Raw genomic sequence first — 54,565 nt, forward strand, 5'->3', positions numbered from 1 at the left:
CGGACCAGCACACCCAAGATCTCTACCAGGTGACACATGTATCGGGACTTCAACACTGACAGATGTCATGGGACTGACTAGACCTGTTCCTGCGGCGAATCGTCCAAGATTGCGAGGGGGCGCTCAGAGCATCACGCGGGTGACGCCTTCCGCGGCCACCCGGTCGTCGAGCCAGGATCGGTCCAGGTTCGCGCAGAGGACGACTGACGCACCCGCTGTCAGGGGCGCCATCAGCCAGAAGAGGGGATCCTCCTGGGCCGCGGTGTCGAACAGCACCCGGTCACCCGCGGAAATCCCCCGCACCCGGGCCAGGTCCGCCGCCACCGCGCCGTACTCGCCGAACGTCGTGCCATCGACGGTCGCCTTCGAGCCCGCCTCGACGATCCCGGCCGGTGGCGGCGCGCCGAGGTGCGGGCGGACGGCGTCCCGGAAATCGCGATAGCCGGCCGGCGCATCGACCACGGGCGCACCCGTGGGGGTCGTCACCGGAGTCGTCGCGGCCGAACAGGGTCCCGTCAGACTCAGCACGAACTGGTGCCGGGCAGCGGGTAGGTCCTCCAGCCAGCTGCCGACCCGTCGCCGCTCCACGAACGTCGCGTCCAGCTCCGGCCCGTCGTCCGGTCCGAGCCCGGCCGTGGCCCACCCCCGGAACGACACCTCGATACCGGCCGCCCACGCCCCGAGCAGCACCGCCGCCGTCTGCCAGTGCGGCGGCAGCAGCACACCGGCGCGGCTGCCCCGGCTCAGACCGCATTCACCGGTCAGCAACGCGGCCGTCGCGGCGACCCAGGCGCCCAAGGCGGTGGAGGTGAGCCCGGCCCGTTCGCCGGTGGCGTCGTCGTAGAAAGTGATCAGTTCCGTCCCCATCGGGAGCCACCATAACGGCGCCCCGGCCACCCCGGTATCACCTTCCGGAGCGACGGTCACGCCGCCGCAAGCGACGGTCACGCCGCTCAGAACGACGGTCACGCCGCTCAGAACGACGGTCACGCCGCTCAGAACGACGGTCACGCCGCTCGGAGCCACCGCGTCTCGCGCGCGTCAGCCGCGTACCGGGAAAGCAGATGCACCGTCCGTGGCCCCGCCTCACCGTCGGCCGGCAATCCGGTCCGGGCCTGGAAGTACCGCACCGCCTCGCCCAGCTCCTCCTCGCCCGGCCCGACGCGGACGCCCAACTCGGCGAACAGCTCCCGCACCACGGCCGGTTCCGCCGGCGGCGCCGCCTCCGGCCACCCGATCAGGCCGCCGACGGCGGATCCGACCACGCTGAGCATTTCCCGTGCCGACATGGCAACCTCCCGCTGTTAGCTGATGGATTCAGCTTCCGCGAACGGGCCTGTGCCGGACATCTGCCTGACGGCTCTACTTGCTGTGCGCGCTGCGACTTTCGGCCGATGCCCCGATCACCCCGGGCAGAGATGCGTCCGGGCCAGCCGCACCAACTCACGCGCTTCGGCACTGCTCACCCCGTAGCCCGCCACTTCAGTGACAGCCGTGCCGCGCCGCTGCCCGGAGATCAGCTCCGCACAGGCCGCGTCCCCGATCTCGGTGATCTCTTCCGGTCGCCGATCGACCGCCACCTCCGGCAGCCGGCCGCGCACCGCCGCCGCGAACTCGGCCGGGGACCGCGGCCCCTGCATCGTGGCCACCGGGCTCGGCTCGGCCTGGCTGCTCACCGGGGCCGTCATCGGAACCGGGCTGCCGGCGGCCACCCCGGCCGGGCCGTCCGGCGCAGGCTCACCGCCGATCACGCTGGGTGATGCGGGCATAGCTACGCCGTCTTTCCACTGTGGTACGCCCGGAGCAGTCCCGCAGCCGGCGAGGACCGACACAGCCGCCGCGGCAACGAGCAGACCCGCCCGCTTCATCGAGCGTCACCCGCAAGTTCCTGCTCGTCGTCGGGGAGCGGCGCCGTCCGCGCGGCCGACACGCGGAGGGCGTCGACGGGCTCGGTGATCGTGGGACCGAAGGGGCGGCGTTCGACCGGGGTTCGGGACCGGCCGCCGCCGTTGCGCATAGTGATGTCGGTGGGGGACACCCGGCAGACCCTAGACGGCGGCGCGCGCCGTTCGCGGTGCCGCGCCGCAGTCACCCGGACGGTGGACCGCGGGCACAGCGAAGTCACAGACGGCTCACCGCTGCGGAACAACCTGCCCGCGCACTGTTGCCGCATGACCGATCTGATGACACGCCCCGCCGACGCCCCTCCCCCGCCGACCCGGATCCCGCCCGTCATGGTGCAACCGCCGCGAGATCCCCGCTGGCGGCGGCGTGCGGCCGGCGGTGCCGCGGTGCTGGTGCTGATCGCCGGCGGCGGCAGTGCCGGGGCCTTCCTCACCGAGCAGTACCTGCAGTCCCGCCCGGCCGTCGCCACCACCGGCATGGGCGCCACGATCACCGAGGGTGCCGACCTCGCGCCGGTCGTGACACGGGTGCAGCCCAGCATCGTCACTGTCCTGGTCGACGGAGCCGGGTCGTCGTCGCTCGGCTCCGGTGTGGTGCTCGACGCGGACGGGCTGATCCTCACCAACAACCACGTGATCGCCGGTGCCGGGCGCAGCGCGGTGAGTGTCCGCCTGGCGACCGGGCAGACCGTCCCCGCCGAGGTGGTCGCCGCCGACGCCGGTCACGACCTGGCGCTCGTCCAGGCCCGTGGGTTGTCCGGCCTGACCCCGGCCACGTTCGCCACCGACGACAGCGTCGCGGTCGGTGACACGGTGCTGGCCTTCGGCGCGCCGCTCGGTCTGGAGGGGACCGTCACCTCGGGCATCGTCTCCGCCCTGGACCGCAGCCTCGACACCGGCGACGAGCAGCTCACCGGCCTGCTGCAGACCGACGCCCCGATCAATCAGGGCAACTCGGGCGGCGCGCTGGTCGACATGTCCGGCCGGGTGGTCGGCATCAACGTGGCCATCGCGACGGCCGGCGACAGCTCCGGCAGCGTGGGCCTCGGCTTCGCCATCCCCGCCGGCACCGTCACCAGCGTCGTGAGCCGGCTCCAGTCCCAGATCAGCTGACCCGCAGCACCCACCCGACGGAGAGCGGGCCCGCCGGCAAGGCGGGCCCACCGCGAGTGGCGGGCCTACAGCGAGAGCCGAGCCCACCGCAGGAGCCGAGCCCACCGCAGGAGCCGAGCCCACCGCAGGAGCCGAGCCCACCGCAGGCGGGCCCGGGCGCGACTATCCCGCCAGGTGTCCCCAGCGATCAGCCAGCTCCTCCCACGTCCCCTGATCCTCGGCCCGTCCCCCGATCAGCACGACCACCTTGTCCGCCTGAGCCAGAGCCGCCCGCTTCGACGTCGACCCCACCACGGTCACCCCGTGCGCCCGCAACGCCCGCCACAACTCCAGCTCCGTCGTCACGTCCAAGGCGGACGACACGTCGTCGGCGATCAGCAGCTCGGTCCGCGGGGCCAGTGCCCGCGCCAGGGCCAGCCGCTGCAACTGCCCACCGGACAACCGAGTCCCCTTGTGCCCGATCAGCAGGTGCAGACCACCACCGGCCGTCGACAGGTCGTGGTCCAGCTGAGCCACCGTCACCGCGTCGGCCGCGTCCACCTCGTGCCCGAGCTGGATGTTGTCCGCCACCGTCCCGGACAGCACCCGCGGCAGCTGAGCCACGTAGCCCACCTGGTTCGGCCGCAGGAACATCTCCGGCTCGCGGACCGGTTGGCCGTTCCAGCGCAGCTCACCCGTGTGGTGCACGATCCCGGCGAGGGCCCGCAGCAGCGACGACTTGCCCGAACCCACCGGCCCGACGACCAGGACCAGTTGCCCGCGGTCGACGGTGAGGTCGATCTCGCGTACCCCCTGGGCTCCGTTCTCGTGAACCGCACCGAAATTTCTCAGCTCCAGCCGCCGCAGCGACTCGCGCGGCGCAGCCGCCGGGCCCGGCGCCGTGCCGGCGGCGAGGTCCACGCCCGGCACCTCCGACGAGTACTCGGACACCCCGGCCATGGCAACCGTTCGTTTCGTCCACACCCGCGCCGACGGGAAGTGCGACACCAGCGACGCCGTGGTCCAGGCGAACCAGCGCGCCGAGCCGAGGGTGGCCACCGCGATCAGCGTGGCCGCCGCGCTGAGCTGCCCGGACAGGTACATCGCCCAGGCCAGGATCGGCAGCAGCCCGCTGGCGATCGACGGCGTGGACCGGGCCCACACCTGGATCGCGATCTCCCGTCGTTGCAGCTCGCTGCGGGCGGCGTCGAGCCCGGCCAGGTGCGCCAGGACCGGTTCGGTCGCGCCGGCCAGTTTGACCGTGCGCGCCGCCGACAGGGACGAGACCAACGCGGTCGCGAAGGCCGCGCGGGCCGCCACGGTGCGCCGGGCCGCCTGTTCCAGCCGCGGCCCGAACAGCGTCGCGGCGAGCCCGGAGAGGAGCATCGTGCCGAGGAACAGCAGCGCCGGCACCGGCGACTGCGAGGCCAGCGTCATCGCGACCACGGTGACCAGGGCGACGCAGTTGTCGATCAGGTTGTCGGCGAGCATGACCACCCGCTCGGTGTCGCCGCCCTGGGCGACCACCTCGGCCGGGGTGTGCTTGCTGACCCGGCGCGGCCCGACCTGGCCGTGCACCAGCCGCAGGCTGATCCGCAGCATCTGCCGCACCCACCACTCCGGGAACCAGGCCCCGGTGTAGTACAGCGTCGGGATCAGCAGGAGCAGCGCCGCCGCGATGCCGGCCGCCGGATAGACCGGGCTGCCGACGCCGTCCACCACGTCCGCCCAGAGCAGCGGCAGGATCGCGCCATCGAACCCGAACAGCACCAGCGGCACGAACAGCGACACCGCGCCGAGGCCGAACCGGGCGTCGTTGGTGGCCAGCGTCGCGATCTCCCGCATGGTGCGGGCCTTCGGCGGCTCCGGCAGCGGCGGCGGCTCCACCGTGGGCAGCGGGTTCGTCAGCGCGTCGGGGCCGAGTTCGAGCTGCACCGCGGTGTCCCAGTCCCGGTCGGCCAGCATGACTCCGCCATTGCTGGACTGCGCGACCGGCGCCGGCCTGCTGCTGGCCATCAGCTCGGCGAACCGCTGCGACTCGCGCAGCGGACCGGCCTCCAGCACCCGGCCGTCGGCGAGCACCACCACCTCGTCGCAGCGCTGCACCGAGGAGAGCCGGTGCGCCACGATCACACCGATGCGTCCGGAGAGGAGGCGGTCGGTGGCGCGCTGCACCCACGACTCGGTCACCGGGTCCATCCGGGCGGTGGCCTCGTCGAGGATCACCACCTGCGGGTCGCGGACCAGGATCCGGGCGAACGCCACCAGCTGTTCCTGCCCGGCGGACAGCTTGTAACCGCCTTCGCCGAGCCTGGTCTCGATGCCGTCCGGCAGCCCGGCCACCCACGCGGACAGCCCCAGCTCGTCGAGCGCGGTGGCGGCGCGGGGCAGCAGATCGGTGTCGAACAGCGCGATGTTCTCGGCGAGGGTGCCGGCCAGGATCTCGGTGCGCTGCGGGACGATCGCGGTCCACCGGCGCAGCCCTTCCACGCCGATGTCGTTGATGTCGGTCCCGCCGAGGAACACCGTGCCGCGCGGCACGTCGACGGCCCGGGTGAGGACCTTGGCCAGGGTCGACTTGCCGCTTCCGGTGCGTCCGATCAGGGCGTACGACCTACCGCGCGCGAACGTGACACTGACGTCGCGCAGGGCCGGCGGCCGGCCGCTGTCAGCTTCGCCGTACCGGAAGGTCAGGTCGCGCACGACCAGGTCACCGTCGACCGGCGGCACCCCGTCGGTCGGTTCCTGCGGCACGTTGCTGAGCATCTGCACCCGGCTCCACGCGCCGAGCGCGTTCTGCAGCTCGGGCACCATCCGGGTGACGTGCTCCAGCGTGCCGCCGAAGCCGAGACCCAGAAGCCAGACCGCGGTGAGTTGCGCGCCGTCGATCACCCCGGCGGTGAGCGCGAAGGCGCCTCCGACGACCAACAACGCGATCAGCGTACGGGTGATCGCGCCGGCGCCCATCGTGATCCGCGACGACGCCCGCCACACCCGCCGGCCCCGTGCCAGCACCTCGGCAGCGCGGACGGCGTAGAGCCTGCGGACGTACGGCGCGGCGAGGCTGGTGCGCACGTCGTCCTGCCCGTGGATCGCCTCCTCCATCACCGCGGCCAGGTCGGACCAGGCCTCCTCCTCGGCGATCCGGATCGGGCCGATCCGCTGCACCGGTTTGTTCATGGTGACGTAGAGCAGGAAGCAGACCACGATCATCGCGATCGCGGCCGGCCACCACACGAAAATCGTGGTGACCACCGACAGCGTGGCCACGGCCAGCGACTGCGCGAGCCGCACGCCGCCGTTCCGCAGTTCCGCGCCGACCTGGTAGACGTCCGAGTCGATCCGGTCGAGCAGCTCACCGACCGGCGTGCCCTCGAGCGTCGGCAGATCCTGGCCGAACGCCACCCGGTTGAGCTGACGCCGCACGCGGGCCGCCCAGTCCGCGGTCAGGCTGGCCGACACCAGGCCCAGGAAGACGTCGCTGAACACCGAGGCGCCGAGCGCCACGGCCAGCACCACGAAGAGCGGGAACGACCGGTTGACGAGCACCTGCCCGGCGACGGCCAGCGCGAGCGCCGACCCGGCGGCCCCGAGAACGATCAGGAACGCGACGAGCGCGGTGCGACTTCGGCTGGTGGCCCATAGGTCGCGAAGCAGACGCATAACAGTCCTCAGGGCGATGGGGGTTCGGGGCGGTGCCCTCATCCTGCGCGGATCGCTCAGCCCCACTCAACCGGTTTATTCCCGACATTCCGCCACGCGGCCTCATCGACTGGACCGTCGCGTTCCGCTCCGCCGCTCGCCGCCGACACTCCGTCGCCCAAGGTCGTGTGAACTTCGGGCTCAGATCGGACCCCAACTTCACACGCGGCGGGGTGCCTGTGGTTTCGGCTGGTGGTGACGGTCACGGGGGCGAGCGGCGGGGACGCTGCTACGGTTTGTTGCGTCAGCAACGATCGCGTGCGAGGAGCGGCCATGCCAGCACCGGAAGAGGCTCAGGAGCAGGACACGGCCGAGCAGCCGGAGATCGTCGCCGGACCGCAGTTGATCATCCTGGACACCGAGGACGCCCCGGTGTGCGAGAACGGAGTCTGCCTGTGAGCATCCACATCGACGTCTGGTCCGACGTGGTCTGCCCGTGGTGCTACATCGGCAAGCGCCGCCTGGAGACAGCCCTCGCCGGGTTCGAGCAGGAGGTCACCGTCAAGTGGCACAGCTTCCAGCTCGACCCGACCATCCCGCTGGGCCACCGTGAGCCCGTCCAGCAGATGCTGGCCAAGAAGATCGGCGCGCCGGTCGCCCAGGTCAAGGGCATGACGAGCCAGGTCACCCAGCTGGCCGCCGCCGAGGGCCTCACCTACGACCTCGACAACGCCGTCTCGGTCAACACCCGTGACGCGCACCGCGTCGCGCACCTCGCCGCCGAACACGGCCTCGGCGACGCCATGCACGAGCGGCTGCTCGCGGCGCACCTCTGCGAGGCCGCCGTGGTCGACGACGCCGAGACGCTGGTCCGCCTGGCCGGCGAGGTCGGCGTCCCCGAGGCCGAGGCCGCCGACGTGCTGAACGGCACGAAGTACGCCGCCGAGGTCGAGGCCGACTTCCGCCAGGCGCGGCAGATCGGCATCAGCGGCGTTCCGTTCTTCCTGATCAACGAGAAGTACGGCCTGTCCGGCGCTCAGCCGGCCACCACCTTCCTGAACGCCCTCCGCAAGGTCGACGCCGAGCAGTAAGCCCGCCCCGGCCGGGCCGCCCGGCAGCCGGCGGGCGCGACATCGGCGCCCGGCCGGAAGCGGGCGCCCGGCGACCGGAACGCCCGGCGACCGGCGCGACCGGAACGCCCGGCACTCGGCACTCGGCGCGACCGGAACATCGGGCACGTCCGGCGCTCACTGATCGAAATCGATCACGACTTTCGGTGAGGTGGCGGTCGCCTGGCACGTCAGGATGAACCCGGCCGCCAACTCGGCCGGCTCCAGCGCGAAGTTGCGCCGCATGGTCGCCTCACCGTCCACCAGCCGGGCGCGGCAGGTCCCGCAGACCCCGCCCTTGCAGGCGAACGGCAGATCAGGCCGGGACCGCTGCGCCCCGTCCAGCAGCGCCACGCCCTGCTCGACGCTGACCGTCGTCGACCGCCCGTCCATCACGACGGTGACCTCGCTGCTCGGCCCGCGCGGCCCGGCCTCTTCCCGGACCGGCTCCGGCGGTGCCTCGTGGACCCAGAACAGTTCCCGGTGGATGCGCTCCGGGTCCACCCCGGCCTCGCCCAGCACCTCGATCGCGGCGGTCACCATCCCGAACGGCCCGCACAGCCACCAGTGGTCCGCTCCGGGCACGTCGATGAGCAACGGCAGCAGGGTCCGCAGCCGCTCGGCGTCCAGGCGGCCGCTGAACAGCTCGGTCTCCCGCGGCTCCCGGGACAGCACGTGCACGATCTCGAGGCGGTCCGGGTAGCGGTCCTTCAGGTCGGCCAGTTCCTCGGCGAACATCACGGTGTCCGCCCGGCGGTTGCCGTAGAGCAGGCTCACCTGGGCCCGGGAGTCGCGCAGCAGCGACGAGGCGATGGAGAGCACCGGCGTGATGCCAGAGCCCGCGGCGATCAGAACATGCCGCCCACCGTCGGCGACCGGCGGGGTGAACGTCCCGGACGGCCGCGCCACCTCGATCACATCGCCGGGGCGCAGGTCGCGAACGATCCAGCTGGAGATCTGCCCGCCCGGCACCTCCCGCACGCCGATCCGCGGGGCGGCGCCCGCCGGGGCGCAGATCGAATAGGTCCGTCGTTCGTCACCGCGCCGCACGGTGAGCGACTGGCCGGGCCGGAATTCGTATTGCCCGGACAGTGCAGGCGGCACCGTGAACGTCACGGCGACCGCGTCGTCGCAGAGCCGGTCGACCGCCGCGACGCGCAGCGGGTGGAACTCGAGGACCGCCACCTCAGATCTCCTTCACCCGCTCGAACGGCTCCCGGCAGGCCGGGCATCGCCGCAGCTCCCGGCAGGCCGTCGCACCGAACGCCGCCAGCACCTCGGTGTCGCCGTGCCCGCAGCGGGGACAGTCCACCGGCACCGGCCGCACGGTCAGCGACAACGGCACCGGCCCGGCGGCGCGGCGTGGCACCCGGCCGGGCGGGGCGATGCCCGCCTCGGCCAGCTTGCGGCGGCCGGACTCGGCGATCCAGTCGGTGGTCCAGGCGGGCGCCAGCACGGTCCGCACCTCGACCTGCGGATAGCCGGCCCGCACCAGGGCGGTCCTGATGTCGGCCCGGATGGCGTCCATGGCCGGGCAGCCGGAGTAGGTCGGCGTGATGGTGACCGTCACCGCGTCCCCGTCCTGCCGAACCTCGCGCACCACGCCCAGCTCGGTCAGCGTGAGCATCGGCAGCTCCGGATCGACGACCGAGCCGACCACCGCTGCCGCGTCCGCCGGCACGCCGTTCACCACACACCGCCGGGGGTGGCCCGGGCCACGCTCTGCATCTCCGCGAGGATCTCGCCGAGCGCCGCGGTGTGCGAGCCGTCCCGCCCGAGTGGCGCCTCCGCGACGGTGGAACCGGCGTACGGCTCGAGCGTCGCCGCGGCCAGCACCTGCGCCAGCACCGCGTCGAACTCGCCGCGCAATGCCACCGGGTCCACCGCGATCCCCGCCTCCACCAGCCGTTTCTCAACCGGATGCACCTGGAACAGCTCCCCCGTCGCCGGGCCGAGAGCCGCCATCGCGGCCGCCATCCGTTCCCGGGACACCGGGGTGCCGTCGCCGAGCCGCACCACCCACTGAGCCGCGTAGTCACGGTGATAGGTGATCTCCTTGACCCCCTTGGCGGCGATCGCCGCCAGCATCGGGTCCCGCGACGCCGTCAGCCGGTCGAAGGCCGCCAGGCGCCAGGTCGAGAGCACCAGCAGCCGGCCCACCAGGTGCGCGAAGTCGGCGTCGGCCCGTTCGGCCAGGCACACGTTGCGGAACTCCGCCGCCTCCCGTCCGAACGCGAGGTCGTCCTCGTCGACGTGCGCACCGGCCGCGAAGGGCCTGCCGGCGGACAGCCCGGCCGCCAAGGGACCGGCGGCGGGCAGACCGTGTGAGCCGGCCTGACCGGCCCGGGTCAGCAGCAGACGGGCCTGCCCGAGCAGGTCGAGCCCGATGTTCGCCAGCGCCAGCTCGTCCTCCAGCTCCGGCGCGCGGGTGACCCACTCCTGGAGCCGGTGCGACAGGATCAGCGCGTCGTCGCCGAGCATCAGGCAGTACGCCGCCAGGTCGGCCGGATCCACGCCGTCCGGCAGCTCGGTGGCGACGCCCGCGAGCGGGTCGGCGAAGCCGGTCCCGTACGCCCAGCGGGCATCGTCGTCGTGATCGGTGAGCGCCTGATAGGCGTCGTCGAATTCCATCGTCGCGGCCCTCAGATGTGCGGAACCGAGTCGGGGATGGCGTAGTGCGTGGGGTGCCGGTAGACCTTGTCGCCGCTGGGCTCGAAGAACGCCGCCTTCTCCCCCGGATCGCTCGCCGCGACGTGGTCCGACCGCACCACCCAGATGCTCACGCCCTCGTTGCGCCGCGTGTAGAGGTCGCGGGCGTGATGAATGGCCATCTCGTGATCGGCGGCCCGCAGCGACCCGACGTGCACGTGGTTCAGGCCGCGCTTGGCCCGGACGAAGACCTCGAACAGCGGCCACTCGTGCCGGATCTCGCCGTTCATGCCGCCACCCTCGCGGACGTCTTGGCCGCGTGCGCGGCGGCCGCTTCCCGCACCCAGGCGCCGTCCTCGTCGGCCTGCCGCCGGCGGGCGAGGCGCTGCCGGTTCAGCTGCCCGTCGCCGGAGATGACCCGGCGCAGCTCGTCCCAGTCCGGCTCGCCGAAGTCGTAGTGCGAGCGCGACGCGTTCCACCGCAGCTCCGGGTCGGGCAGGGTCACGCCGAGCGCCTCGGCCTGCGGCACGCTCATGTCGACGAAGCGCTGCCGCAGCTCGTCGTTGGTGTGGCGCTTGATCTTCCAGGCCATCGACTGCGCCGTGTTCGGTGACTGCTCGTCGGGCGGGCCGAACATCATCAGCGACGGCCACCACCAGCGGTTCACCGCGTCCTGCACCATCTCCCGTTGTTCCGGGGTGCCGGACATCATGGTCATCAGCAGTTCGTAGCCCTGCCGCTGGTGGAACGACTCCTCCTTGCAGATCCGGATCATCGCCCGCGCGTACGGCCCGAAGGAGCTGCGGCAGAGCGGGACCTGGTTGCAGATGGCCGCGCCGTCGACCAGCCAGCCGATCACGCCGACGTCCGCGAACGACAGCGTCGGATAGTTGAAGATCGACGAGTATTTCTGCCGGCCCTCGATGAGCCGCCGGGTCAGGTCGCCGCGGTCGGCGCCGAGGGTCTCCGCCGCCGAGTAGAGGTAGAGGCCGTGCCCGGCCTCGTCCTGCACCTTGGCGAGCAGGATCGCCTTGCGGCGCAGCGTCGGCGCCCGGGTGATCCACTCGCCCTCCGGCTGCATCCCGATGATCTCGGAGTGCGCGTGCTGAGCGATCTGCCGGATCATCGTCTTGCGGTAGCCCTCGGGCATCCAGTCGGCCGGCTCGATCCGCTGGTCCCGCTCGATCGCCTCGTGGAAGGCCTGCTGGCCGGGCGTGGAAACTGACGTGGTCACGCTCGCTCCGTAACGGGGAGGTGGCGACGCGACTGGAGGGTGAAGAACCGGCCGGCGACGAACCACTCGTCGGTGAGCGCCGCGGTGGCCGCCGGGTTGGCCCCGGTCCCGTGCAGGTCGCTGAACGCCGCGGTCTGGTTGACGAACACCCCGCCGGTCAGGTTCTCCGAGAGGTGCACGCCCGCGTCGAGGGCCGCCTCGCGGGTGGCGTCGAGAACGGCCGGTGAGGTGGAGTGCACCAGGGCGCTCAGCGCGCCGTGTGCCCGCACCGTCTCGGTGAAGACCCGCAGGCTGTGCTCGGTCGAGTCGGTCGTGATCAGGAACGAGATCGGGCCGAACCACTCACGGGTGTAGACCTTCTCGTCGGCGGCGTCCAGCTGCGCCACCACCGGGGTCCGGATCGTCGCCGACGGCCATTGCTCGTCCGCCACCGCGGCCGAGGGGTGCACCAGGGCCGGCGACCCCGAGGCCTCGGTGAGCCGGCTCAGCACGCCGTCGTTGACGATCGCGCCGAGCGTGCCGGCGGCCCGCTTGGGGTCGCCGAGCAGCTTGCCGAGCGCTGCCGCGAGGTCGGCGCCGAATTCCGCCGGGCTGCGATGGCCGGCGTCGGTCGTGATCCCGTCGCGCGGGACCAGGATGTTCTGCGGGGTGGTGCACATCTGCCCGCTGTAGAGCGAGAGCGAGAAGGCCAGGTTGCGCAGCAGCCCCTTGTAGTCGTCGGTCGAGTCGACGATGACCGTGTTCAGGCCGGATTTCTCGGTGTAGACGACGGCCTGCCGGGCGTTGGCCTCGAGCCAGTCGCCGAACTCGCTGGAGCCGGTGAAGTCGACGATCCGCACGTCCGGGTGGGTCGCCAGGGTGGCGGCGATGCCGTCACCGGGCTCCTCCGCCGCGAGGGTGACCACGTCCGGGTTCAGCCCCGCCTCGGACAGCACCTCGCGGCAGATCCGCACGGTGATGGCCAGCGGCAGCACCGCGCCGGGGTGCGGTTTCACGATGACCGGGTTGCCGGCGACCAGGCCGGCGAACAGCCCGGGATAGCTGTTCCAGGTGGGGAAGGTGTTGCAGCCGATCACGACCGAGACGCCCCGGCCGACGACTGTCGCGTTCTTCTCCAGCTGGAGCGGGTCGCCGCCGCGCTGCGGTTTGGCCCAGGTGGACCGGCCCGGGGTCCGGGTGGTCGCGGCCAGCGCGCAGGCCACCGCCTCGAGACCGCGGTCCTGGGCGTGCGCGCCGCCGGCCTGGAACGCCATCACGAAGGCCTGACCGGTGGTGTGCTGCACCGCGTGGGCCATCTCGAAGCTCGCCGCGTTGATCCGCCGCAGGATCTCCGCGGCGACGCCGGCGCGCCCCTGCGGCCCGACGGCCCGCCAGCCCGGGGTGGCGGCCCGCGCGGCCGCGATCAGCGCGAGCGGGTCGGCCTTGGGATAGCTGACGCCCAGCTCCAACCCGTACGGCGAGCGCTCGGTGGAGACGGTGCCGGAAGCGCCGGGGACCTCGATCGGGAACTCCTTGCCGAGCAGGGCGGTGAACGCCCGCTCACCGGCCGGGGCGGCGTCCTCCCCGTACACCGATTTGCTCGGCGACTCGGGATAGGCCGACCAGTAGTCCCGGGCCGCGGTCGCCTCGATCGCACGCGTCAACAGCTCGCGATGTGTCTCGTACAGCTCAGCGGGGTTGGGCATCTCTCGCTCCGTTGCGACTGGGCCGACGCAGGCCGACGACCGGACCCCTCTATTTACCGTCCATTCGGTCGGTAAATCAACCCCGCGGGCACCGGTAAGTTGATGACCATGCAGCCACGCCGCCGTGGGCGTCCCGGCCACGACCAGGATGCCGTGCTCGCCGCCGCGGTGCGGCTGTTCAACGACCGGGGGTACGACGCGACCAGCATGTTCGACGTCGCCGAGTCGCTGGGGATCACCAAGTCGACGCTGTACCACCACGTCAGCAGCAAGGAGCAGCTCCTGGCGATGGCCGTCGACCGCGCCCTCGACGGCCTCGAGGAGGCCGTCGACAAGATCGGCCCGGAGACGACGCCCACCCGAAAACTGGAGAGCCTGATCCGGTACAGCGTCCTGGTGCTCGCCGAGCGGCTGGAGTTCGTCACGCTGCTGTTGCGGATCCGCGGCAACACCGAGGTGGAACAGCACGCCCTGCAGCGCCGCCGCAGGTTCGACCGCATCGTCACCGACCTGGTCAAACAGGCTCAGGCCGAGGGTGGTGTCCGCGCCGACATCGATCCCGCCACCGCGGCCCGCCTGATCTTCGGCATGGTCAACTCGCTGATCGAGTGGTACCGCCCGGACCGGGGCAATCCGGAGACCATCGCCGATACCGTCGCCGCTCTCGCCTTCGACGGGCTTAAGCACCATCCGCCATCTGTCGATTAGGCGTCTCCGCCGCGCACCCGCCTCCACCTACGGTGACCACACCACCACGGAGGGAGAACGAGCATGCCTCGTCTCGGTCACGGCAAGCCGATCACCGACAAGGATCTCACCGCCGCTCGCGACGACGTCGCCAGAGCCGCCGCCCAGTCCAAGATCGCCTTCGCACTCACCCCACCGGTCCGGAGCCACCACTTCGACCTGCTGTTCCCGACCCTGCAGGACGACGAGATAAATCTGCTCCCCCAGTCACCGGACACCAACGCCAAGCTCAAGGCGCTGGGCGCGACCATGGAGGACGAGGACCGTCCCGGCGAGGACAGCCCCATCCCGGCCGCCTACACCTATCTCGGCCAGTTCATCGACCACGACATCACGCTGGAGACCGGCTCCGGCGACGCGCTGAACCTGCTCGATCCGGCGATGACCCCGATGCAGCTGGCCGAGATCCGCCAGGCGTTGCGCAACCTGCGCTCGGCCACCCTGGACCTGGACAGCGTCTACGGCCTGCCGGCGCCCCGCGCGGGCGACAAACTCGTCATCGGCACCGTCGCCGACCTGGGCAACCAGCCGCCGCCGCTGGCCCGGCCGGCCGGCAAGGGCGACGACAACGACGTGCCGCGCCAGCCACCGAGCAACGACCCCGAGACCGACCGGGCGGCTCTGATCGGCGACTTCCGCAACGACGAGAACACCATCATCTCGCAGCTGCACGTCGCCTTCCTGAAGGCGCACAACGCCCTGATCGACCAGAAACTGTCGTTCAGCGCGGCCCGCCGCGAACTGCGCCGCCACTATCAGCACATCGTCGTCCACGACTTCCTCAAGCGGATCGCCGAGCCCGGCATCGTGGACGACGTCGTCAAGAACGGCAACCGCTGGTTCGACCCGTACGGCGACGCGTTCTTCATGCCGCTGGAGTTCGCGGTGGCCGCCTACCGCTTCGGCCACTCGATGGTGCGCGCCACCTACGACTTCAACATGAACTTCCCGGCGGCCACGCTGGAGGAGCTGTTCACGTTCACCGCGCTCAGCGGCCAGATGCGCGGGCTGCCCAGCCTCCCGGAGAACTGGATCATCCAGTGGGAGCGGATCGTCGGCGACGGCGGCATGAAGGCCCGCCGGATCGACACCAACCTCGCCGCCACCGGTGGCCGGGCGCTCTTCAACCTGCGCAAGGTCGACGGCACCGACGAGACACCGCGCGACGCCGGCCGCCTCGCCATCCGCAACCTGCTCCGCGGGTACCGCCTGCGGATCCCCACCGGCCAGGCCGTCGCCGACCTGCTCGACGTGCCGGCGCTCAGCAAGGACGACCTCATCGCCGCCGCCGGCAGCGCGCGGCAGGCGAAGGCCCTCCAGGACGGCGACTTCCAGTCACGCACCCCGCTCTGGTATTACGTCCTCGCCGAGGCCCGCCACGTCCACCAGGGCAAACGTCTCGGCCCGGTGGGCAGCACGATCGTCGCCGAGGTGCTGGTCGGCCTGGTGCGCCGCAGCGAGGACTCGATCCTCAAACTGCCGCACTGGCGCCCCACCCTGCCGTCGGCCAGACCCGGCACCTTCGAACTCGCCGATCTGCTGCGCCTCGCCGACGTCCTGCCCGGCCGTCAGACGCCCCGCACCTACACCGTCCGCGCCGGCGACACCCTCACCAAGATCGCCGAGGCGCAGCTCGGCGACGGCGCCCGCTGGCCGGAGATCTACCTGCTCAACCGCGCGCTCATCCGCAACCCGAACCGCATCTTCACCGGCCAGGTCTTCGTCCTCCCGCCGCGCGAGCCCACCGGCCCGACACCCCGCCTGATCGTCGTCAAACGCGGCGACACCCTCTTCACCATCGCCCGCACCCACCTCGGCCGGGGCGAGCGCTGGCCCGAGATCCACGACCTCAACCGCGACGTCATCCCCCACCCCCGCCGGATCATCCCCGGCCAGATCCTCGCGCTTCCCGCACAATAAAATCCCTCATTCAGTACGAGCCAGGAAAGGTCCCCGAGTGTCCCCGCGACCTCGCTGCCGGGCAGCGTTTGCCGCGACTGCCGGGCTGACCTGCCACCAAGCCCGCTGTGGTGATTTCAGGTGCGCTCCGCACCCGAAATCACCACACAAGCTTGCGGCGCTGTGTGCGTGACGACTTGTGGTGCGGAGCGCACCCGAAATCAACACGCAAGCTTGCGGCGCTGTGTGCGTGACGACTTGCGGTTCGGAGCGAACCCGAAATCAACACGCAGGTTTTGCTAAAGGGGTGGACGGGGGGGACGCCATCGAGACCTGGATGCGGTTGCCTGTGTGCAATGCCTGGAGTGCGGCTGCGGACACTGTGGACGCCGCGTAACCGTCCCATGCGCTGGGCCCGCCCGGCGGCTCGCCCGCGCTGACCGCGGTCACCCACGAGCGCAACTCCAGGTCGTACGCGGCGCCGAACCGGGACTGCCAGTCCGGCGGGATCGGGCTGACCAGGCCACCGGCCCGGCGGACCACGACCGCGCCCAGGTCGCCCAGCGCGGCCGTGCCGTGCTCGCCCAGGATCTCGCCGCGGATGTCGTACCCGTACCGGACGTTGACCGAGATCTCCACGTCGACCAGGACGCCGGTGGAGAGTTCCAGCAGGATCAGCATCGGGTCGGGCAGCCCGCCGGCGTTGCCGCTGGCCCGGGGCCGCAGCACGCGGACCGCCTCCACCTCGGCGCCGAACATCCAGCGGACCATGTCGACCTCGTGCACCGCCGTGTCGTTGATCATGTCGTCCGCCCGGTAGAAGCCGGGCACGCCGGCGTTGCGGTGCGCGCAGTGCATCATCAGCGGCGCCCCGATCACGCCGCTGTCCAGCTCGCGTTTCAGCGCTTGATACGCGAGGTCGTACCGCCGCATGTAGCCGACCTGGACCAGCCGCTTGCCGTACGCCGCCTCCGCCTCGACGATCCGCAGGCAGGCCGCGGGCGATGTGGCGAGGGGCTTCTCGCAGAAGACCGGTTTGCCGGCCGCGATCGCGCCGAGCACGTATTCCTCGTGGGTACCGCCCCACGAGCAGACCAGCACCGCGTCCACGCCCGGGTCGATGATCAGCCGCTCCCCCGGCAGCACCCGCGCGCCGATCGCCGCCGCCACCTGCCCGGCGACGTCGGCGTCGACGTCGGCGACCGCCACCACCCGCACACCCGGCAGCGTCGTGGTGAGCCGCCGGATGTGGTCGCGCCCGATCATCCCGGTCCCGATGACGCCCACCGAGAGCGTCACGGCCGGCCCAGCTCACGGGACAGCTCCGACAACTCGTCCCCGCCGGCCATCTGCGTGGTCAGCTGGTCGAGGGTGACCTCGCCGCGCCGGGCGTCCAGGGCCATGCCACCGAGTTTGAGGATCACGAAGTGGTCGCCGACCAGGTGGGCGTGGTGCGGGTTGTGGGTGATGAACACGACCCCGAGCCCCGCGTCGCGGGCCGCCGCCACATACTTCAGCACCACCCCGGACTGTTTGACCCCGAGCGCGGCGGTCGGCTCGTCCAGGATCAGCACCCGCGCCCCGAAATAGACGGCCCGCGCGATGGCCACGCACTGCCGCTGCCCGCCGGAGAGCGTCCCGATCGGCTGGTCGATGTCGGCGACGGCGATGCCCATCTTGCGCAGTTCGGCGTCCGCGATCCGGCGCATCTCCCGGATCCGCATGCCGGCCAGCGGGAATCGCCCGGAGGTCAGTTCCGAGCCGAGGAAGAAGTTGCGCCACACCTCCATCAGCGGCACCACGGCCAGGTCCTGATAGACCGTGGCGATCCCCCGGTCCAGGGCCTCGCGCGGCGAGGAGAAGACCGTCTCCACGCCGTCCACATAGAACCGGCCGGACGTGTGCGGGTGCAGCCCCGACATGATCTTGATAAGCGTCGACTTGCCCGCGCCGTTGTCGCCGAGCACGCAGGTCACCGAGCCCGCGTCGACGTCCAGGGAGACGTCGTGCAACGCCCGGATCGGCCCGTAGCTCTTGCCCACGCCGTCCAGCCGGATCAGCTCGCTCACCGCGACCCCCACTTCCGGACGTAGAGGTTGACCAGCACGGCGAGCAGCAGCATCACGCCGAGGAAGGCCCGGAACCAGTTCGGGTCCCACCCGGCGTAGACGATGCCGAGGCTGGTCATGCCGAAGATGAACGCGCCGACCGCGACCCCGATGGCGTTGCCGAAGCCGCCGGTCAACAGGGTGCCGCCGACCACCGCGGCGATGATGTAGAGGAACTCGTTCCCGACGCCGTTGCCCGCCTGCAGGGTCTGGAAGCGGTACAGCGTGTGCATGCCGACGAACCAGCCCAGGAACGACACGGACAGGAACAACGCGATTTTGGTACGGACCACGGGCACACCGACCGCCCGGGCACTGTCCGGCGCCCCGCCGACCGCGTAGATCCAGTTGCCCGGCCGGGTCCGCTGCAGGATCCAGGCCGCGAGAGCCACGAACAGGATCCACCACAGCACCGTGATCCACACCGTCACGCCGCCGACCTCGAAGGACGACGAGAAGATCGCCTGGAGGGAGGAGAACCCGTCGATCTCGGTGATGTCGGGCGACGACACCGATCCGGTGACGAGCTTGGTCACGCCGAGGTTCGTGCCCTGGAGCACGAAGAACGTACCGAGCGTGATCAGGAACGACGGGATCCCGGTCCGCATCACCAGCCAGCCGTTGAGGAACCCGATCGCCAGGCACACCAGCAACGACAGCAGCGCACCGACCCAGAGGTTGACGCCGAGGTACCAGCAGAACAGCGAGTTGATCAGGCCGGCTGACGTGACGATCACGCCGGCCGAGAGGTCGAACTCGCCGCCGATCATCAGCAGGCCCACCGCCACCGCCACGATGCCGATCGTCGACGACTGGTAGAGCACCGTGACGAACGAGTCGGCCGATCGGAAGGCCGGCGCGACCGCCAGAAAGAACACGAAGATCACTGCGGCTGCCACCAGCGCGCCCAGTTCCGGGCGCGCCAGCAGCCGGGCCGGACGGGTCACCGGGTGTTCTTCTCGGTGAACGGCAGGATCTTGTCGATGTTCGCGCTGTCCACGAACGACGGACCGGTCAGCACGGGACCGCCGCCACCCAGGTCGTTGCCGTTCTTGAGGTACAGGTAGAGGGACGTCACCGCGAGGTAGCCCTGCGCGTACGGCTGCTGGTCGATGGCGAACTCGACCTTGCCGTCCTTGACGGCCTTGGCCATCTCCTGGTTGAGGTCGAAGGTGACCAGCTTCGCCGCGCTGCCGGCCTGCTCCTTCGCCTGGATCGCGTCCAGGGCGATCGGTGCGCCCAGGGTGACCACATAGTCGATGGTCTTGTCCTGCGACAGCTTCGCCTGCAACGCCGACGTGACCGCCGCGTCGTCGGCCCCGTTGACCTGGAGGTTCTCGGTGCCGGCCACCTTGCTCCGGACGCCGTCGCAGCGGGCCTCCAGGGAGACCGAACCCTGCTGGTGAATCACACAGATCGGGTGCTTGGCGCCGGCCGCGGCGATCCGCTCGCCGATGCTCTCACCGGCCCGGGTCTCGTCCGAGCCGAAGTACATCAGCGCGCCGAGATCCTGGTACTGCTCGATGCCGGCGTTCAGGCCGACCACCGGGATGCCCGCGGCGGTCGCCGCCTTCACCGAGCCCGCCAGGGCGTCCGGCGTCACCAGCGTGGTCGCGATGCCCTGCACCTTGGAGTCGACCGCACCCTGGATCAGAACCGCCTGTTTGCCGGCATCCGGGTCGTTGGCATATTTGAGGTCGACCCCGGTGTCGGCGGCGGCCTGCTCCGCGCCGGCCCGCACCTTGTCCCAGAACGTGTCGCCGGGCGTCTCGTGAGTGATGAACGAGATGGTGTACCCGGCGGCTTTGTTCTCCTCGGGCTCCTCCCGGCCGCCCTCACTGCACGCGCCGAGGGCGAGGACGAGGACCGCCGCGACCAGTAGACGTCTCATGCGAAATCTCCCAACGAGGTCAGATAGGCGTGGGTGCGCCGGGCGATCGGGAGCGGGGCGTCGAACGCGCACGGGTACATGTCCTGCTCCACCACGACGTCGAGGTCGGTGCCGAGTTCGCGCAGCGCGCTCAGGATCGGCGGCAGGTCGGGCTCGCCGGCCGGCGCCGCGACGCTGACCCCCATCGCGACCGCCTGACCGAAGGCGAGGTCCTCGGCGGCGGCCCGGGCGGCCAGGTACGGGTCCATCTGTTTCAGATGCACGTAGCCGATCCGGTCCGGGTACCGGCGGATCAGCGCGAGCGGCGACGCCCGCCGGTACGCCAGGTGACCAGTGTCGAGGCAGAGCGACACGTCCGTCTCGTTGAGCAGCCGTTCCACCTGCTCCTCCGTCTCGACCTGGTAGTCGGCGTGCGGGTGGAAATGCAGAGTCAGCCCGTACTCGTCTGCGACCAGCCGCATGATGATATTGACATTGTCCGATAGGGATCGCCACTGGTCGGGTCCGAGCTGCGCCCCTTCGACGTAGCCGCCGGTGGCGTCGTCGCGATAACCGGGCACCGGGACGAAGACCAGATGCCGTCCGCCCACCGCAGCGGTCAGCGCGGCGACCCGCCGGGTCTCGGCCAGCACCGCGCCCATGTTGCGGTGCGGCCCGCCCACCCCGGCGACCGTGCCACCGGCACAGGTCAGCCCCCGGGCGGCGAGCTCGTCGGCGAGGCGGGACGGGTCGGTGGGCAGGTAGCCGTACGGGCCCAATTCCAGGAAGCGGTACCCGGCCAGGGCCAGCTCGTCGAGGAAACGGGACCACGGTGTCTGGCGCGGATCGTCGGCGTACCAGACACCCCAGGAGTCCGGGCAGCTCCCCAGTCGCAGCATCTCTAGAGCCCTCCCGGTCGCAAGTGGTGGCGCTGGTCGCGTTTGCCGGCGAGATATTCCGTCCGCGCGTTCCCGGTGCTGTGCAACGTGGACACCTCGGCCACCGGCACGTCCCACCAGGACTCCGACCCCGGGCCGGTGGCCAGCGGATCCGTCTCGATGTGCAGCACCGTCACCCGGTCGCCCTCCCGCGCGTGCTTCAGGCCCTCGGCCAGGTCGGCGACGTCCCGGCAGCGGATCACCGCGGCGCCCAGGCTCTCCGCGTTGGCGGCCAGATCCACCGGCAGCCGGCCGCCGTCGTAATCGCCGGTCCGCGGGTCGCGGTACCGGTACGCGGTGCCGAACCGCTGCGAGCCGACCTGCTCGGAGAGGCTGCCGATCGAGGCGAAGCCGTGGTTCTGCACCAGCACCACGATCAGCTTCAGGCCCTCGGCCACCGCGGTGACGATCTCCTGCGCCATCATCAGGTAGGAGCCGTCGCCGACCAGCGCGAACACCTCGCGGGACGGGTCGGCCATCTTGATCCCGAGCGCGCCGGCGATCTCGAAACCCATGCACGAGTACCCGTACTCGACGTGGTACTGCTTCGGGTGCCGGGCCCGCCACAGCCGCTGTAGGTCACCCGGGAGGCTGCCGGCGGCCTGCACCACGACGTCACGTTCCCCGCACGCCTCGTTCACCACCCCGATCACCTCGGCCTGGGTGGGCAGATCACCCTCCCGACGGCGGTACGCGGCCTCGACCGTCGCCTGCCACTGCGCCACAGCCGCCGCGAAGTCGCCGGTGAACCGCCGCCCGTGCAACGCCGGCAGCAGCGCGTGCAACCCGGCCCGGGCGTCACCGACCAGCGGCAGCGCGGACAGCTTCCCGGCGTCGAAGCCGGTCACGTTCAGGTTCACGAACTTGACGTCCGGGTGCTGGAACGCGCTGCGCGACGCCGTGGTGAAGTCCGTGTACCGGGTGCCGACGCCGATCACCACGTCGGCGTGCCGGGCCAGGCGGTTCGCCACCGGGTTGCCGGTCGCGCCGACCCCGCCGACCGCGTTCGGGTGATCCCAGCTCAGCGCGCCCTTGCCGGCCTGCGTGTCAGCGACCGGGATCCCGGTGGCACGGGCGAACCGGTCCAGCGCACCGGACGCCTCCGAATAGATCACCCCGCCGCCGGCGATGATCAGAGGACGGTGCGCACCCCGGATCACCGCGGCCGCCCGCTCCAGCGCCAGCGGATCCGGCGCCGGGCGGGTCACGTGCCAGACCCGCTTCGCGAACAACTCGTCCGGGAAGTCGTACGCCTCCGTCTGCAGATCCTGCGGAAGGCAGAGGGTGACCGCGCCGGTGGCCGCCGGGTCCGTCAGCACCCGCATCGCGCCGAGCAGCGCCGCCGGCAGCTGCTCCGGCCGCCACACCCGGTCGAAGAACGCCGACAGCGGACGGAACGCGTCGTTGACCGACACGTCCCCGGCCCGGAAGTCCTCCAGCTCCTGCAGCACCGGCGCCGCCACCCGGGTGGCGAACACGTCGGCCGGCAGCAGCAGCACCGGCAGCCGGTTGACCGTGGCCAGGGCCGCGCCGGTCAGCATGTTCGTCGACCCCGGCCCGATCGAGGCGGTGCAGGCCAGCGTGGACAGCCGGTTGCTCATCCGGGCGAACCCGGCGGCCGTGTGCACCATCGCCTGCTCGTTGCGCGCCAGCCGGTACGGCAGGTCCGGCCCGCCGGTGCGCTGCGCCTGCAACAGGGCCTGCCCGAGACCCGCCACATTGCCGTGCCCGAAAATACCCAGACAGCCGGCCACCGCCCGCTGCTCGATGCCGTCCCGCTCGGTCCACTGGCTCGCGAGGAAACGAACGACGGCCTGGGCGACGGTCAGCCGCTGTTTCACAGGCGTCTCTTTTCTCTGGTGGAGGTCAGCGGCAGCCGGGCGTCGATCTGCTGGTCCGCCCAGCGGCCGCGCACCCAGCCGTGCGCCGGGTCGTCGTGGACCAGCCACCGCCGCTCGCCGGGGCCGGCCATCACGTTCAGGTAGTAGAGGTCGTAGCCGGGCGCGGCCATCGACGGGCCGTGCCAGCCGTACGGGATCAGCACCACGTCACCGGTGCGGACCTCGGCGCACACATCGATCGGGCGGTCCGGGTGGCCGTACACCCGCTGGTAGCCGCAGCCGGGCCCGCCACCCGGCGCCGTCGACACCTCGAAGTAGTAGATCTCCTCCAGGCAGCTCTCCGCGGGACCGTCCTCGTCGTGCTTGTGCGGCGGGTACGACGACCAGTTCCCGCCCGGGGTGAGCACCTCGCAGGCGATCAGCCGGTCCGTCTCGAACGAGTCCGGCGTGCAGAAGTTGTTCACCTGCCGGCTGGCCTGCCCCGCCCCGCGCAACTCCACCGGCACGTCCTCGGCCGGCCCGTACCGGAACGGCAGCGTCCGCGACGCCCGGGCCGCCGGCAGCGCGAACCGGCCACCGTTGGGCGCGCGCAGACTGATGGTGGTGTTCCGCGGCAGATAGGCGAAATCGGTCACCCGGGAGAAGACCGAACGCCGGCCGGTCAACGTGAGCCGCTCGTCGTCGCAGGCCACGTCGCAGCCGCCGGCGAGCGGCAGCACCAGCATCTCGTCACCGCCGGTGGTGAAGCGCACCCGGCCGCCCACCGGCAGATGCGCCACCCGCAGCCCGCTGAAACTCCAGCCCGCGTTCTCCGGCGAGACGCTGACCTCGAACGGCCGCTCCGCGGTGCTGCCACGCGGCATCAGCGGGTTCACCCGGCGGCCGTCACTCATGAGCCGCCCGCACTTCCGCCTCGGTGGGCATCGCGTCCGAACAGGACAACCGCGAGGCGACGATGGCTCCGGCAACATTGGCGAAGCGCATCGCCGCCTCGAGGGTCCACCCGGCCAGCAGGCCGTGACACAGGGCGCCGCCGAACGCGTCGCCGGCCCCGAGCCCGTTGACCGTCTCGATCTCGTGCGGCGGCACGGTGACCTGCACATCCCCCGCCGACGCGAACACACCGGCCGGGCCCAACTTGATCACCGCGAGCTCGGCGCCGGCGGCGTGCAGCGCTTTCGCCGCTTCGCGCGGCTGGCGAACGCCCACCGCGGTCTCCACCTCGTCGAGGTTCCCCACCGCCACCGTGGCCAGCGGCAACGCCTCCGCGTACCAGCGGTGCGCCTCGTCCCGCGACGGCCAGAACATCGGCCGGTAATCGAGGTCGAAGACGGTGATGCCGGTCGGATCGCGCGCCTTCAACGCGGCCAGGGTCGCGGATCGTGAGGGCTCCGCGCTCAGGCCGGTGCCGGTGACCCAGAAGACGGTGGCTTCGTTGATGGCCGGCAGGTCCAGCTCTGCCTCGTGGATCTCCAGATCCGGGGCTTTGGGGTAGCGGTAGAACCACAGTGGGAAATGGTCGGGAGGGAAGATCTCGCAGAAGGTGATCGGCGTGGGCAAATGGTCGACGGGAGTGACGAACCGATCGTCCACGTGGAATCTGCGCAGCTCCGCGTGCAGGTAATCGCCGAAGGGGTCGCGGCCGGTGCGGCTGATCAGCGCTGCGCGGCGGCCGTACCTGGCCGCGGCGACGGCCACATTGGCGGCGCTGCCGCCGAGGAACCTGGCGAAGGAGCGCACCTCGGCCAGCGGAACGTTGATCTGTTCGGGGTAGAGGTCCACGCCGAGCCGCCCCATCGTCAGAACCTCGTCCAGGGGCATGCGTGGTCCTTCCGCCGTTGTCACCCAGCGGTAACGGACCGGCGACGCTGGGATCGGACCTGGTTCGATGTAATTACGCTGCCGCTCCCACGTCAATAGCTGGGGCTCTTCCGGGGCGTGCGGTGACAACGTCCGATCCAGATCGACGCCCGGGTGATCAGGTGCGTGAGACGAAGGCGGGGGTGTGGGCCGAAGCCCACACCCCCGTCAGGTGAATCGTCGCCGTCAGGCGGGCTTGCGCCACATGCGGTAGAACGGCGTGCCGTCCGGCAGGTAGATCTCGAACGGGTCCATCGGCTCGTAGCCGGCCCGCTTGTAGAGGCGGACGTTGTTCTCGTTCGTGGCCTCGAGGTATGCCGCGACGCCTGACGAGTCCAGCTCGTCGTGCACGTTCTTCATCAGCGCGCCGCCGAGGCCGTGGCCCTGCTCGGAGGGGCGGACCGCCAGGAACTGCAGGTGCCAGTGGGGGTCGGCGGGGTGGTTCTTCTCGAAGAGTTCGCCGAGGGCGCCGAAGCGCTCCAGGTGGTCGCCGGCCAGGGCGGTCAGCCGGTCCATGTAGTCGGCCGGCGGGACGAGCTCGTTGACCCGGTCGAACCAGACCGCGGCGGCGGCGTAACCGCCGTCCGGGTGGTCGATGACCTCGACGCGGCCCTGGCTGAACGCGACCTCGGTCTCGAGGGTGAAGAACTCGGCCATCACCCGTTCGCGGTCCTCGGGGACCGGCACCAGGTAGGCGTCGGCGGCCAGGTCGTCGAACGAGTTCGAGATGAGGGCGCCGATCGCCGCGAGTTCGTCCTCGCGGGCCGGGCGGATCACCGGGGCGGTCATCGGTTGCGCTCCGTGTCGTTCAGGGCGGACGCGAAGCCGCCGGTGGTGGTGGCGCTGCGGGCGCCGAGGCCGATGCCGGAGTAGATCTGCGGGCGGGAGCTGCGCAGCACCAGCGCCCACAGGACGCCGCCGGCCATGAGCACCGCGAACAGCGACGGCGTCACGATCGCCGGCGTGCTGCCCTCCTCCACGCCGAGCAGGCCGGCGATGTTGTCGATCGCCAGGTACGTGATGACCAGCAGCGCGACGGAGCTGATCACCGGCGCGATCACCCGGTGCAGGACGTCCTCGCCCTGCGGCTTGCGGGCGAAGTAGCCGATGACGGCGAACGAGGTCAGCGTGACCAGCAGCAGCACGCCGAGGCCACCGGCCGAACCGCCCCAGAAGAAGAGCTGGACCAGCGGGTCCCAGCCGAAGACCGCGTAGGCGATGATCACGACGAGGCCGACGACCGACTGAGCGATCGAGCCGTTCTTCGGGGCGCCGGTGCCGGGGACGGTGCGGCCGAACGTGCGCGGCAGCACGCCTTCGCGGCCCAGCGAGAACATGTACCGCGAGATGATGTTGTGGAACGAGATCATCGCGGCGACCAGCGAGGTCAGGAACAGGATGTGGCCGAGGTGCAGGGCGGCATTGCCGAGCGGCACGGCGGCCAGGTTGAAGAAGAGCTCCGGGCCCTCCTCGGTGGCGCGGGTCACCACGTCGTCGCCGGCCGCGGAGATCATCGCCCAGGAGGCGAACGCGTAGATGACGGCGATCAGCGCGATGGCGACGTAGGTGGCCCGGGGAACCGTGCGGCGGGCGTCCCGGGACTCCTCGCTGAACACCACGGACTGTTCGAAGCCGACGAAGCCGGTGACCGCCATGACCAGCAGGGCGCCGGAACCCACGCCGACCAGGGCGCCGGGGTCGAGGGGCGCACTGGACGCCTCGAAGCCGTCGGTGAAGATCTCGGCGAACGCGAACACCAGGGTCAGCGCGATCTCGGCGACCAGCAGGGTGGCCAGCACCCGGCCGTTGACCGCCACGTCGCGGACGCCGAGAACGGCGACCAGGGCCCACGCGACCAGGGCGATCCCCCACCACGGGGCGTCCACACCGAACCAGTCCACGAACAGCGGCTGGGCGATCGCACCGAAACCGCCGTACGCGGCGATCTGGAACATGTTGTACGCCGCGAGCGCGATCCAGGACGCGCCGACGCCGGCCGGCCGGCCGAGACCCTGCGAGATGTACGCGTAGAACGCGCCGGCGTTGGCGATGTGCCGCGCCATGGCGACGTAGCCGACCGAGAAGATGGCCAGCACCAGCGCGACGGCGAGGAAGGCGATCGCGATGCCGGTCAGGCCGGTCACCGCGATACCGGTGGGCACCACGCCGGCGACCACGGTCAGCGGGGCGGCCGCCGACATCATGAAGAAGACGATCGCGGCTACGCCCAGCCGGTCACGCGCCAATGCGTCCGACAGCTGGCTTTCAGGGGGTTTGGTGGCGGTCGAGGACACGCGGACTCCAGTTAATCCAAGGGGGTGGGTGAAATGCAGCTAGGCGCGACGGGCCATCACGGCGTCTCCGACGGCCGCCTCGGCGTGCGCGACCAGCTGCTGCAACATGACGGGGAAGAGCCGGCGGAACTGGTCGAACAGACCGGCCCGGTCGCGGGCGTTGAGGGTGGCCAGCACGTGCTGGTCGAGCCCTGTCGCGAGGATCAGTCCGGCGAGCAGCAGGTCGGCCACGTCGAGGTGCTCGTCGCGGGAGACCTTGGTACGGAGACGCGTGGCGGGCCAGCCGGCGGTCATCGAGTCGGCCGGCACGAAGGAGACCTTGGTGCTGAGCAGGCCCCGCTTCTCCACCCGTTTGATCAGCCCGGCCCGGGCGAGGCGGCGCTCGACCAGGTCGGTCGCGATGCCGGTGGAGAGGTAGGCGAGCCAGTTGCGCACGCCGTGCTGCCCGGCCTCGCGGCGTAGCTGCTCCAGCACGGCTGTGGTCGCGGCGTCGCCGGTCGGCCGTTCGTCGATGACTATCAGTTCCGTCTCGACGAGGTCGACGCGCCGCCACAACATCAGCTCACCGAGCAGCGCCGCGCCGAGCCCCAGGCCTAGAGTGGCCGGGGACAGCAGGGATTTGCCTCGGATCGTGTCGTGAGCAGTGAGATAAAGATCGTCCGCGGGCGGTAGCTGCGGCGGCGACGCCACTGCCGGTTCTCCTTTCGACGCCTGGGAAAATGCCCGCGAGTTCACCCTGAGTCACCAGAGTGACGTACCACGAAGCAATTACGTAGCGCTCCCCCCGGCGCGACCGGCAGTAGCCTGCCAGGTCGCGCCCTTCGGCGCAACGTCCAGATGCGACAAATGTCGAATCCACAGTAGGCGTTGTTGATCACACTACTGTTCAGGAAATTTGAGCGCCGATCGATAAAGACCAGGGAAAATATCAACGCGTCACAATATTTAATGATCTGACAACGCGGATGTGGTAGCAGTACCTGCTCACAGCGGGCGCGCAGCGTGACTTTAACGTTGCAAATATCACCCTGAGTAACTATTTGCTGCATCAACAAATCCCGCGTACGGTGGACCCAAATAGTTGAAGCTTCAACGGAGGTCATCGTGCGGATGCCAGCCCTGTTCCTCAGCCACGGCGCCCCGCCGCTCGTCGACGACCCCGTCTGGGTGAACCAGCTGCGTGAACTCGCCGCCGGGCTCCCCCGCCCGCGCGCCATCCTGATCGCCTCCGCGCACTGGGAGTCGGCACCGCTGATGCTCGGCGCCACCGAGACGGTCCCCCTGGTCTACGACTTCGGCGGCTTCCCGCAGCGCTTCTACGAGGCGCAGTACCGCGCCCCCGGCGCACCCGTCCTCGCCGGCCAGGTCGCCGCCCTGATGCCCGACGGCGAGACCGTCGCCCGCACCGACCGCGGTCTCGATCACGGTGCGTACGTACCGCTCAGCGTCATGTACCCGGAGGCCGACATCCCCGTCCTGCAGATGTCGCTGCCCACCCTCGAACCGGACCGCCTCCTCGACCTGGGCGCCCGCCTCGCCCCGCTGCGCGACGAGGGCGTGCTGATCGTCGGCTCCGGCTTCACCACCCACGGCCTGCCCTTCCTCCGCGACTGGCGCCCCGAGGCCGCCGCCCCCGGCTGGTCCCGCGAGTTCGACGCCTGGACCGCGGAGACCCTCGCCCGCGGCGCCGTCGACGAGCTGGCCGACTTCCGGGGCCGCGCCCCCGGCATGCCGTACGCCCACCCCACCATCGAGCACTTCGCCCCGATGTTCCTCACGCTGGGCGCCTCCGGCACCCCCGAGGCCGCACCCGACCAGCCCATCGACGGCTTCTGGATGGGCCTGGCCAAACGCTCCTTCCTGGCCGCCTGACCAACCGCATCGGTACGGCCACCCGCCCCCAACCGCAACCATGGGTCCCGGAGCCACACCGCGGCCTACTGCCTACTCCTGGCCGCAGCGCGGCCGGCCGGCGTTCATGAGCCGGCGGCGGGGTGCGGCAAGGAGTGGCAGCCGGCTACCCGAGCCGGTTGGCGGGAGTGTCGGACAGGTCGTACCACCGAAGAGAAGGAAGCGAACCGCCCACCGAGCCCACCGTTGGGCGAAACCGGCGTGGTGGCGAGCCGGTTCCGCCGTTGTTCAGCATGTTCGCAGCTTTCTTCGAGATCCTGGAAAGCATGCTTGAGGTCTCCGCGCTCGGGTGGATCGTGACCATCGGGGTCATCGTCGCCCTGCTCGCCCTCGATTTGACGCTCGGGGTGCTCCGTCCACATGTCGTCGGCTTCCGTGAGGCCGCCGCCTGGTCCATCTTCTACATCGCCGTCGCGATCGCGTTCGGTGTCGTCTTCGCGAGCATCTCCGGTTGGGGATTCGGCACCGAGTATTTCGCCGGCTACATCGTTGAGAAGAGTCTGTCGGTCGACAACCTCTTCGTCTTCGTGATCATCATGACCACGTTCGCCGTGCCCGAGCGATATCAGCAGGAGGTGCTGACGTTCGGCATCATCATCGCGCTGATCCTGCGGGTGATCTTCATCGTCGTGGGCGCCGCGCTGCTGAACGCGTTCTCGTTCATGTTCCTGGTGTTCGGCCTGATCCTGCTCTACACCGCGGTGCAGCTGTTCCGGCATCGCGACGAGGATCCGGACGTGCAGGACAACGCCCTCGTCCGGGCCGGCCGGCGGTTCCTGCCGGTCACCGAGGACTACGTCGAGGGCAAGATGGTCACCCGGATCGACGGGAAGCGGATGTTCACGCCGCTGTTCCTGGTGCTGCTCGCGATCGGTGGCACGGACCTGCTGTTCGCGCTCGACTCGATCCCGGCGGTGTTCGGCGTGACCGAGGAGGCGTACATCGTCTTCGTCGCGAACGCGTTCGCCCTGCTCGGGTTGCGAGCACTGTTCTTCCTGGTGAAAGGCCTGCTGGACCGCCTGGTCTACCTGTCCACCGGCCTGTCGGTCATCCTGGCCTTCATCGGCGTGAAGCTGGTGCTGCACTGGGCGCACAAGGACCTCAGCGAGGCTGTGCCGGAGGTCAGCACCCCGGTCTCGCTGGGCGTGATCATCGGCATCCTGACCATCACGACGGTGGCCAGCCTCATCAAGTCGGGGCGGGATCCGTCGGCCAAGGCGCACCCGGGCAGCCTGCGCGCCGCCCGGAGCGACAAGCAACAGCACGCCGACAACTGACCGCCGCAACTGACACGATCGCCCCCGGCGCGCACGCGCCGGGGGCGACTCTCTGCGTGCCGTGAACTGTCAGACGCGGCTGATGTGCAGCGCGGACCGGTACCGGCGCTCGGTGTCCTGGCGATTCAGAATCTCGTTGATCTCGCGGGTCTCCTCGGCGGTGTGCCGGCCCAGCATCAGGTCGAGCTCGCTGCGCTCGGCGGCGGTGCGGAAGGCGGCGAGCTCGTGGCTCAGCTGCCGGTGGGCACGGCGGGTGGCACGACGGTGCGCCAGGGCGGTACGGGCACTACGGATGAACTGCATGTCGACTCCTCGACGGATAGTGACGGAGAAAGCCTCGTCGCTTCCGGCTACAACCATCCACCGTCCGTGCATCATCCCCAAATCGACCAGGTAAAACTTGCGAGATTAAAGTGACCGGGGCCACCGGAAATCGGTAACCGGCGTCACTTTGCGTGCGTGATTTTCGCCACCGCCGCGGCGGGTCAGAACTCGGCGTGGCGGATGATCTGCCAGGCCAGGACGGCGGTCACCGCGGCCTCGGCGACCGAGATCAGCACGAACGGGACCGTGCGCGGGCCGTTGACCCAGAACACGATGACGGCGGCCAGCGCGGGCAGGCAGAAGGTGCCGAGGTCGATCGCCAGTTGCAGCGCCTTGCGGGAGGCTCGGCGGGCGTCGGAGCGGTGCGCCAGCTCCCAGCCGAAGACCGGGTCGGGGCCGGAGGCGAGCGCGGTGAGGCGCGGTGTGAGCACCTCGCGGACGTAACGGCCGATCGCGGTGACCTTCTCGTCGTTCACCAGGTACGTCCAGCCCAGGATGACCGTCACCGGTGGCAGCAGCAGAAGCAGGTTGGCGTGGCCTTTCGCCTGCAGAGCGGCGGCCACCACCAGGGCCATCGAGCCGAGCGTCCCGTACATCAGGTTGTCCCGCACCGTGATCCGGCCGCGCTGTTCCTGCTTGAGCTGGTCGTACTCCACCTTGAGCAACTCAGCGGTGGTGATCTCCTGAGCCACGAAGCTCCTATCGGTCGGGAACGAGATCGGCGCGGTTGATGTACTCGAGGGCTTCGGGCAGGGCGTAGAGCTTGCGCCGGCGCTCCAGCCACTCCCACACCTCATGGGGTTCACGCCCGCGCTCGAACGCGGCCCGGTCGTAGGGCGGAATCTCGAAGTAGTCGGCCAGCCGGTGCCAGTCCGGGCCGAGGTGATCACAAACCGCCAGCTTGGTACGCCCGGAGAACGTCACGGCCTTCGCGCGTACGACCTGTGGCCGTTCGCCGCCGGCCGGAGGGAGGCGGCGCAGCACGGCGACGGCGAAGCGGGCAGCGGCGTCCGCTGCGTACGGCTGCCAGTCGTCGCCCTTGGCCGGATCGGCGTGGTCGCAGGCGGCCTTGATCATGAGGAAGCCGAACCTGCCGCGGTAGGCGGCGAGGGCGACGCCGAGCGCCTCCATCTCGACGCCGATCGTCTTGCGCCAGCCGGCTCGCAGGCCAGGAGCGGTGTCGTTGTCGGCGATCACCTTCTCGCCGCTGTGCACCGTCCCGAAGTGCACCGCGGGTTGCCGGTCCGCACGGTCGGGCCGGGGCACCACGATATCGGCCCACTCGGCGGGCTCCACCGCCTTCGCCGCCACCAGCAGGTGGTAGTCGGGACGGTAGGGCTCCGGGTCCGGCGCCAGGCCGTCGGTAGTGAGCTTGCCCGACTCGTACCCGACGATCTTGTCAGGGATCAGGACGTCGCCGAGCCGGACGTCGCCGACCCCGGCCGCGATGCCGACGAGAAGAATGAAGCGCGGGTTCCAGGCGCTGACCGCCCGCTGCGCCTCGGCGGCCGAGGCCGCGTTGCCCATGCCGGTCGCGGGCGGCACCTCCACCCGGATGCCGTCCGGCGGGTCACCCAGAGCGGCGAGGAAAGCCGCACGCTCGGACTCCAGAGCACAAAGGACGACCACGTCCGCATCGAGGCCGGAGACTGACCGACTGGGTGATGGCACGGTGTCACTCTGCCATATTTGATTGTTTCCCAGCGACGGACTCGGACGGAAGGAACCACTGCCCGGTGACTGTCTACTCAGGGCAGGTGCAGGTGGAGGTCTGTGGTCGCCTCGGCCCGGACTGGCACCGTTCACGCGCGGGCGTGAACCCCATGAAGTATGGGATTGGCTGGACGACCGAGGAAAGCTCGGCGAACTGCCGGATGCGCTCAAAGGCATCAGCCGCCACGACCTCGCCGAGTTGTTGTTGACCGACACCGAGCGGGCACCGGCCGTGCTGGCCGTCGAAAGGGATCCGGCGCAGCATCACCGGGTGTTCGACACCGCCTTCTTCGGCCTCGAGAACGTCAGACGTGACATCGTGGACGCGCTGCAGGGCGATCCCGGCCCGGTGGCGTTCGTGCTGCACCGGCCCGAACCGAACCGACGTACGTCGCGACCGTGAAGTGCCGTCCCTCGAGTCCGCCGAGTTCCTGGATCCGGGAACGCTGGTCGACTGGGCGGGCGAGGACTGAACCACTCCCGATGCGGGCGAGCAGCCGGGCCGGCGGGTGAACCCGCCGGCCCGGCTGCCGGGAAGCGTCAGCTGAGCGGGCAGCTACTGCGATAGTCCGACACCGTCAGGCCGGTGCTAGGGCCGGGGCAGATGAACTGGTCGTAGCGGGTGTCGTTGTCGACGAACCGCTTCAGCCAGGAGACCATCTGCACCGCGGTGGGCGTGTTGGTGGACTGCGGGAAGAAGTGGCTGGCGTTGTTCAGCTCCAGGTAAGCCTTCTCCGCCGACGACGGGATGCTGTTGTAGAACGGGATCGAGTGCGACGACACCGAGGCGATGCTGTCGCTCTCGCCGCCGATGATCAGCGTCGGGACGCGGAGCTCGCTCCAGGTCTTGTCCGTGTTCCACGGGGCCAGCGGCACCGCGGCCTGCAGGGACGGCCGGTCGCTGGCCGCCTCCAGGCTGCCGCCGCCGCCCATCGAGTGCCCGGCCACCGCGAGACGGGTGGCGTCGATGCGGGTGCGGACCGAGCTGCGCTGGGTCAGGTAATCGAGCGCGGCGAGCAGTTGGGAGCCCCGGGAGGAGGGCTGGTCAGCGGTGGAGTTGGTTTCGATGCCGATGACCACGAACCCGTGCGAGGCGAGGCGCGGCCCGAGCCAGGAGATGCTCGACCAGTAAGCGGTGAAGCCCGGCGAGATGGCGATCGCGCCGAACGTGCCGTCGCTGGTGGTGGACGGGTAATAGATCTCGCCGCCGCCGAAGCCGGAGGCGCCGAGCCGGGAGACGGACGTCGTGGAGACGGCGTACGGGCCACGGGACGCCTGCAACGCGGACAGGGTCGGGGCGGGGCCCCGCTCGTACGGGTTGTCGGCGGCCTGCGCGGCGGTGGCGCCGGGGACGGCCACCAGGGCGAGCGCGGTGGCGGCGGTGACGAGGAACCGCCGGACCATCGGAACGGTGGAGAGCTGCACGTCGAACTCCTTTACCAGGGGGAACGGATCGACGAGCGTCAGTTTCGGCGGGTTACGCGCCAGTAGGCATCGGCGAAATCACCGGCCTCGTGTCATCAGCCGGCAACATCCCGGAAATTTCATCCACCGAAAGGCTCTTCCCTCAGGGGCCGGGTCAGGGAAAACTCGCCCCATGGTTGATGCACCGTCAGTGCAGAAAGTTTGGCTGTCCGGGCGGCAGGCCGACCTCACCGCGATCCGGCGGCTGATGTCCACGGCCACGGCCGGCCGCAGTGGCGCGCTGGTGATCTCGGGCGCGCCCGGCGAGGGACGCACCACGCTGCTGGACACGGTGGCCGCCTCGGCCGCGGGCTGGACGGTCCGCACCGCACCGGGCGACCACGACGAGGGCGTTCTCCCGTACGCCGGCTGGCAGAAGCTGATCACTCCCCTGATGGAACTGGCCGATGAGCTCGACCCCGCGCAGCGTGTCGCGCTGAGGCGCGGTCTGGCCGGTGCGGTGAGCGACCGGCTGGCGCTGGGCTGCGCGACGCTGAGCTTGTGGGGTGCGGCGGCGCGGCGGCGGCCGTTGCTCTGCGTGCTCGACGACGCCGACCTGCTGGACCCGGAGTCGTTGCAGGTTCTGCTGGTGGCGGCCCGCCGCGCTACGGACGAGCGGCTGGTGATCCTGGCGTCGGTGACGGTGGGTGCGGAGACGGGCGGGCTGCCGGTGCGGCGGCTGGGCGCGCTGTCGCCGGCCGACGCGGCGGAGCTGCTGGCCCGCCGGGCGCCGGATCTGACCGAGGAGGTCGCGGCGACCCTGACCGAGGTGTCGGGTGGGAATCCCGCGGCGCTGACCGATCTGACCGACGCGCTCAGCGCCGAACAACGCCGTGGGCTGGCGCCGCTGCCCGAGGCACTGCCGCCGGGGAGCACGCTTCGGCGGCGCTACCGTGCGCTGATCAGCGCGGCGCCGGAGCGGACGCGAGAGCTGCTGCTGCTGGCGGCGGCCACCCCCCAGGCGCCGCTGGACGTGGTGCTGGCAGCCGGAACCGGGAGCCGCCATCCCGAGGTCGGGGACTTCGCCGCCGCCGAACGCTCGGGCCTCTTGACGATCTCGGGGGACGAGGTGCGGTTCGCGTCGCCGCTGCTGCGGGCCTGCGTCTATGCCGAGGCGCCGGCGTTCCAGCGGCGCGCCACCCACGCCGCGCTCGCCCGGGCCCTGGCGTCCCGGGGCGACCACCTGCCCGCGCTCCTGCACCGGGCGGCCGCCACCACCGGCCCGGACGAAGGACTCGCCCGGCAGTTGGCCGGTTGCGCCCGGTCCGCCGACCCGGCCGTGGCCGCCGAGGCCCAGGAACACGCCGCCGCCCTCTGCGCCGACCCGGCCGAACGCGGCGCGATGCTGGTGGCCGCGGCCCGCTCGGCCTGGCTGGCGGGGCGTCCGCACGACGCCGGCTCGCTGATCCGGCAGGTGCCGCCGGCGGCCGGCACAGCCCGGGTACGCGCCCGCGCCCTCACCGCCGAGATGCGCCTCCCCGAGGGCCGGCCCGGCGCCCGGGACCTGCTGCTGGACGTGGCCGCCGACCTCATCGAGACCGACACCGCGGGCGCCCTGGAGGCGCTCGCGCTGGCCGGCGAGGCCGCCGCCGAACCCGGTGAGCAGGGCCGGTACGCGGGCCTGGCGCGACGGGTGACCGCGCGCCGCCGTGGCGACGAACCACCGGCCCTGGCCCTCGCCTTCCAGCACGTGGCGGGCCTGGCCGCCCTCGCCGACGGCGACGAGCCGGACGCGTTCGCGCGGTTCCGGCGCACCCTCGACCTGGCCGATCGGGTCACCGACCCAGGGCTGCTGACCCGTGCCGCCACGGCCGGGATCCTGGTGGGGGACGGTCGCCGGGCCGCCGCGCTGGCCGGGCGGGCGGCGGCGCTGGCCCGCGAATCGGGAGCGAAAGCCCTGGAACCGCGGGCCCTGGAACTCGCGGCACTGGCCAGCATGGCGTCCGGGAACTACACCGCCGCCACCACGGCGGCGCTGGACGGAGCGGCCGTCGCACGCGGCACCGGGCAACGGGTGCTGGCCGGCGCCCACGTCGCGCTGCTGGCGGTGCTGGCCGCGCTGGTCGGCGACCGGGACGACGCCCTGCGCCGGATCGAGGAGAGCGGCGGTGGGCCGGCCGGGCCGATGTGCGGGTGGGCCCTCGCGCTGCTGGACCTGGTGGAGGGCCGGTTCCCGGCGGCCACCGAGCGGCTGGTGGCGGTGGTGACGGCGGCGCCGGGGTACGGGTCGGCGTTGTTGCAGGTGGCGGTCGTGCCGCATCTGCTGGAGGCGGCCGCGCAGACGAGCGCCGGCGGCCGGCCTGAGGCGCCTGCTCGCGGACGGCCCGGGGTCGCGCTCGGGTTGACCGCGGTGGCGACCGGCTTCGACCGCTGGGCCGGGCGCACCGGTCAGCCCACCTGGCTGGCGCTGCGGGACCGCTGCCGCGCGCTGCGGGCCGACGACGCCGAAGCCGCGGAAGGACACTTCGAGGAGGCGCTCGGGCACATCGGTGAGGCCGGGTTCCCGCGGGCGCACACCGAGTTGCTCTACGGCCGGTTCCTGCGGCGCCGGCGGCGGCACGTCGAGGCCCGGACCCAGCTGCGCCGGGCGGCGGAGACGTTCCGGCTGCTGGACGCCGAGCCGTGGGCGGCGCAGAGCGTCCGCGAACTGCGCGCCGCGGGGGAACGGATCGAACAGCCGGCGCCCGCGCTCGGCGGCCTGGAGCTGACCGCGCAGCAGGAGCGGATCGCGACGCTGGTGGCCGGTGGCGCGACGAACCGGGAGGTGGCGCAGGAACTGCACCTGAGCCCCCGCACCGTGGACCATCACCTGCGCAACGTGTTCGCCCGGCTGGGTGTGCGGTCACGCACCGAGATGGCCCGCCTGCTCAGCAGCCGGTGATCCGGTCCTGGTCCTACCGGCCTTCAGCTCGCCCGGCGGCGGGCCGCTCGCCGGCAGCTCCAGGCCGGCCCAGCGTTGGGCCAGCTGCCGGCGCCGGCAGGCCACCAGGTGGCCGGCCAGGATGCCGGGGTGCCCGCCGCGGACACAGACGTCCGCGCCCTCGCTGAGCACCCCCGCCACCACGTCCCCGCCGGACCCTTCGTCGATCAGCGCGACGATCCGGGTCTGCGGCGGCAGCACCTCCCGCGCCAGCCGGACGTCGTGCGCCCCCGCTCCGCTCAGCACCAGCAGATCCTCCGGGCCGGCCTGGCCCAGCTCCGTGATCACGCGCATCGCCCAGCCGGCGGGCAGGTGGTGCGGCAGACTCGCCACCCGACTGCGCTGACCGAGAACGGCCACTGTCGGCGCGGCGGCCGGCTGCGGTGCGCTGATCTGGTCGTTGACCTGGGTGAGCATGTGGTCATCCCCTCGATCGGGTCCCTCGTGTCCCTTCACGATTCGCCCCGCGTCTGTGGGTCACCATGTGCTTCACCTGTGCGTTCGGTGTCAACGACGCACTGGCGGGCGGGCCGTCGCGCGCCGGTCGCCTATTCCGGAGCCGCGGCGTTCCAGCTCACCAGGACCGGGTCCACCTCGTGCTCGAAGCCCAGCACCGAGAGGGTGGCCGTGTCCAGTTTGAGCAGGCCGCCCGCGCTCGGCGGCAACCCGATCCAGCGGGCGCCGGCCACCCGCAGGCAGTGCCCGTGCGCGACCAGCGCGACGTCACCGCGGGTGAGCAGGTCACGGGCTCGGGACAGGATCCGGTCGAGGCGGGCGCCGGCCTGCTCCGGGGACTCGCCGCCGGGACACCCGTCGGTCCACAACGACCACCCGGGCCGGGACTTGCGAATGTCACGGGTGGTCACGCCCTCGTACTCGCCGTAGTTCCACTCGGCGAGGTCCTCGGTCGTCCCGGTCACCGGCAGCCCGGCCAGCTCGGCGGTGCGCAAGGCCCGCTGACGCGGGCTGGAGAAGACCGCGGCGAACGTACGGCCGGCGAGCCGGTCCCGCACGACCCGCGCCTGCCGCTCACCCTCCGCGGTGAGCTCCAGATCCGTGAACGACGTGTGGCGCCCGTTCGCACTCCACTCGGTCTGCCCGTGCCGGACCAGCACGATCTCCGCCATCGTCAGGCGCCGTCGCCGGGAACGGTGACCGGATGCCGGTCGGCGTCGCGGGCCGCCAGGCACTCCATGGCACGCGTGTACTGCCGGCCGGTGAGCTCGCCGCGGAACAGCTGGGCCACGAGCAGGCCCTCGGTGCTCTCCACACGCGGCAGTGGAACCACCACGGGGTACGGCCCCGGCACGGCCCCGGACCGCGCGCCCCCCGATTGCGCCTTCCAGGGGTGTGTCTTCTCGGGGTGTGTCTTCTCGGGGTGCGGCCAGAGCGCCCACGTCCACGTGGCGATCATCGCGATGCCGAGCAGCACGACGACGAGCACGGTGACCACCTTTCTCCATGTCCGACCGCCAGGAGTGTAGTGCTCCCATGCTCTCAGGCGCAGGCCCCCGGGAGATCATCTCGGGGGATGCTGAGTGGATGCCGCTCCTCGTCACGCGCCGCGAGGTTCTCGAGCGCACGCAGGTACTGCCGGCGCGAGATGTCTCCTTTGATCAATTGTTCCACCAGGACGCCTTCCAAGCTGGACGGCCGCCGGTCCGCGGATCCCAGCGCCGCCGGCCCCGGCTCGCTGTGCACCGCACCCCGGAAGAACCCGCCGGCCATCCCCCAGCGGCCCATGTCCCGGCCACCCGCATCCCAGCCGCTCCCGCCCCGGCCGTCCATGTCTCCGCCGCCCGGTTCCCGGCCGTCCGTATCCCGGGCGTTCGGCTCGCGTGCGTTCTGGGCAGGCCAGAGCGCCAGCGCGGTCGCAACCGCCAGGCCGATCAGCGCCACGAGCAGGATCATCAACGAAACCACCCCCTCGGTGACATCATCGTCACGACGAGCAAAGATCAGCAGAGGCGTACGGCTGCCCGGGACGGCAGATGGCGCGATTCCGGGTGAAGGGAAAGATGCCAGGCCGCACGAACGTGGTCTGAGATTTCCCCACCCCGCAGCGAATAATCGCGGACGGCCGGCTCTCCCGCTGATCCGCTGTGGCCGGTGGCCCGGCCGGGACCTTGGTCCCGAAACGGACGGGCCGGCAGTGCCCCGAGCTCATGCTCTCCGGCACAGGTGACGGCGTCTGCATCGGAGCAGAGTCAGGGGTGCAGACAACGTCGCTAGGAGGACCAGATGGCCACCATCGGTCGGCACAACACCACCACCTCCGTCACCCCCTCGCCCGAGACCGTCGAAGCCCCCGGTGGCATGCTGACCCACGCCGCCGCCCGGGCCCTCGCCGTCCTCCGGATCAGCACCGGCCTGGTCTTCCTCTGGGCCTTTCTCGACAAGACGTTCGGCCTCGGCTTCTCGACCGCCGCGGAACGCGCCTGGATCAACGGCGGCTCGCCGACCAAGGGCTTCCTCAGCGGCGTCGACGTCGGACCCTTCGCCGGCTTCTTCACCAGCACCGCCGGCGCCACCTGGGCCGACTGGCTGTTCATGGTGGGCCTGCTCGGCATCGGCCTCGCGCTGATCCTCGGCATCGGCATGCGGATCGCCGCGGTCGCCGCCGGCCTGATGATGGCCTTCATGTGGATCGCAGAGTGGCCCCTCGCCCGGACCACCAACAGCGGCGAGCCGACCCGGTCGAGCAACCCGCTCATCGACTACCACGTCATCTACGGTGTCAGCGCCGCGGTGGTCGCCCTCACCTATGCCGGCCACACCTGGGGCCTGGGCCGCCGGTGGGCGAAGCTCCCCCTGGTCCAGAAGAACCGCTGGCTGATCTGACCCTCCCCTCCCCCCTCCTCCCCAACGCCCGGCCGGGCTTTCTCCGGCCGGGCATCTCCGCGTCCCGCCGCGCTGACCGGCGTCCCACCCGCCACGTTGCCGGCGCCCGCCTGCCGCGTTGACCGGCGCCCGCCTGCCGCGTTTGATCGGGGCCCGAAAGCAGACCGGGCAGGGCGGAACCGCCTGGCCCGGCCTCGGGATCGCCCGCACGGACCCGGCGCCGAGCCGTCTGACACTCGACACGCCCCGGTACATTTCGCGGTCGTCCAGGAAACGGTCGAACACGAAGCGGGGCGGCATGATCCACGGGTGGCACGGCTGGCTCGGCACGTTCACCGGCGTGGTGGTGCTCACGATCGTTGCGCTGCCGCTCGCCGCGCTGGCGGCGTGGGCTCTGGCTCGATCCCGGAGAGCACGCGGCGCCACCCCGGCGCGGGCGTGGCGGATGTCGGTGGCCGAGGTCGGCATCGTCTACGGCACGGTGCCGTGGGTGTGGATGATCCTGCTGCCGGGCGCGCGGGCCGGCACCGACACCGGCCGGGTGCACCTGATCCCGCTCCAGGACCTGATCATGATTCTCGCCGACGGGCCGGCGCGGGCCACCGGCCAGATCGTCGGCAACCTGCTGGTCTTCGCGGCGCTGGGCTTCTTCGCCCCGCTGCGGTTCGCCGCCCTCGCCTCGGTGCCGCGGGTCCTGGCCCTCGGCGCGGCGTGCTCGGTCGTCGTCGAGGTCGCGCAGTACGCCCTCGAGCTGGACCGGGTGACCTCCGTCGACGACGTCCTGCTCAACGCCGCGGGCGCCGGGCTGGCCGCACTGCTGTCACGCCGCTGGTGGCGCGCCGCCGAAGAACCGTCCCCTGACCAGCCCCGGCCAACCCCCGCGCCGGGCCGCCGCTGAACCACACAGGCAGCCGCCCGCAGATCTGAGGCGAGTCGGAGACCGCAGCGTGACCGAGTGCCGGCGCACTCGTCCAGCGACAGCCGGGGAGGTCAGGCGCGGGCCGCCCCCAGGACCGCCACCAGGAAGTCGGCACCCGGCGTGTACGGCCGCAGATCCCACGTGCTGAGCAGGAGTTCCTGCTGAAGGCCCGCGCCCGCGGCATCGCTGAGGAAGTCGTCGAAGAGGTAACCCCGGCCCGCACCGAACCCGATCACTGCCCGCCCGTTCAGGTCGAGGTGGTCGGCGAAGCGGCGCAGGATCTCCACCCGGGAGCCCGGTGCGGCGAACGTCATCACGTTGCCGGCGCAGACGATCACGTCGAAGCGCTCCGGCAGGTCCAGCTCGCTCAGGTCGCCCACCTGCCAGCGCGAGGACGGGTGGTTGCGCCGCGCCTCGGCGATCAGCTCGGGGTCCAGGTCGACGCCGGTCACGTCGTGGCCGGCGGCGGCGAGCAGGCCCCCGACCCGGCCGGTGCCGCAGCCCGCGTCGAGGACGCGGGCGCCGCGCCGGAGCATGGCGTCGATCATGCGGGCCTCGCCGCCCAGATCGTCGCCGCGGGCTTCCATCGCCCGGAAACGGTCGATGTACCACTGGGAGTGGCCGGGGTTCTCGGCGATCTTGCGCAGCCAGAGATTGTCGGTGGTGCTCATCGAACGGTCACAGCCTCTTCCTCGACGTGGCCGGCCGGCCCGGACGGGCGGTCGGCACCCCTCGATCATCCCCCAGCGTGGTCAGCCCGCGAAGTCGACCTTCGCCGTCTCGGCCAGGGCGGCGGTGCGGCCGGGCGCGCTCTGCCACGACCAGTACAGGTTGGTGTGGGCGATCACCTGCTCGGGCGGCGGGGCGCCGTAAGCGGTGAGGTCCTCGGTGGTGTGCGCGTCGGCGACCAGGGTGACGTCGTAGCCCCGGACGAAACCGCCGTGAATGGTGCTGCGGATGCACGCGTCGCTCTGGGCGCCGGTCACCACCAGGCGGCCGACCCCACGGGTGGCCAGCTCCTCCTCCAGCGAGGTGGCCTCGAACGAGTCACCGAACTTCTTGTGGATGAGCGGCTCGCTGTCGTCGGGGGACAGCTCGGGCACGAACTGCCACGGCTCGGTGTCACGGACCAGACCCTCGCTGGAGTGCTGCACCCACACCACCGGGACCTGCTCCGCGCGGGCCTTGCCGAGGAGCGCGTTGATGTTCGCGATGACCTCGTCGCGGCGGGGTGCGCCGTCGACGACGCCGTTCTGCACGTCGATGACCAGCAGGGCGGTGTGCGGGCGGTCCGGCAATGTCGTCATGCGGCCCACCCTAGAACGGCCCCCCGACATTTTCCGGGCGCCGGTTATCGTCGGGCCATGACCGCCGAGCCGCAGAGCCCGAGTCTCGCCGATGTCGCCCGCCGGGCGGGTGTCTCGATCGCGACCGCCTCCCGGGCGCTCACCGGCCGTGGCCCGGCGTCGGCCGGCAGCCGGGACGCGGTGCGCCGGGCCGCCGCCGACCTGGGCTATGTGCCGCATCCGCTGGCCCGGCGGCTGGCCCAGCGGGAGGGCACCCGGATCATGTTCGCGATCCGGGACCGGCGCGCCGACATCCTGCGGGACCCGTTCGTCGGCCGCGCGGCCGCCGCGATGGCCGCCGCCGCGGAGCCGGCGGGCCTGGGTGTGTCGCTGCTGCGCCTGCCGCTGGACGCCACCGCCGACCTGGAGCGGATCGCCGCCGACCGGAGTGTGGCCGCGGTCGTCCTGGCCGGCCACGACCGGCAGATGCTGGACCGCCTGCCGCCCGCCCTCCACGGCCGCACCGGCGCGATCGGCGTGGGCGGCGCCGACGTGGACAGCGCGGCCGGCGTCGGCGCGCTGCTGCGGCACCTGTACGCCTCCGGCCGCCGCCGGATCGCCATGGTCGGCGGCCCGCCCTGGGTCGCGGCGGCCCACGCTCCGCTGCACGCGTACGCGAGCCTGATGCGTGTCGCGGGCCTGCCGGTGCGGATCGTGCACGGGGACTTCACCGCGGCCCGGGGCCGCTGGGCCGCCCGGACCGTGCTGAACCGCTGGCCGGACACCGACGCGATCGCCGCGGTCAGCGACGCGACCGCGCTCGGGGTGCTGGAGGCCCTGGCCGGGGCAGGGGTACGGGTGCCGGCCGACGTGGCGGTCACCGGTTTCGACGACATCCCGCTGGCCGCGGCCGCCTTCCCCGCGCTTTCCACCGCCACCCACCCGGTCGAGCTGATCGCGGTCGCCGCCGTCCGGGCGGCGCTGGGCACGCCCCAGCCCGGCCGCCTCTTCCCCAGCCGCGCGGTCCTCCGCGCGACTGCCTGAGCAACGAGACGGCCGGTGGGAACAGTAGGGCTGGCCTGACCATCCTTGGGGACCCAGCACCCCAGACCACCACCCGCCCGCGGCGAAATAGTCGGTCCATGGGAATCAAAGGACTGACCGCCGCCGCCGTCTGCGGCACCCTGCTGCTGGCGCCCGGCCCGGCGACCGCCGCACCCGCCCGCGGCACGCTGGTCTCCGTCACCTCGGTGGCGGAGTTCGACCTCGCCGGAGTCACCGCCTATCTGACCGGGTACGGCCTGGAATCCTCGCGGGTGCGCAACGGCGTGGACGCCGACCGGATCGTCTACCGCACCATCGACCCGCGGGGCCGGCCGACCACCGCCAGCGCCCTGGTCGTGACGCCCCGCATCACCGACCGCCGGCCCCGCCAGGTCACCTGGCTGCACGGCACCACCGCCTACCGCGGCTCGGTCGCCTCGGTCAGCGACGGCAACGACCGCGCGGCCGCCGTCCTGTTCGCCGCAGCCGGTTATCTGACCACCGCGCCCGACTATCTGGGTCTCGGAGTGGGGCCGGGCACCCATCCGTACGTGCACGCCCGGTCCTCGGTCACCGCCTCCGTCGACGCCCTGGCGGCCACCCGGCGGCTCGCCGCGCGCGACGGCCGGCGACCGGACCGCCGGGTCAACGTGACCGGTCACTCGCAGGGCGGGCACGTCACGATGGCACTCGGGCAAGTGCTGGACCGCGACGGCCGGCTCGGCGCGCTGACCCCGATCGCCGCTCCGCTACGTCCCAGTCAGGTGGTGGCCGACGCTGTCTCCGGCCGGATCGCCTACGGCACCGCATACCTGGCGTACTGGACGGTCGCCTGGAACCGGCTCTACGGCCTCTACGACCACCCGGCCGAGGCGTTCCGCGACCCGTCGATCGAGGCGCTCTTCGACGGGGAGCACCCGAACGAGGAGATCCTGCCGCACATCCCGGCGGACCCGGCGGACCTGTTCACCGCGAGCTACCTGAAGCGGCTGCAGAACCCGTCCGGCGTGCTCGGGGCGGCGCTGGCCGAATCGGATCGGTACTGCGACTGGCGCCCGTCGGTCCCGGTCCGGCTCTTCGCCTCGGCCGGTGACAGGGATGTGCCGCTCTACAACTCGGCGTACTGCCGGGCACGGCTGGCGAAGCACGGTGCGGCCGCCACGGTGGTCGACCTCGGCGCCGACGTGGATCACGGCCAGGCGCCGGAGCGGGCCCTGCCGCGAATCCTGAACGGTTTCGACGAGCAGCGGCCCGGCTAACGGTAGAGACGGGAGAGCTCCGACCCGATGCGGCGGAGCTCAGCCCGTACCTCCATGGGATCTTCCACCTCCACCGCCGCACCCCAGCCGGAGAGAGTCCGGGCGATGTCCCGCGCCGTCGGCGCGGCGACGCGGACCCTGGCGCGACCGTCCGGCCGGACCTCGACCACCTCGCAGTGCCGGCCGAAATGGTCGCGCAGCACCCAGACGAAGCGCTCCTTGATCAGCAGCATGGCCCAGGTCCCGGCCCGCAGCTCCTCCACCTCGCCGACCACCCGCTGCCAGGCGGCGTCCAGCTGGAACGCGGCCGGCCGTTCGAAGGCCTCGCCGGTGACCGTTATCGCCGACATCCGGTCCACCCGGAAAGTGCGCTGCCCGCGAGCTGTGCCGGCGATCAGATACCAGGTGTCGTCCTTGTCGACCAGACCCCACGGGTCGGCCGAGCGCGTCGTCCCCTGATAGTCGAACGAGACCCGGACCTGCCGGACCACCGCGTCCTGCAGCGCTTCGACGCCGGCCACCCGCGGGCGCGGCGGCGTCCCCCACCCCGCCGGATCGATCAGCGTGGCGGACGCGGCCGCAGAGGCGGCCGAACGGAACGGCGCCGGCAGTGCCCGCAACAGTTTCCGCAGCGCGGCCTTGGCCTCATCGGACACCGCGGCGGCCGGGCCGACCAGCAGGAAGAGTGCCCGGGCCTCGGCCGCCGACAGCCCGCTCAGGTCGGTCCGCGCCCCACCGATCAGCGACCACCCGCCGTGCCGCCCCGGCTGCGGATGGACCGGGACACCGGCGGCCGACAGGGCTTCCAGGTCGCGCCGGGCGGTGGCCACGGACACCTCCAGCTCGGCGGCGATCTCGGCCGCGGTGACCCGGCCGCGGGTCTGCATCAGCAACAGGGTGGCGACGAGCCGGTCCGCGCGCATGCCCCCAGATTCGCAGAGAAAGTGCTCAGTAGGTGAGCACTTATCCCGGCAGGATCGGTCCCATGTTCAAGGGACTCACCACCGTCACGTACTTCGCCGACGACATGACCGCCGCCACCGCCTGGTACACGAAGGTGTTCGGCATGGAGCCGTACTTCAACCGCCAGGACGCCTACCTCGAGTGGCGGGTCGGCGACCACCAGCACGAGTTCGGCCTGCTGGACAGCCGGTTCGCACCGCACGCGCCGGGCCGGGGCGTGGTCGTCTACTGGGCCGTCGACGACGTCGCCGCGGAGTACCACCGGCTGCTCGGCCTGGGCGCGACGTCGCACGAGGAGCCGACCGAACGCGGCCCCGGCTTCGTCACCGCCTCGGTGTTCGACCCGTTCGGCAACATCCTCGGCGTCATGTTCAACCAGCATTACCTGGACACGGTCGAGGCTTGCGGTGGAAACGGTTCCACCGCCTAGCCTCGGTGGGTGCCCGAGATCCGCCCGTACCGCCCGTCCGACAGGACCGCCCTCTACGACATCTGCGTGCGCACCGCCGACGCCGGCGGTGACGCGCGCGGGAAGTACTCCACCGACGACCTGATGGGCGACCTGTTCGCCGGCCCGTACGCCTACCTCGAACCGCACCTCGCGTTCGTCCTGGACGACGGCGCCCGGGCGGTGGGGTACGTCGTCGGCACCGCGGACACCGCGAGCTTCGCCGGGCTCTATCCGGACCTCTGGATCCCGCGGACGCCTTATCCGAAGCCGCCGGCGGGAGACCGCACGCCGGAACAGGAGATGTACGCGCTGCACCACCACCCGGAGCGGATGCTGCTCCCCGAACTCGACGAATATCCCGCCCATCTGCACATCGACCTGCTGCCGGAACATCAGGGCCAGGGCTGGGGGCGCCGCCTGATCCACCGGTTCCTGTCCACGGTCGACGCCCCCGGCGTGCACGTCGGCATGGTCACCGCGAACGTGAAGGCCCGTGGGTTCTACGACCGGCTCGGCTTCACCGAGATCCCGGTGCCGGATCCGGGCCCGATCACCTACCTCGGCATCCGGGTGCAACAGAACGGGCCCGCCACGGTGTAGTCATAGCGTGCGAAGATTTCCGCCGGCCGGGTCCGGCTTCGACGCTTTCCTGCGTGCGAGCGGGCCGGCCCTGCTCCGCCTCGGCAACATGCTGACCCTCGATCGCGCGGCCGCGGAGGACCTGGCGCAGGAGACGCTGATCCGGGTCGGTCTGGCGTGGTCACGGGTCCGGTCCGACGGCAATCCGGTCGGCTACGCGCAGCGGACCATGGTCAATCTCTTCCTCAACTCCCGGCGCCGCCGCCGGCCGATCCCGGTGCCGGAGCTGCCCGATCCCGGCCACGAAGACCTGGGGCTCGCCGCCGTCGACTCCAGCGCCGTGGTCCGCCAGGTGCTCGCCGGCCTGCCGCCCAAGCAGCGAGCCGCTCTGGCCCTGCGTTACCTGGCCGACCTGCCCGACGACGAGATCGGCGCGGTGCTGGGCTGCAGTCCGGCGACGGTTCGCTCGCAACTTTCCCGAGGCCTGTCCACGTTGCGCGCCCGGATGGCCGCGGAGAGGTGAGCCCGATGATCGATCAGACCGACTTCGACCTGCCGTTCACGGAGGACTTCGTGGCCCGGGTCCACTCCGGGGTGCGCCGGCGGCGCACCGTTCGCGCGATCACCGGAGGCGCCGCGCTGGTTGCCGCCGCCATGGCCGTCTCTTTTCTGGTGGTACGACCGGAGCCGTCCCCGCCGGCCACGCCTGCCCCGGCGGTGTCCGCATCCGTCCTGTACGGCATGGAGACAGTTGACATCGGTCACCTGCCGCCCGGCTTCCGCCTCGATGGACCGCTGGATCGGAGGCTGGCCGAGGTCTCCGAGAACCGGGTGCACGACGACGCTCCCGCACCGAGCGGAAGGTTCGCAGCCGAGATCCTCCGCCGCTCGTTCGCCGGTCCGCAGCCTGACGCCGCCCTGTCGGTGTATGTCGCCCGGCCGGGCCGTTGGGACAGCGAGACGCCGATGAGGCAGGTCTTCCGGTGGATGACCACCTGGTACACCAGCAGCGGCACCGTGGCCGAGACCTTCGACGTGCGGCTCGGCCGCGCCCAGGTGATCGTCCGGGACGGCGCCGCCCAGGTCGTGATCGTCGCCGACACGCTCGGCACGGTCGTCATCGTCGCCGGCTCGGCCGCTGTTCCTCTCACCGATCTGAAGGCTGTGGCTGCGGGCCTGGATCCCGGCTGAGTTGTACGATCGTACTTGTACTTTCGTACAAGACGATCGAGGGGATCCCGCCGTGGCGTACGTCTTCCTGTTCCTGGCGATCGCGGCGGAACTCTTCGCGACCAGCCTGATGAAATCCACCGAAGGGTTCACACGTCTGTGGCCGACCCTCACCGTGCTGGCCGGCTATGCGGTCTCCTTCGCGCTGCTCGCCCAGGCGGTGAAAGGCATCCAGGTCGGGGTGGCCTACGCGATCTGGTCCGCGGTCGGCACCGCCGCCATCGTGGTGATCGGCGCGCTCTTCCTGAACGAGCCGTTCACCCTTGTCAAGATCGCCGGGGTGTCGCTGATCATCGCCGGTGTCATCATCCTCAACCTGAACAGCGGGGCAGCCCATTGACCGCCCGCCGCCCGCAGCGTGCGCGCGACCCGGAGGCCCGCCGCGCCGCCCTGGCCGCCGCCACCATGGAGGTCATCGCCGAGGCCGGCGTGGGACGCACCACGCACCGCGCGGTCGCCGCGCGGGCCGGGCTGCCGCTGGGCGCGACCACCTACTACTACCCCACCCTCGACGACCTGATCGCGGCCGGTCTGCGCCACGCCGTGGACACCCTGCAGGCCGGCCTCGACCAGTGGGGCGAGCGGCTGCGGGACGCGCCGGACCTGCCGGCGGTGCTGACCGGCCTGGTTCAGGAATATTTGTCCGACCGCCGCCAGGTCCGCCTGGAGTACGAACTGTGCATGGCCGCCGCCCGCGACGAGGCGCTCCGGCCGCTCGCCGAGGTGTGGATGCACGGCCTGGTGGAGATCCTCACCCCCCATGTCGGCGCGGCGGCCGGGCGGGACATCTCCGCGCTGCTCGACGGGTTCATCCTGCTCAACCTGGTCACCGAGACCGACCTCGACGCGCCCGGCCTGACCGCTGCGATCCGCCGCCTGACCACCGGCGTGACCTGACGGCCGGCCCGGGCAGGCCGGGACGCAGCGCTGTCGCTCGGTGCCGGCGGCTGAAACCCCGCGTGTGAACTTCCGGCTCGATCCGCACCCCAACTTCACACACTGGTTCGGCGGCCGGACGACGGGGCGGCATTATGATCGACTGTCATGACGACCCGGCCGCCGTTGGCGGAGCAGCTGGACATGGCACCGCACCCGGAGGGCGGCTGGTTCCGGGAGACCTGGCGGTCAGCCGTCAGTTTCAACCCTGCGGGGTACGACGGACCGCGTGCCGCCGCCACCGCGATCTACTTCCTGCTGCACCCGGGTGAGGAGTCGGCCTGGCACGTGGTCCGCTCCGACGAGATCTGGTTCTGGCACTCGGGCGGCCCGCTCCAGCTCCGGCTCGGCGGCAGCGGCGACCGGCCCGCCGACGAGGAGGTCATGCTGCTCGGAGCGGATCTGACCGCCGGGCAGCGCCCGCAGGTGCTCGTGCCGGCCGGGGTCTGGCAGGCGGCGGTCCCGGCGGGTGATCAGCCGGTGCTGGTCAGCTGTGTGGTGGCGCCCGGCTTCGACTACGCCGACTTCCGCCTGCTCTAGCCGTCCCGGCGACGCGCCGCGCTCGCCGGAGGCAGCGCCTGGCGCCCCACCGGGCTGTTCAGTGGCAGCGCCCCATGCCGCGCCACCCCACCACGCTGTTCACGGCTCCGCCCGGCGCCCCACCGCGTGGCGCGCTGCTGACGCCGGGCCGGTCAGCGGGCCAACCGCAGGCGGCCCGCCTGATAGGCGACGACCCCGGACGGATCCAGCTCGAAGGTGGCAGCCGGGCCGTCGCCGGTGACGCGCAGCCGGTTGGGGCTGACCAGGTGATAGGTGGTCGTGCCGGTCACCACGGCGAGGGAGGGCACGAGCACCCGGGCCGACGGCACGGTCACCGGGCCGGACTCCGGCGTGAGGCCGAGCCGCCGCACCGCCCAGGTCACGAAGATCGGCGAATCAGCGATCCGGAGGACCACGTCCGGGCCCATCGGCTCGGTGGCGCCCGGGGCGGGCAGGCCGGCGTCACCGGCCTCGGTCGTCCGGCAGGTCCAGCCGTCGGCGTTCCGGCGCAACTCGAGGGTGCGACTCCAGCCGCCGCCTTTCGCGGCGACGGTCACCTGAGTGTCGTCGGCGGTCCACTCCATCACGTAGGGCAGGGAACCGTGCACGACGGCCGTCCCGCTGCCGGGTGTCGCGTCGGCGGATCCGAGGACCAGCTCCGTCCCGACCACGTCGGTCCGCTGCCAGGTCAGCGGGCCTGCCGGCAGCCCGGACCGCGGCATGCCGCCCACCGTGGGCGCGGCCGCCCGGCCGGTCGTGGTCTCGGTCATCACGCCTCCATTGCCGTGGTCCCGGATTCCCATGTTTGCACCGCCTCAACGCTGATGCTGCCGATACGTCCGCAAAGGGTACTCATGCCGGGCGAGCACGCCGCACCGGCCGCGCTGATCTCGGGACAGGTGAAGTCCGGCCGCATCAGTTCGCGCCGGCGGTGAACGACATCGGGCATCCACCTGTATTGGAGAGTGCCGGCCTCCCCTGCGTAAGGTCGGCGTAGACCTCAATCAATGTCGGGGGTACGAAGATGGACGGGCCCGATCTGCGGCGGCACCTGTCGTACCGGGGTGGCACACTGGCACCGGCCGAGGCGGCGAGCATCACCGCCCAGGTCGCCGCGGCGCTGGCCGCGGCTCATGAGCAGGGGCAGCTCCACCTGGATCTGCGGCCGGAGAACATCGAGGTCGCACGGCGGGCCACGCCGCCCGCGGTGCGGGTGACCGGCTCCGGCGGGCCTGGCGTGGCGGGCTATGTGGCACCGGAGGTCGCCGCGGGTGGTGTCCCGGGCCCGGCGGCTGACGTGTGGTCGCTCGGCGTGCTGCTGGTGGAGATGATCACCGGAGATGTGCGGGGTGCGGCGTCGGGGTTGCCCGCGCCGCTCGATGTGGTCGCCCGCGACTGCCTGGCCACTGATCCGCGGCGGCGTCCACCGGCCCGGCGGGTGGCGGCCTATCTGTACCAGGTCGCCGCCTCCCCGGACGCTTTCAGCAGTCCACAGACCACCGCTCCCGACCCGGCAACGCCCGGCGCCACCACTCCCGGCCGCCCGGCAACGCCCGGCAGCACCACTCCCGGCCGCCCGGCAACGCCCGGCGCCACCACCCCCGGTCCGACCGGGCCCGGCTCTCCGGCCGCGGGTGGGCTGTCGGCTGCGGCCAGCGCGTTCGCCGCTGCCGCCGGGGCTCTGCCGGCCGTACCTCCCGGCGTCTTTCCGGCCGGCCCGCCGCCCACCGGCGCAGCGAGCGGGACCGGCAGCATCGGTGGGCCGCCTTTCCCGGACCGACCTGCCGGCGTCGAGACCGGAGGCTGGGGCCCGCAAGGACCCGCCACCCCGACGCCAGGACCTGACACCTCAGCGTGGGGACCCGACACCACCGCGTGGGGACCCGGCATTGCGTCGCATCCCGGCGCAGCGGCACCCTTCGAGGAGGCGGCGGCGGAAGACACGGTGGGAACATCGGCAGTGGCGGCGGGTGGATCGGGTAGCTGGCGCAAGGGCCCGCTGGTCACCCTCGGCGTGGCCGTGCTGGTCGCCGCGGTGCTGGCCGGGCTGAACGTGACCGCTTCGGCCGGGGAGCGCGCGGTCCCGGCCGGCCAGCAGGCCGGTGCCGCCGAGGCCTCCCCCACGCGAACCGCCGAGGCCTCCCCCACGCCGACCGGCGCGGCCTCGCCGAGACGCGACGCCTCGCCTGCCGCCCCGCCACCGACGACGCGGCTGGCGGCGCCACCGGCGACCACGCCTGCCCAGGAGCGGTTGCGGGTCACGCTCGCGGGTGAGGTCGCGAACGACGGCGGGACGCTGGCGCTGTCGATCCGGGACGGCCGGGCCATCGCGTACGTCTGTGACGGCGACCGGGTCGAGTCCTGGCTGCAGGGCACCGCCCGGGCCGGTGTCCTGGCGCTCAAGGGCCGCGACGGCAGCAGCCTGACCGGCACGTTCGACGCCCGCCGCGCCGAGGGTGAGATCACTGTCGAGGAGCGGACCAACCGGTTCGAGCTCGGGGCTGTGCGCAAGCCGTCGGGGCTCTACCGGACCGCCGCCCGGGTCCGCGGCGCCCAGCTGAACGGCGGCTGGATCGTGCTGCCGGACGGCCGCCAGGTCGGCGTGCTCGCGAAGAACGGCGCGCCCGCCCCGGCGCCGCCGCTCGACGTCGCCACCCGCACCACCACCGTGGACGGCGAGAAGGTCACCGCCACGACGGTCGACGCCGACAGCGGGGAGGGTTTCTGACGTGGACGCCGGCACCCTGCGGCAGCCCCGGGTCTGGCTGCCCGCGGTAGCCGGCGTCGGGGTCGCGGTGGTCCTCGGCGTCTACGGCCGCCTGCACGAGCCGGCCGGCGCGATCGACGTGCCGGCGTTCATCCGTCTGCAGGACACGAAGGTGTGGCTGGCCACCGCCACGGCCGCTCTCGCCGTGATCCAGCTGGTGTCGGCGCTGGCCGTCTACGGCAGGTTGCCGTCGGCAGCCTGGACGCCCGCGGTGCACCGGTGGAGCGGCCGTCTGGCGCTGCTGTGCTCGATGCCGGTGGCGGTGCACTGCCTCTACGCTCTCGGTTTCCGCGGCGACGAGCCACGGGTGCTGGTCCACTCGTTGCTGGGTTGTCTGTTCTACGGCGCGTTCGTCGCGAAGATGCTGCTGCTGAGCCGTCCCGGCGAGGGCCGGCCGTGGGCGGTTCCGCTGGCCGGTGGGATGGTGCTGACGACCGTCGCCGGACTCTGGCTGACCTCGGCGCTCTGGTTCTTCACCACGTTCGGCCCGGGCTGGTGAAACCGGGAGCGCCAGAGTTGGTGAAGCCGAGGGCGGTTCGGGCTGGTGAAGCTGGGAGCGGTCAGGACTCGCAGGTGTAGGTGAACAGCACCTTGCCCGACTCGGGGTCCAGCACCACCGCGCCACCCACGCTCGGCGTCTCGGTCCACGAGCAGACCTTCGCCGCGTCGACGGGCGCGCTGTCCGGTCCCTCACCGGAGAGTGCCAGCGCCGGGAGCATCGCGGCCAGGACGAGCAGCCCACGCGCACGCCGCCGCGAGCTCCGGCGAACCGGCGGCGGCGTGTCGAGGTCGATGAGTGCCATCGAGGCTGATCTTAGCGTGCCGCGGCGCCGTCCCGCCGGGTGTAGCGACCGGCGACGTCACCCTCGAGGTGGCCCGGCGGCAGCAGGCGCCCGCAGACCACGAGCAGCAGGTACTGGGCGGGCGCCCGCAGCGGCGTACCGGTCCCGAAGGTCCAGCCCGTGTCGGTCGCCTGCAGGGACACCCCGGTCAGGTCGGTGCCGAAGTAGGCGACGTTCTTCGGGTTCATCCCGTCCATGACCAGGCCGAGGCGGTCGAGCGGCACCTGCCGGCCGAGCCCGAGCCCGACCGTGACGTCCAGGCCGTGGATCACGTCGTGCGACAACGCGCCGACCTCTCCCCCGCCGGGCGGCGACCACGGGTGCCGGATGTTGTCGCGCATCGACCTCGCCAGGTCGGCAGTGGTCAGCCGGGCGGCGTCCTGCCGGGCGCAGCGGTCGGACATCCGGTTGAACCGCCCGCCGGACCGGGCCAGCTCCCAGAAGAAGCGGGGCGCCGACATCCGGAACGGCATGGTCATGTGGGCGACGACCTCGCGGACGCGCCAGCCCTCGCAGAGCGTCGGCGCGTCCCACTGGTCCTCGGTGAGCGAGGCGAGCATCTCGGCAAGGTCGCGGCGTTCCTCTTCTGTCTCTCTCATGCGAGGTATACGTCCGGCGACCGGCAAACTGATCGGTATGGAGTTCGAGCGGTATCGCGGCGAGTTGATCGGCTACTGCTACCGGATGCTGGGGTCGGGTGCCGAGGCCGAGGACGCCGTGCAGGAGAGCCTGCTGCGGGCCTGGCGGACGTACGACGAGCGGCGATCCTCCCCGCGCACCTGGCTGTACCGGATCGCCACCACGGTCTGCCTGGACATGCTGCGCAGCGGGCAGCGCCGCGCCCTGGCCATGGACCTGGGCCCGGCCGCCGAGGCGGGCGACCCGATCGGCGTGCCGTTGCCCGAGGACCGCTGGGTGCAGCCGATCGTGCTTCCCGAGGAGGAGGTGGTCCGGCGGGACACGGTCCGGCTCGCGTTCGTCGCGGCGTTGCAGCACCTGCCGCCGCGGCAGCGGGCCGTGCTGATCCTGCGCGACGTGCTGGCCTGGTCGGCGCGGGAGGTCGCCGGGCTCCTCGACACCTCGGTGCCGTCGGTGACCAGCGCCCTGCAACGTGCCCGGGCCGCGCTGCCGGCCACCACGCCGGTCGATCCGCCGTCGGCCGCGCAGCGGGAGCTCCTCGACCGTTACGTGGCAGCTTTCGAGCGGCACGACGTGGCCACGCTGGTGTCGCTGTTGCACGAGGACGCGACCAGTTCGATGCCGCCGTTCGCCTGGTGGCTGCGCGGCCGGCAGCAGATCGGGCTGGCGATGTCGGCCCCGGAGGCGTCCTGCGAGGGCGCGCGCCTGGTGCCTTTCGACGGGCTCGCCTCGCCGGCGTTCTGGCAGATGCGCGACGGCCGGCCGTTCGCGTTGATGGTCATGGAGGTGTCCGGCGGGTTGATCCGGGACACCGTGACGTTTCTGGACGGGGAACGGTGGATGACGCTTCTCGGCGAGGGCTCCTCTGTGGACCGGCCGGCCCACGCGGCTCGGCCGGGACATGCAGAATGATCTACGCTCATGTCGACCACCATCGAGACAGGCGGAGCATGCGAACACTCGCACGAGTCCTCTACCGCGGCGCGGCAGCCGCACTGACCGTCACCCTCGCGGCGACCGTCGCGCCCCGGCCGGCGCACGCGGCCATTGACATCATCGGCACCGTCACCAGGGATACCGGTGACTTCGAGCCCCGGTTCCCGTCCTGGGTCGAGCTGAACGACGCCAACGACCGGATCCTCACGGTCTGGCATCGCGCCTCGGATCACGCTCCGATCGTGGGCAAGCCCGCGTCCTACGGCACGATCCAGATGTCGATCTTCGACGGGGTCGCGAAGACGTGGACCACGCCGACCACGGCACTGAGTGACCAGGCCACCCGGTGGGACGGCATCGACACGCGGGACCCGAACCTCACCCTGATGCGCGACGGCAAGGTCGTCATGACCTTCTTCGCGCAGGGCAAGGTGTACTACTCGTACTGGCAGGCGCCGGCGCCGAAGTTCTCCAACCCGGTGGAGCTGCGGGTGACGGGCATGCCGGCCGGCGTGATGACGCACGGCAGCGTGCTGCCGCTGAAGAACACCGCCACGTCGGTCGACGAGGTGCTCATCCCGTTCTACTCCGACGGGGTCGGCGGCGGCGCCTACTACATGCGGGCGAAGTACCAGCCCGGCACGCCGGGTGAGCTGCTGAAGCCGTCGTCCTTCCGGCGGATCAAGGCGAACAACGAGACCGCCGACGCCGCGGGACCGCTGCGCTACACCGAGCCCAGCTTCGTGCAGATCGGCGACACGGTCGTCACCGGCATCCGCGCCGAGGTGGACCCGAAGACCAAGCCGGAAGGTCAGGACGGGCGGGTGGCCAGAGCCTTCGTCGTCGTCCGGT

The 54,565-nt window shown here is 71.7% G+C and carries 61 protein-coding genes (1 of these 61 cut by a window edge); 24 read left to right on the forward strand and 37 right to left on the reverse strand.

Annotated elements, in window-relative coordinates; translation table 11 throughout:
- Positions 1–123: 123 nt before the first annotated feature.
- The 4 genes from AC0NH5_RS19555 to AC0NH5_RS19570 all read right to left on the reverse strand — a co-directional run bounded on the left by AC0NH5_RS19555 (position 124) and on the right by AC0NH5_RS19570 (position 2,038).
- Positions 124–867 (reverse strand): TIGR03089 family protein, encoded by a 744-nt coding sequence (locus tag AC0NH5_RS19555; protein WP_474405715.1) that lies wholly within the window; start codon positions 865–867, stop codon positions 124–126.
- 140 nt (positions 868–1,007) lie between these two features.
- Positions 1,008–1,289 carry a peptidoglycan-binding protein gene (locus AC0NH5_RS19560; protein ID WP_474405718.1) on the reverse strand — a complete coding sequence of 94 codons (282 nt, stop codon included), beginning with the start codon at positions 1,287–1,289 and terminating at the stop codon, positions 1,008–1,010.
- A 114-nt stretch (positions 1,290–1,403) separates the two neighbouring features.
- Positions 1,404–1,769, reverse strand: coding sequence for a DUF732 domain-containing protein (locus tag AC0NH5_RS19565; RefSeq protein ID WP_474405721.1), 366 nt, complete (start codon positions 1,767–1,769; stop codon positions 1,404–1,406).
- 95 nt (positions 1,770–1,864) lie between these two features.
- The gene (locus tag AC0NH5_RS19570; protein ID WP_474405724.1) at positions 1,865–2,038 is read right to left on the reverse strand and encodes a hypothetical protein; all 174 of its coding nucleotides are present in this window, start codon (positions 2,036–2,038) and stop codon (positions 1,865–1,867) included.
- Positions 2,039–2,171: 133 nt separating this feature from the next.
- Here AC0NH5_RS19570 and AC0NH5_RS19575 point away from each other — a divergent pair, with 133 nt between their 5' ends.
- Positions 2,172–3,017 (forward strand): S1C family serine protease, encoded by an 846-nt coding sequence (locus tag AC0NH5_RS19575; protein ID WP_474405726.1) that lies wholly within the window; start codon positions 2,172–2,174, stop codon positions 3,015–3,017.
- A 162-nt stretch (positions 3,018–3,179) separates the two neighbouring features.
- On the opposite strand, the gene AC0NH5_RS19580 is transcribed toward AC0NH5_RS19575, so the two are convergent.
- On the reverse strand, positions 3,180–6,659 hold the full coding sequence (locus tag AC0NH5_RS19580) for an ATP-binding cassette domain-containing protein (RefSeq protein ID WP_474405728.1): 3,480 nt from the start codon (positions 6,657–6,659) through the stop codon (positions 3,180–3,182).
- 312 nt (positions 6,660–6,971) lie between these two features.
- Between AC0NH5_RS19580 and AC0NH5_RS19585 the strand changes: the two genes are divergently transcribed.
- Together AC0NH5_RS19585 and AC0NH5_RS19590 are read left to right on the forward strand one after the other, a co-directional pair.
- Positions 6,972–7,097 (forward strand): hypothetical protein, encoded by a 126-nt coding sequence (locus AC0NH5_RS19585; protein WP_474405731.1) that lies wholly within the window; start codon positions 6,972–6,974, stop codon positions 7,095–7,097.
- Entirely contained in the window at positions 7,094–7,729 is a 636-nt protein-coding gene (locus AC0NH5_RS19590; RefSeq protein WP_474405732.1) for a DsbA family oxidoreductase, read from the forward strand. The genes AC0NH5_RS19585 and AC0NH5_RS19590 overlap by 4 nt, the downstream gene beginning before the upstream one ends.
- Positions 7,730–7,885: 156 nt before the next feature.
- Here AC0NH5_RS19590 and paaE read toward each other — a convergent pair whose 3' ends face one another.
- The 6 genes from paaE to paaN form a co-directional block, all read right to left on the reverse strand.
- Positions 7,886–8,932, reverse strand: coding sequence for a 1,2-phenylacetyl-CoA epoxidase subunit PaaE (paaE, locus tag AC0NH5_RS19595; RefSeq protein WP_474405734.1), 1,047 nt, complete (start codon positions 8,930–8,932; stop codon positions 7,886–7,888).
- Between the two features lies 1 nt (position 8,933).
- A complete protein-coding gene (paaD, locus tag AC0NH5_RS19600) occupies positions 8,934–9,437 on the reverse strand; it encodes a 1,2-phenylacetyl-CoA epoxidase subunit PaaD (protein ID WP_474405736.1) in 504 nt (167 codons plus the stop codon).
- Positions 9,434–10,378 (reverse strand): 1,2-phenylacetyl-CoA epoxidase subunit PaaC, encoded by a 945-nt coding sequence (gene paaC, locus AC0NH5_RS19605; protein ID WP_474405738.1) that lies wholly within the window; start codon positions 10,376–10,378, stop codon positions 9,434–9,436. Before paaC ends, paaD begins: the two co-directional genes overlap by 4 nt.
- Positions 10,379–10,389: 11 nt before the next feature.
- Entirely contained in the window at positions 10,390–10,686 is a 297-nt protein-coding gene (paaB, locus tag AC0NH5_RS19610; protein ID WP_474405740.1) for a 1,2-phenylacetyl-CoA epoxidase subunit PaaB, read from the reverse strand.
- On the reverse strand, positions 10,683–11,546 hold the full coding sequence (gene paaA, locus AC0NH5_RS19615; protein WP_474406189.1) for a 1,2-phenylacetyl-CoA epoxidase subunit PaaA: 864 nt from the start codon (positions 11,544–11,546) through the stop codon (positions 10,683–10,685). Before paaA ends, paaB begins: the two co-directional genes overlap by 4 nt.
- A gap of 80 nt (positions 11,547–11,626) precedes the next feature.
- On the reverse strand, positions 11,627–13,315 hold the full coding sequence (paaN, locus tag AC0NH5_RS19620) for a phenylacetic acid degradation protein PaaN (RefSeq protein ID WP_474405742.1): 1,689 nt from the start codon (positions 13,313–13,315) through the stop codon (positions 11,627–11,629).
- A 108-nt stretch (positions 13,316–13,423) separates the two neighbouring features.
- On the opposite strand from paaN, the gene AC0NH5_RS19625 reads away from it, so the two are divergent.
- Positions 13,424–14,023 carry a TetR/AcrR family transcriptional regulator gene (locus AC0NH5_RS19625; RefSeq protein ID WP_474405744.1) on the forward strand — a complete coding sequence of 200 codons (600 nt, stop codon included), beginning with the start codon at positions 13,424–13,426 and terminating at the stop codon, positions 14,021–14,023.
- A gap of 63 nt (positions 14,024–14,086) precedes the next feature.
- Positions 14,087–15,982, forward strand: a complete 1,896-nt coding sequence (locus AC0NH5_RS19630) for a LysM peptidoglycan-binding domain-containing protein (RefSeq protein WP_474405747.1) — start codon at positions 14,087–14,089, stop codon at positions 15,980–15,982.
- Positions 15,983–16,243: 261 nt separating this feature from the next.
- Here AC0NH5_RS19630 and AC0NH5_RS19635 read toward each other — a convergent pair whose 3' ends face one another.
- From AC0NH5_RS19635 to AC0NH5_RS19685, 11 genes are all read right to left on the reverse strand, one after another.
- Complete coding sequence (locus tag AC0NH5_RS19635; protein WP_474405749.1) at positions 16,244–17,260, reverse strand: Gfo/Idh/MocA family oxidoreductase; 1,017 nt, start codon at positions 17,258–17,260, stop codon at positions 16,244–16,246.
- Positions 17,257–18,030 (reverse strand): ATP-binding cassette domain-containing protein, encoded by a 774-nt coding sequence (locus tag AC0NH5_RS19640; RefSeq protein ID WP_474405752.1) that lies wholly within the window; start codon positions 18,028–18,030, stop codon positions 17,257–17,259. Before AC0NH5_RS19640 ends, AC0NH5_RS19635 begins: the two co-directional genes overlap by 4 nt.
- Positions 18,027–19,016 (reverse strand): ABC transporter permease, encoded by a 990-nt coding sequence (locus AC0NH5_RS19645; RefSeq protein ID WP_474405754.1) that lies wholly within the window; start codon positions 19,014–19,016, stop codon positions 18,027–18,029. The genes AC0NH5_RS19640 and AC0NH5_RS19645 overlap by 4 nt, the downstream gene beginning before the upstream one ends.
- The gene (locus AC0NH5_RS19650; protein ID WP_474405757.1) at positions 19,013–19,960 is read right to left on the reverse strand and encodes a sugar ABC transporter substrate-binding protein; all 948 of its coding nucleotides are present in this window, start codon (positions 19,958–19,960) and stop codon (positions 19,013–19,015) included. Before AC0NH5_RS19650 ends, AC0NH5_RS19645 begins: the two co-directional genes overlap by 4 nt.
- Positions 19,957–20,838, reverse strand: a complete 882-nt coding sequence (locus AC0NH5_RS19655; protein ID WP_474405760.1) for a sugar phosphate isomerase/epimerase family protein — start codon at positions 20,836–20,838, stop codon at positions 19,957–19,959. The genes AC0NH5_RS19650 and AC0NH5_RS19655 overlap by 4 nt, the downstream gene beginning before the upstream one ends.
- Before the next feature lie 2 nt (positions 20,839–20,840).
- Entirely contained in the window at positions 20,841–22,718 is a 1,878-nt protein-coding gene (gene iolD / locus AC0NH5_RS19660) for a 3D-(3,5/4)-trihydroxycyclohexane-1,2-dione acylhydrolase (decyclizing) (protein WP_474405763.1), read from the reverse strand.
- Positions 22,715–23,611 (reverse strand): 5-deoxy-glucuronate isomerase, encoded by an 897-nt coding sequence (gene iolB, locus AC0NH5_RS19665; protein WP_474405766.1) that lies wholly within the window; start codon positions 23,609–23,611, stop codon positions 22,715–22,717. The genes iolD and iolB overlap by 4 nt, the downstream gene beginning before the upstream one ends.
- The gene (iolC, locus tag AC0NH5_RS19670) at positions 23,604–24,539 is read right to left on the reverse strand and encodes a 5-dehydro-2-deoxygluconokinase (protein ID WP_474405768.1); all 936 of its coding nucleotides are present in this window, start codon (positions 24,537–24,539) and stop codon (positions 23,604–23,606) included. Before iolC ends, iolB begins: the two co-directional genes overlap by 8 nt.
- A 225-nt stretch (positions 24,540–24,764) precedes the next feature.
- On the reverse strand, positions 24,765–25,367 hold the full coding sequence (locus tag AC0NH5_RS19675; RefSeq protein WP_474405772.1) for a GNAT family N-acetyltransferase: 603 nt from the start codon (positions 25,365–25,367) through the stop codon (positions 24,765–24,767).
- Positions 25,364–26,872, reverse strand: a complete 1,509-nt coding sequence (locus tag AC0NH5_RS19680; RefSeq protein ID WP_474405775.1) for an APC family permease — start codon at positions 26,870–26,872, stop codon at positions 25,364–25,366. The genes AC0NH5_RS19675 and AC0NH5_RS19680 overlap by 4 nt, the downstream gene beginning before the upstream one ends.
- Before the next feature lie 39 nt (positions 26,873–26,911).
- Entirely contained in the window at positions 26,912–27,562 is a 651-nt protein-coding gene (locus tag AC0NH5_RS19685) for a GOLPH3/VPS74 family protein (RefSeq protein WP_474405778.1), read from the reverse strand.
- Positions 27,563–27,982: 420 nt separating this feature from the next.
- Here AC0NH5_RS19685 and AC0NH5_RS19690 point away from each other — a divergent pair, with 420 nt between their 5' ends.
- Together AC0NH5_RS19690 and AC0NH5_RS19695 are read left to right on the forward strand one after the other, a co-directional pair.
- Complete coding sequence (locus AC0NH5_RS19690) at positions 27,983–28,744, forward strand: dioxygenase family protein (protein ID WP_474406192.1); 762 nt, start codon at positions 27,983–27,985, stop codon at positions 28,742–28,744.
- A gap of 305 nt (positions 28,745–29,049) precedes the next feature.
- On the forward strand, positions 29,050–30,060 hold the full coding sequence (locus AC0NH5_RS19695; protein ID WP_474405781.1) for a TerC family protein: 1,011 nt from the start codon (positions 29,050–29,052) through the stop codon (positions 30,058–30,060).
- Between the two features lie 69 nt (positions 30,061–30,129).
- Here AC0NH5_RS19695 and AC0NH5_RS19700 read toward each other — a convergent pair whose 3' ends face one another.
- The 3 genes from AC0NH5_RS19700 to AC0NH5_RS19710 all read right to left on the reverse strand — a co-directional run bounded on the left by AC0NH5_RS19700 (position 30,130) and on the right by AC0NH5_RS19710 (position 32,055).
- Positions 30,130–30,363: a hypothetical protein gene (locus AC0NH5_RS19700; RefSeq protein WP_474405783.1), complete on the reverse strand. Its 234-nt coding sequence runs from the start codon at positions 30,361–30,363 to the stop codon at positions 30,130–30,132.
- A gap of 182 nt (positions 30,364–30,545) precedes the next feature.
- The gene (locus AC0NH5_RS19705) at positions 30,546–31,076 is read right to left on the reverse strand and encodes a hypothetical protein (protein WP_474405785.1); all 531 of its coding nucleotides are present in this window, start codon (positions 31,074–31,076) and stop codon (positions 30,546–30,548) included.
- Between the two features lie 7 nt (positions 31,077–31,083).
- Positions 31,084–32,055: a 5'-methylthioadenosine/S-adenosylhomocysteine nucleosidase family protein gene (locus tag AC0NH5_RS19710; RefSeq protein WP_474405787.1), complete on the reverse strand. Its 972-nt coding sequence runs from the start codon at positions 32,053–32,055 to the stop codon at positions 31,084–31,086.
- 22 nt (positions 32,056–32,077) lie between these two features.
- Between AC0NH5_RS19710 and AC0NH5_RS19715 the strand changes: the two genes are divergently transcribed.
- Entirely contained in the window at positions 32,078–32,500 is a 423-nt protein-coding gene (locus AC0NH5_RS19715) for a hypothetical protein (RefSeq protein ID WP_474405790.1), read from the forward strand.
- A gap of 137 nt (positions 32,501–32,637) precedes the next feature.
- Here AC0NH5_RS19715 and AC0NH5_RS19720 read toward each other — a convergent pair whose 3' ends face one another.
- Positions 32,638–33,501 carry an alpha/beta hydrolase family protein gene (locus AC0NH5_RS19720; RefSeq protein ID WP_474406194.1) on the reverse strand — a complete coding sequence of 288 codons (864 nt, stop codon included), beginning with the start codon at positions 33,499–33,501 and terminating at the stop codon, positions 32,638–32,640.
- 193 nt (positions 33,502–33,694) lie between these two features.
- Here AC0NH5_RS19720 and AC0NH5_RS19725 point away from each other — a divergent pair, with 193 nt between their 5' ends.
- Positions 33,695–36,442, forward strand: coding sequence for a helix-turn-helix transcriptional regulator (locus AC0NH5_RS19725; protein ID WP_474405793.1), 2,748 nt, complete (start codon positions 33,695–33,697; stop codon positions 36,440–36,442).
- Here the strand turns inward: AC0NH5_RS19725 and AC0NH5_RS19730 are convergent.
- The 4 genes from AC0NH5_RS19730 to AC0NH5_RS19745 form a co-directional block, all read right to left on the reverse strand.
- Positions 36,404–36,898 carry a hypothetical protein gene (locus tag AC0NH5_RS19730; protein ID WP_474405795.1) on the reverse strand — a complete coding sequence of 165 codons (495 nt, stop codon included), beginning with the start codon at positions 36,896–36,898 and terminating at the stop codon, positions 36,404–36,406. The two genes, AC0NH5_RS19725 and AC0NH5_RS19730, sit on opposite strands and share 39 nt — an antisense overlap.
- Positions 36,899–37,029: 131 nt before the next feature.
- Positions 37,030–37,608 carry a histidine phosphatase family protein gene (locus AC0NH5_RS19735; protein WP_474405797.1) on the reverse strand — a complete coding sequence of 193 codons (579 nt, stop codon included), beginning with the start codon at positions 37,606–37,608 and terminating at the stop codon, positions 37,030–37,032.
- A 2-nt stretch (positions 37,609–37,610) separates the two neighbouring features.
- Positions 37,611–37,925, reverse strand: a complete 315-nt coding sequence (locus AC0NH5_RS19740) for a hypothetical protein (protein ID WP_474405799.1) — start codon at positions 37,923–37,925, stop codon at positions 37,611–37,613.
- 53 nt (positions 37,926–37,978) lie between these two features.
- The gene (locus tag AC0NH5_RS19745) at positions 37,979–38,392 is read right to left on the reverse strand and encodes a hypothetical protein (protein WP_474405801.1); all 414 of its coding nucleotides are present in this window, start codon (positions 38,390–38,392) and stop codon (positions 37,979–37,981) included.
- Positions 38,393–38,797: 405 nt separating this feature from the next.
- On the opposite strand from AC0NH5_RS19745, the gene AC0NH5_RS19750 reads away from it, so the two are divergent.
- Together AC0NH5_RS19750 and AC0NH5_RS19755 are read left to right on the forward strand one after the other, a co-directional pair.
- The gene (locus AC0NH5_RS19750) at positions 38,798–39,322 is read left to right on the forward strand and encodes a hypothetical protein (protein ID WP_474406197.1); all 525 of its coding nucleotides are present in this window, start codon (positions 38,798–38,800) and stop codon (positions 39,320–39,322) included.
- 298 nt (positions 39,323–39,620) lie between these two features.
- Positions 39,621–40,220, forward strand: a complete 600-nt coding sequence (locus tag AC0NH5_RS19755; RefSeq protein WP_474405803.1) for a VanZ family protein — start codon at positions 39,621–39,623, stop codon at positions 40,218–40,220.
- A gap of 92 nt (positions 40,221–40,312) precedes the next feature.
- Here the strand turns inward: AC0NH5_RS19755 and AC0NH5_RS19760 are convergent, their stop codons facing one another.
- Positions 40,313–40,912 carry a class I SAM-dependent methyltransferase gene (locus AC0NH5_RS19760; protein WP_474405804.1) on the reverse strand — a complete coding sequence of 200 codons (600 nt, stop codon included), beginning with the start codon at positions 40,910–40,912 and terminating at the stop codon, positions 40,313–40,315.
- A gap of 81 nt (positions 40,913–40,993) precedes the next feature.
- Positions 40,994–41,548, reverse strand: a complete 555-nt coding sequence (locus AC0NH5_RS19765; RefSeq protein ID WP_474405805.1) for a cysteine hydrolase family protein — start codon at positions 41,546–41,548, stop codon at positions 40,994–40,996.
- A gap of 57 nt (positions 41,549–41,605) precedes the next feature.
- Here AC0NH5_RS19765 and AC0NH5_RS19770 point away from each other — a divergent pair, with 57 nt between their 5' ends.
- Both AC0NH5_RS19770 and AC0NH5_RS19775 read left to right on the forward strand, forming a co-directional pair.
- Complete coding sequence (locus tag AC0NH5_RS19770; protein WP_474405808.1) at positions 41,606–42,571, forward strand: LacI family DNA-binding transcriptional regulator; 966 nt, start codon at positions 41,606–41,608, stop codon at positions 42,569–42,571.
- Positions 42,572–42,669: 98 nt separating this feature from the next.
- On the forward strand, positions 42,670–43,830 hold the full coding sequence (locus AC0NH5_RS19775; protein ID WP_474405809.1) for a hypothetical protein: 1,161 nt from the start codon (positions 42,670–42,672) through the stop codon (positions 43,828–43,830).
- On the opposite strand, the gene AC0NH5_RS19780 is transcribed toward AC0NH5_RS19775, so the two are convergent.
- Positions 43,827–44,753 carry a helix-turn-helix transcriptional regulator gene (locus AC0NH5_RS19780; RefSeq protein WP_474405810.1) on the reverse strand — a complete coding sequence of 309 codons (927 nt, stop codon included), beginning with the start codon at positions 44,751–44,753 and terminating at the stop codon, positions 43,827–43,829. The two genes, AC0NH5_RS19775 and AC0NH5_RS19780, sit on opposite strands and share 4 nt — an antisense overlap.
- 62 nt (positions 44,754–44,815) lie before the next feature.
- Here AC0NH5_RS19780 and AC0NH5_RS19785 point away from each other — a divergent pair, with 62 nt between their 5' ends.
- From AC0NH5_RS19785 to AC0NH5_RS19815, 7 genes are all read left to right on the forward strand, one after another.
- Complete coding sequence (locus AC0NH5_RS19785; protein ID WP_474405812.1) at positions 44,816–45,223, forward strand: VOC family protein; 408 nt, start codon at positions 44,816–44,818, stop codon at positions 45,221–45,223.
- 9 nt (positions 45,224–45,232) lie between these two features.
- Positions 45,233–45,844: an N-acetyltransferase family protein gene (locus tag AC0NH5_RS19790; RefSeq protein ID WP_474405813.1), complete on the forward strand. Its 612-nt coding sequence runs from the start codon at positions 45,233–45,235 to the stop codon at positions 45,842–45,844.
- 49 nt (positions 45,845–45,893) lie between these two features.
- Complete coding sequence (locus tag AC0NH5_RS19795) at positions 45,894–46,346, forward strand: SigE family RNA polymerase sigma factor (RefSeq protein WP_474406200.1); 453 nt, start codon at positions 45,894–45,896, stop codon at positions 46,344–46,346.
- A gap of 5 nt (positions 46,347–46,351) precedes the next feature.
- Positions 46,352–47,014: a hypothetical protein gene (locus AC0NH5_RS19800; RefSeq protein ID WP_474405815.1), complete on the forward strand. Its 663-nt coding sequence runs from the start codon at positions 46,352–46,354 to the stop codon at positions 47,012–47,014.
- Between the two features lie 52 nt (positions 47,015–47,066).
- Complete coding sequence (locus AC0NH5_RS19805) at positions 47,067–47,393, forward strand: DMT family transporter (RefSeq protein WP_474405817.1); 327 nt, start codon at positions 47,067–47,069, stop codon at positions 47,391–47,393.
- Positions 47,390–47,950, forward strand: coding sequence for a TetR/AcrR family transcriptional regulator (locus AC0NH5_RS19810; RefSeq protein ID WP_474405820.1), 561 nt, complete (start codon positions 47,390–47,392; stop codon positions 47,948–47,950). The genes AC0NH5_RS19805 and AC0NH5_RS19810 overlap by 4 nt, the downstream gene beginning before the upstream one ends.
- Before the next feature lie 147 nt (positions 47,951–48,097).
- Positions 48,098–48,529 (forward strand): cupin domain-containing protein, encoded by a 432-nt coding sequence (locus tag AC0NH5_RS19815; protein WP_474405821.1) that lies wholly within the window; start codon positions 48,098–48,100, stop codon positions 48,527–48,529.
- Positions 48,530–48,681: 152 nt separating this feature from the next.
- Here the strand turns inward: AC0NH5_RS19815 and AC0NH5_RS19820 are convergent, their stop codons facing one another.
- Together AC0NH5_RS19820 and AC0NH5_RS19825 are read right to left on the reverse strand one after the other, a co-directional pair.
- Complete coding sequence (locus tag AC0NH5_RS19820; RefSeq protein WP_474405823.1) at positions 48,682–49,299, reverse strand: putative glycolipid-binding domain-containing protein; 618 nt, start codon at positions 49,297–49,299, stop codon at positions 48,682–48,684.
- Positions 49,299–49,478 (reverse strand): hypothetical protein, encoded by a 180-nt coding sequence (locus tag AC0NH5_RS19825; protein ID WP_474405825.1) that lies wholly within the window; start codon positions 49,476–49,478, stop codon positions 49,299–49,301. The genes AC0NH5_RS19820 and AC0NH5_RS19825 overlap by 1 nt, the downstream gene beginning before the upstream one ends.
- Positions 49,479–49,553: 75 nt before the next feature.
- Here AC0NH5_RS19825 and AC0NH5_RS19830 point away from each other — a divergent pair, with 75 nt between their 5' ends.
- Positions 49,554–51,257: a protein kinase domain-containing protein gene (locus AC0NH5_RS19830; RefSeq protein ID WP_474405827.1), complete on the forward strand. Its 1,704-nt coding sequence runs from the start codon at positions 49,554–49,556 to the stop codon at positions 51,255–51,257.
- A 1-nt stretch (position 51,258) separates the two neighbouring features.
- Positions 51,259–51,795 (forward strand): DUF6529 family protein, encoded by a 537-nt coding sequence (locus AC0NH5_RS19835; RefSeq protein WP_474405830.1) that lies wholly within the window; start codon positions 51,259–51,261, stop codon positions 51,793–51,795.
- 61 nt (positions 51,796–51,856) lie between these two features.
- Here AC0NH5_RS19835 and AC0NH5_RS19840 read toward each other — a convergent pair whose 3' ends face one another.
- On the reverse strand, positions 51,857–52,099 hold the full coding sequence (locus AC0NH5_RS19840) for a hypothetical protein (RefSeq protein WP_474405833.1): 243 nt from the start codon (positions 52,097–52,099) through the stop codon (positions 51,857–51,859).
- Between the two features lie 11 nt (positions 52,100–52,110).
- On the reverse strand, positions 52,111–52,737 hold the full coding sequence (locus tag AC0NH5_RS19845) for a maleylpyruvate isomerase family mycothiol-dependent enzyme (protein ID WP_474405835.1): 627 nt from the start codon (positions 52,735–52,737) through the stop codon (positions 52,111–52,113).
- 37 nt (positions 52,738–52,774) lie between these two features.
- On the opposite strand from AC0NH5_RS19845, the gene AC0NH5_RS19850 reads away from it, so the two are divergent.
- Together AC0NH5_RS19850 and AC0NH5_RS19855 are read left to right on the forward strand one after the other, a co-directional pair.
- Complete coding sequence (locus AC0NH5_RS19850; RefSeq protein WP_474405837.1) at positions 52,775–53,689, forward strand: RNA polymerase subunit sigma-70; 915 nt, start codon at positions 52,775–52,777, stop codon at positions 53,687–53,689.
- 38 nt (positions 53,690–53,727) lie between these two features.
- On the forward strand, positions 53,728–54,565 hold the 5' portion of the coding sequence (locus AC0NH5_RS19855) for a hypothetical protein (protein WP_474405839.1). It continues 395 nt past the right edge of the window; 838 of the gene's 1,233 nt are visible here — the first part of the coding sequence; its start codon is at positions 53,728–53,730; the stop codon falls past the right edge of the window.

Source organism: Actinoplanes sp. 13 (assembly GCF_056134165.1).

Coding starts and splice junctions, on each gene's coding strand:
- paaA (WP_474406189.1), bottom strand. CDS start 11,546: ATGCCCGAGGGCTACCGCAAGACGATGATCCGGCAGATCGCTCAGCAC.
- AC0NH5_RS19655 (WP_474405760.1), bottom strand. CDS start 20,838: ATGCTGCGACTGGGGAGCTGCCCGGACTCCTGGGGTGTCTGGTACGCC.
- iolC (WP_474405768.1), bottom strand. CDS start 24,539: ATGCCCCTGGACGAGGTTCTGACGATGGGGCGGCTCGGCGTGGACCTC.
- AC0NH5_RS19780 (WP_474405810.1), bottom strand. CDS start 44,753: ATGCGCGCGGACCGGCTCGTCGCCACCCTGTTGCTGATGCAGACCCGC.
- AC0NH5_RS19830 (WP_474405827.1), top strand. CDS start 49,554: ATGGACGGGCCCGATCTGCGGCGGCACCTGTCGTACCGGGGTGGCACA.
- AC0NH5_RS19735 (WP_474405797.1), bottom strand. CDS start 37,608: ATGGCGGAGATCGTGCTGGTCCGGCACGGGCAGACCGAGTGGAGTGCG.
- AC0NH5_RS19560 (WP_474405718.1), bottom strand. CDS start 1,289: ATGTCGGCACGGGAAATGCTCAGCGTGGTCGGATCCGCCGTCGGCGGC.
- AC0NH5_RS19825 (WP_474405825.1), bottom strand. CDS start 49,478: ATGCCCGATGTCGTTCACCGCCGGCGCGAACTGATGCGGCCGGACTTC.
- AC0NH5_RS19755 (WP_474405803.1), top strand. CDS start 39,621: ATGATCCACGGGTGGCACGGCTGGCTCGGCACGTTCACCGGCGTGGTG.
- AC0NH5_RS19775 (WP_474405809.1), top strand. CDS start 42,670: ATGGGAATCAAAGGACTGACCGCCGCCGCCGTCTGCGGCACCCTGCTG.
- iolB (WP_474405766.1), bottom strand. CDS start 23,611: ATGAGTGACGGCCGCCGGGTGAACCCGCTGATGCCGCGTGGCAGCACC.
- AC0NH5_RS19730 (WP_474405795.1), bottom strand. CDS start 36,898: ATGCTCACCCAGGTCAACGACCAGATCAGCGCACCGCAGCCGGCCGCC.
- AC0NH5_RS19725 (WP_474405793.1), top strand. CDS start 33,695: ATGGTTGATGCACCGTCAGTGCAGAAAGTTTGGCTGTCCGGGCGGCAG.
- AC0NH5_RS19750 (WP_474406197.1), top strand. CDS start 38,798: ATGCTGACCCACGCCGCCGCCCGGGCCCTCGCCGTCCTCCGGATCAGC.
- AC0NH5_RS19675 (WP_474405772.1), bottom strand. CDS start 25,367: ATGACCGCCCCGGTGATCCGCCCGGCCCGCGAGGACGAACTCGCGGCG.
- AC0NH5_RS19800 (WP_474405815.1), top strand. CDS start 46,352: ATGATCGATCAGACCGACTTCGACCTGCCGTTCACGGAGGACTTCGTG.
- AC0NH5_RS19630 (WP_474405747.1), top strand. CDS start 14,087: ATGCCTCGTCTCGGTCACGGCAAGCCGATCACCGACAAGGATCTCACC.
- AC0NH5_RS19690 (WP_474406192.1), top strand. CDS start 27,983: ATGCCAGCCCTGTTCCTCAGCCACGGCGCCCCGCCGCTCGTCGACGAC.
- AC0NH5_RS19770 (WP_474405808.1), top strand. CDS start 41,606: ATGACCGCCGAGCCGCAGAGCCCGAGTCTCGCCGATGTCGCCCGCCGG.
- AC0NH5_RS19760 (WP_474405804.1), bottom strand. CDS start 40,912: ATGAGCACCACCGACAATCTCTGGCTGCGCAAGATCGCCGAGAACCCC.
- AC0NH5_RS19840 (WP_474405833.1), bottom strand. CDS start 52,099: ATGGCACTCATCGACCTCGACACGCCGCCGCCGGTTCGCCGGAGCTCG.
- AC0NH5_RS19555 (WP_474405715.1), bottom strand. CDS start 867: ATGGGGACGGAACTGATCACTTTCTACGACGACGCCACCGGCGAACGG.
- AC0NH5_RS19625 (WP_474405744.1), top strand. CDS start 13,424: ATGCAGCCACGCCGCCGTGGGCGTCCCGGCCACGACCAGGATGCCGTG.
- AC0NH5_RS19785 (WP_474405812.1), top strand. CDS start 44,816: ATGTTCAAGGGACTCACCACCGTCACGTACTTCGCCGACGACATGACC.
- paaC (WP_474405738.1), bottom strand. CDS start 10,378: ATGGAATTCGACGACGCCTATCAGGCGCTCACCGATCACGACGACGAT.
- AC0NH5_RS19700 (WP_474405783.1), bottom strand. CDS start 30,363: ATGCAGTTCATCCGTAGTGCCCGTACCGCCCTGGCGCACCGTCGTGCC.
- AC0NH5_RS19585 (WP_474405731.1), top strand. CDS start 6,972: ATGCCAGCACCGGAAGAGGCTCAGGAGCAGGACACGGCCGAGCAGCCG.
- paaN (WP_474405742.1), bottom strand. CDS start 13,315: ATGCCCAACCCCGCTGAGCTGTACGAGACACATCGCGAGCTGTTGACG.
- AC0NH5_RS19850 (WP_474405837.1), top strand. CDS start 52,775: ATGGAGTTCGAGCGGTATCGCGGCGAGTTGATCGGCTACTGCTACCGG.
- AC0NH5_RS19845 (WP_474405835.1), bottom strand. CDS start 52,737: ATGAGAGAGACAGAAGAGGAACGCCGCGACCTTGCCGAGATGCTCGCC.
- AC0NH5_RS19565 (WP_474405721.1), bottom strand. CDS start 1,769: ATGCCCGCATCACCCAGCGTGATCGGCGGTGAGCCTGCGCCGGACGGC.
- AC0NH5_RS19820 (WP_474405823.1), bottom strand. CDS start 49,299: ATGACCGAGACCACGACCGGCCGGGCGGCCGCGCCCACGGTGGGCGGC.
- AC0NH5_RS19695 (WP_474405781.1), top strand. CDS start 29,050: ATGCTTGAGGTCTCCGCGCTCGGGTGGATCGTGACCATCGGGGTCATC.
- AC0NH5_RS19745 (WP_474405801.1), bottom strand. CDS start 38,392: ATGATCCTGCTCGTGGCGCTGATCGGCCTGGCGGTTGCGACCGCGCTG.
- AC0NH5_RS19575 (WP_474405726.1), top strand. CDS start 2,172: ATGACCGATCTGATGACACGCCCCGCCGACGCCCCTCCCCCGCCGACC.
- AC0NH5_RS19580 (WP_474405728.1), bottom strand. CDS start 6,659: ATGCGTCTGCTTCGCGACCTATGGGCCACCAGCCGAAGTCGCACCGCG.
- paaB (WP_474405740.1), bottom strand. CDS start 10,686: ATGAACGGCGAGATCCGGCACGAGTGGCCGCTGTTCGAGGTCTTCGTC.
- AC0NH5_RS19650 (WP_474405757.1), bottom strand. CDS start 19,960: ATGAGACGTCTACTGGTCGCGGCGGTCCTCGTCCTCGCCCTCGGCGCG.
- AC0NH5_RS19815 (WP_474405821.1), top strand. CDS start 48,098: ATGACGACCCGGCCGCCGTTGGCGGAGCAGCTGGACATGGCACCGCAC.
- AC0NH5_RS19720 (WP_474406194.1), bottom strand. CDS start 33,501: ATGGTCCGGCGGTTCCTCGTCACCGCCGCCACCGCGCTCGCCCTGGTG.
- AC0NH5_RS19765 (WP_474405805.1), bottom strand. CDS start 41,548: ATGACGACATTGCCGGACCGCCCGCACACCGCCCTGCTGGTCATCGAC.